This is a genomic window from Pseudovibrio sp. Ad13 (assembly GCF_001623225.1).
In the GTDB taxonomy this organism is placed as follows: domain Bacteria; phylum Pseudomonadota; class Alphaproteobacteria; order Rhizobiales; family Stappiaceae; genus Pseudovibrio.
The window spans coordinates 287258-344928 of sequence record NZ_LMCC01000018.1; the positions used below are offsets into that span (position 1 = coordinate 287258).

Consider the following 57671-nt stretch of genomic DNA (forward strand, 5'->3'; position numbering starts at 1 on the left):
AATGTCGATCTCGCCGGCCCGTTCCAGCGTAAGGTCAGGCCGCTCAATCGGCTTGAGAGCGGGCTTCTCCAACATCTCCAGATACGTCACCACAGTCGCGACTTTGCCTTCTGGCAAGTCTGTGTATCCATCAAGATCCAGTTGAATATGCGCCATCTCGCTCTCTCAAATTCGGAAGAAACAATTCACTCTGGGTAACTGGAAGCAAGAAAGGCCGCAAGTGTCCCAATCTCACGAAACACTTGAGATCCTATATGCTTGCCACTGTTTTCAGGCGTGCACGCGGGTGAACTTCGTTCTGGCTCATAACAAACGTATGCGCTCTAAACCGCTCAACAATAGACCGCACGAATGGACGTGATTGAGCTGAGCATAACAGCACAGGGACTTCCCCCTGATTGGCCGCCGCATCATAAGCATCACGAACCAAACCAACGAACTCCTGCAGCTTGGAAGGTGCCATAGCTAACTGCCGATCATCTCCATCCCCAATGATGCTTTCAAGGAATGCAGACTCCCATACAGGGCTCAGGCTGATCAAAGGCAGATAACCACCGGGCGCCTGATTGGCAGAGCAGATTTGGCGTGCCAGACGAGTACGAACATGCTCCGCAATGGCATTCGGGTTCCGCGTTGAACCAATCGCCTCCGCAATCCCTTCCAGAATTGTTCCCAGATCACGAATGGAAATGCGCTCTTCCAGCAGAGCCTGCAGCACACGCTGAATACCAGAGATGGAAATCTGGGTCGGAACGATATCTTCCACCAGCTTGGATTGCTCTTCATCCAGCTTTTTCAACAGAACCTGAACATCTGCGTAAGTGAGCAGCTCGGAGATATGAGACTTGATGGTCTCCGTCAGGTGCGTAGAAATAACCGTTGCAGGATCAACCACCGTATACCCAAGCAGATTGGCTTCTTCGCGATACTGCGCTTCCACCCAGGTCGCAGGCAAACCAAAGGTTGGCTCTGTGGTATGCGTCCCCGGCAGGCGAACCTGCCCACCAGCAGGGTCCATCACCATAAACTGGTTCGGGAACAGAGAGCCGCCGCCAGCATCCACTTCCTTCACCTTGATCATGTAATCATTCGCGCCAAGCTGAATGTTATCAAGGATACGCACTGACGGCATGATCACGCCCATATCAGAGGCAATCTGACGACGCAGCGCTTTGATCTGCTCGGTAACCTGATCTGTTTCCTGCTTATTACGCCCATTGATGATTGGCAGCAGCGCATAGCCAAGCTCAATCCGCAGCACATCCATTTTCAAGCTGTCGGAAATCGGCGCTTCCTGCGGCTCATCCGGCACTTCAGCTTCAACTTTTGCAGCCACTTCCACCGCTTTTTCGCGAGCATGCTTCTTACTTGCCTGCCGCGCCAGATAACCAGCAGCACCTGCCAATGCCAGGAACGGCAACATCGGCATACCCGGCAGGAACGACAGCACGACCATCACAAACGCAGACATGCCAAGCGCTTTTGGGTAACCAGTAAACTGCCGGACAAGAGCCTTATCGGCCGCACCCTCAACACCCGCTTTAGAAACAAGAATACCCGCAGCAGTGGAAACGATCAGCGCGGGGATCTGAGAAACCAGACCATCACCAATCGTCAGCAGCGTATAGTTTTCGGCAGCTTGAGCGAACGTCAGGTTCTGCTGCATCACACCAATAACGATACCACCAATCACGTTGATGAACGTGATCATCAGACCGGCAACCGCATCACCACGCACAAACTTGGAGGCACCATCCATGGAGCCGAAGAAGGTGGATTCAGATTCCAACTCTTTACGACGGGTCCGCGCAGTCTCCTCATCAATCAGGCCAGCACCCAGATCCGCATCAATCGCCATCTGCTTACCGGGCATTGCATCCAGCGTGAAGCGAGCAGAAACTTCTGCGATACGGCCAGAACCCTTTGTAATAACGATGAAGTTCACAATAACAAGGATTGCAAAGACGATAATCCCGATCACGAAATTACCGCCCATCACAAAGCTACCGAACGCTGCAATCACATTGCCGGCTGCGTCAGCTCCTTCATGCCCGTGCGCCAAAATCAGTCGCGTCGACGCCATATTCAACGACAGTCGCAACATGGTCGCAATCAACAACACAGTCGGAAATGCGGAAAATTCCAGCGGTTTCTGAATGAACAGCCCCACCATCAGGATCATCACGGAAAAGATGATCGAAATCGCGAGAAACATGTCCAGAAGCATCGCAGGCATCGGAACAATGAGCATCACGAGGATGACCATCACACCTGCAGCAAGCCCAAGGTCGCCTTGCTTTATGGCGCCCCAAAGGTCTTGGAAAAAGGCTGAACCACCAGCTGCACCTAGTCCGGGCACGCGAGCAGCAGAAGGAGCGTTGTCGCCTCCCCCTTGAGCTGCCTTTGTATTTGTCTCTTCAGACATCGCCGCGCCCTATCCGTTCTTATGCGTCTGCAGTGCCAGCACGTGCTTCGCCTGGCCCTGGAACCTCAACACCTTCTTTGGTGTAAAGGTTCAACTTGTTGCGAAGCGTGCGGATCGAAATGCCAAGGATCTTTGCAGCATGCGTACGGTTCCCCAGACAATGATCCAGCGTATCCAAAATGAGATCACGCTCCACATCAGCAACAGTACGCCCGACCATATCGCGCGAAACGGCTTCAGCTGCATGGGCCGCGCGCGAAGCCGTTTGCTGTCCAGCCCCCATGGCAATTGGAGATCCATCCGGCATGCGAATAGCGTCTGCATCAATCTCGCTACCAGAGGAAAGAAGAACAGCGCGGTGCATGGTGTTTTCCAGCTCGCGTACATTTCCTTTCCATTGGTTGGCCAACAGAAGCTGACGACCTTCCTGAGAAACCGGCAGTGCCTTAGTACCATTCGCCTTGGCATAAATTTCAATGAAGTGACTTGCCAGCTCCAGAATATCTGCTGGCCGCTCTCGCAGCGCCGGCAGTTTCAGGTTCACCACGTTCAGGCGGTACAGCAAATCCTCGCGGAAGCCACCATTGCGCACTTCCTCAGCCAAATCACGGTTGGACGTCGCGATGATGCGAATATCGACCGGTACCGGACGACTGCCTCCAACACGGTCAATCACCCGCTCCTGAATAGCCCGCAACAACTTGGCTTGCAGACGAACATCCATCTCGGAAATCTCGTCAAGCATCAAGGTGCCGCCATTGGCTTCTTCAAACTTACCAACACGGCGCGCAACAGCTCCGGTAAAAGCACCCTTCTCGTGGCCGAAAAGCTCGGATTCAAGAAGATGCTCAGGAATTGCAGCGCAGTTGATGGAAATAAACGCCTTATCAGCACGACTGGACTTGCTGTGCAGGAAGCGGGAAATCACTTCCTTACCGGATCCGGACTCACCCGTAATCAGAACCGATGCATCAGATGGAGCCACCTGCTCTGCCAGCTTGATCACACTCGCCATGGCCGCGTCGCGATAGATCAGGTCTTCGCGCTCTTCCGTAACAGCCGCCAGCACAGCAGCAATCAGCTCCGGATCAGGAGGCAACGGAATGTATTCCTTTGCTCCAGCCCGAATGGCAGACACAGCCGCGCGCGCATCCGTTCCCAACCCGCACGCAACGAGTGGCACATGGATACGCTCGCGTTCTGTCAGTTCCACCAGCTGACCAATATCTTCATTGACATCAACCATCAGGAGATCCGCACCCTGACCAGAACGCAAGACTTTCATGGCCTCAGGAACGCCAGGCGCATGGGTAACAGATGCTCCCCGCTCCATCGCGATCTTGGTTGCGGTCGTCAGCTGACCGCCAAGGGTCCCAACGATCAAGAGCCGCATGTCAGTTCCTTTCCAGTACGCCCCATGACAATCACTTATCCGCCTTGATGATTTCAGTCATGGTGACACCAAGCTTATCTTCCACGAGCACAACTTCTCCGCGCGCGATCAGCCTGTTATTCACGTAAACGTCGATTGCCTCGCCCACCTTCCGGTCGAGTTCCATAACGATCCCGGTATCCAAATGCAAAAGGTCGGAAACCTTCATCTTTGTATGCCCAAGCACAGCAGCCAGTTGGACCGGAACATCAAAAACAGCTTCCAAATCCTCAGCTGCTTTAATGCCGCCTGCACCTTCTTCATCCAGGCCACCAGCGCGCTGGGTACTCTGGTGTTGGTCCAGCACCATTCCCTGTTCATCACTGCTCATAATAAACCTTTCTGATCCCGCACCGGCCATAGCCAGCACGGTCATAGGCAAAAACTAAAATCACGCTGCTCGACTGGCCCGCTCGCGGGCGTCGAAATGAGATTTTATGACTTGTTCAATATGCTCAACCGTCTTCCGACGATCACGAATAATCCCGCCATCCGGCCATTCAATCCGGCAATCACCGCGCGACATGCTCTCTGACTTCACAACATGCACTTTGCCCTCAAAGCTGCTGTTCAAAACCAGACCGTCAACCATGTCTTCCAGCGCATGCGTATCTTCTGTCGGCACCTCAATCAAAATCTGAGGGATCTTGCGCAGAGGAGCCAAACATTCAGCAAGCAACGCCACAACTTCAGCAAGCGGCTCACGCGCAATAAGGTGACTACAAAGACGGCGCGCAATCAGAAAACACATAGAGACCAGGTTCTGCTCTTGAGCGCGGATCTGGCTTTCAAGATCACCCAGAGCAACTTCAAGTCGCTCCCGCAACACCACCAGTTCTTCCTGTGCACTCAGCTTCTGTTGCTCGGCAATGGCCTGCCGGGCCTGCATCTCACCACGAACAAACGCAGCCTCTTCAGCTGCTTTTAAAAGCTGCTTGTGCTCAGCAACTGTAATAGTAGGCTCCAGCGGAAGGACGTCTTCGACTGTTGCTGCGGTCTCAGCCTCATCGATCGATTTAGTATCAAACAAAAAGCGTCGCCGCACAGCACCTTGAGGCATCACAGTAACCATCAGCGAGCCTCCGGAGATCGCGAAGAAAAGGAACGATTAGTAAACAAACTCTTCCTCTCCTTTCTTCTTGTTAATGCTGATTTCACCAGTGGCTGCCAAATCTTTCGCCTTCAGTACAAGTGAGCTTTGCGCCTCATCTACATCGTGTAATCGAACTGGTCCCATACCTTCCATGTCCTCCTGAAGCATTTTTGCTGCACGCGATGACATGTTGGCCGTAAAGAACACAACAGCAGTTTCAGAAGCTCCTTTGAGAGCCATGGCCAGCTGATCCTTCTCAACATTGCGAAGCAAGGTCTGACAGGCAGCGGAATCTAGTTTCAACAGGTCCTCGAAGGTGAACATCAAATTGCGGATACGCTCTGCAGACTCACGGCTATCTTCTTCCAGCGCGGCCAGAAAGCGGCCTTCGGTCTGCCTGTCGAAATTATTGAAGATGTCGGCCATCATCTCGTGGCTATCACGACGGCTGGTCTGAGACAGGTTCGACATGAACTCGACCCGCAATGTCTGCTCAACCTTCTCCAGAATATCCTTCTGAATAGACTCCATGCGCAACATGCGGTTCACCACATCCAGCGCCAGCTCTTCATTCAGCAGCGCAAGAACGCGAGCCGCATGGTCACTTTGGATTTTGGAAAGAACCACTGCAATGGTCTGCGGATACTCATTCTTCAGATAGTTTGCCAGAACGTTTTCAGGAACGTTGGAAAGCTTCTCCCACATGTTCCGACCTGCAGGACCTCGAATTTCCTCCATAATGATCGCAACACGATCAGTTGGCAGGAAAGAGTTCAGCAGGCGCTCTGTAACGTCTACGTTGCCGTTCAACGCGCCACGAGTGGAAAGCCGCTTTAGGAAGTCTACAAACAACTCTTCCAGCATGGTCGGTGTAACAGGACCCAAGCTCGCCATTGCGCTGGAAACCTGACGCACTTCAATTTCATCCAACCCAGCCCAAATGGCCTTCCCATACTCCTGCCCAAGCGCCAAGAGCAGAACGGCTGCGCGCTCTGCTCCTCCAAGCTCTCGTTCAGCTATTCCGGATGAGACTGATAAGGCTTGTGCTGTCGATTCCTGCTGCTGTATCTCCTCACTCATCCTACGCTGCCTCGTTCAACCAACCGCGAACGATATTGACCGCTTCGCTCGGAGAATCTTCAATCAACTCACTTATTTGCTGAATTGAGCTTTGATGGAGAGCTGCCTGCATTTTGGCATCTTCAATCCATTCTGCTGTTGGCATTTCAGAAGGAACCTCCTCCATTTCACCAACAACACCTCCAATTTGCGCAGGGCCCTCAGCGACCAATGTGCCATCTGGCAGCATCTGAACACCGCCTTCTGCCGCCGCCGCTCTCTCTTCTTCTTTAGCAAGAATACGCTTCATCAGCGGAGAGACTGCGAAGATCAACAGCAAGATGGTGATCACAAACAGAACACCCAACTCAGCAAATTTCATGATGTCAGCACGTGTAAAGTCGAACAGCCCACCTTCGCTATCACCAAAGTCCTGAAGAGGAGCTTCGACAAAGCGCATGTTGACCACTTCAACATTATCACCGCGATGTTTGTTAAAGCCAACAGCAGTTCGAACCAGAGTAGCAATTTGCTCCAGCTCATCTTTACTGCGCGGTTGATAGGTCTGCGTGCCATCCTCGCTGGTTGTGTAGGTACCATCAACCAGAACCGCTACAGACAGCCGTTCCAGACCACCTGCTTCATAGATCTCCGTCACTGTACTCTTGGAAATCTCGTAGTTCAGGATTTCCTCAGAAACATTCGAGGCATCCTTGGACCCGGTTGCACTGCCAGCTGCGTCTGTATTCGGCAGCTGGTTGCCAACAGAAACCGTCTCCTCACCATTGGTGGAAGATGCATTCTCTTCTTTACTCTGAGAAGAACGCAACACCTGCCCATCAGGATCATACAGCTCCTGTGTCTCAGTTTTGCGGTTATAGTTGATTTCTGCAGCAACCCGAACACGAGCGCGACCGGTTCCAACGACGTTATTGAGGATCTCTTCAACCTGTTGCCGCAGGCGAGCCTCCATTGTCGAACGTCGTTCATCCAGCGAAGAGCCACCAGCAAGCCCTTCTTTATCGCCGGTTCCGCTGGCAAGCAAAGTGCCGCGCTCATCAACGATAGAGACGTAGGAAGGTTCCAGTCCTTCAACTGCCGTCGCAACAAGATGCTGAATGGCACGGATCTGCCCACCAGACAAAGAACCCTGCACCTTAATTGCAATCGAAGCTGTTGGCGGTTCCCGATCACGCTGGAACAACTGCTTTTCAGGGATCACCAGATGAACACGCGCAGAAGAAATCCGGCCAATGCTGCGAATGGTTCTGGAAAGTTCCCCTTCAAGAGCTCTGAGGCGGTTCAGGTTCTGCACAAAACTGGTTGCACCGAGCGTATCTGTCTTGTCGAAGATTTCATAACCAACACCACCGCCAGATGGCAGGCCAGCTTCCGCCATTGTCATGCGCAGACGATGAACGTTCTCCTGAGGGACAAGAACACTACGTCCGTTGACACCCAACTCATATGAAACACCTTGAGATTCAACCTGGCTAACAATCGCTGCAGCATCTTCAAGAGTAAGGTCCGTGAAGAGCGGCACCATCTGCGGTGCTGTCGCACGAACAATGATGAAACCGAACAGGCCGATCAACGTAACAGCCATCGCCCCCATCGCTGCCAGTCGCGCGGGCCCAAGTCCTTTCAAGAAGTCAAGGATTCCACTCACAGTTGCCGCCCCGTACGTTCAAATCGCTCATTCAAAATGTACCAGCAATACTCTCAACACCTTGGAAATCGGCGTGAATTGCCCCTGATTTGCTGGTAGGTAAAAATTGCCCGCCTTAGAGTTAACAAAAGGTTAATAAAACCCTAATAATCGGTAAACGGGAAATCTACCCACAAAGAAGCATTGTGGAATATCGCAGGAAAGGCCTTTGACTAGGCTTTTGAAGAGTCGAATGAATCTTGAGCGGCCTGTTCGGCAGATTTTGCCGAAGCAGTTAAGACATCATGGTTAATCTGTAAAATTGTACAAAATGTGGCTTCCACATACAAAAAGGCCGGCTGAGACAGCCGGCCTTTTCAGAACCTCAAACCTGTTTGGGTATTACACCCTTTTTGCCTGAAGCTTACTAGTTGCTGCGATAGTCCTGAACGCGTGTAGCGCGCAAGCCGGCTAAACCGTGTCGGTCAATCGAGTTCTGCCAAGACAGAAACTCTTCAACCGTCAAAGTATACCGGTTACATGCTTCATCCAGAGACAACAAGCCTCCACGCACAGCCGCAACCACTTCAGCTTTTCTCCTGATAACCCACCGCTTAGTAGAGGTAGGAGGAAGATCCGCTATCGTCAGAGGGCTCCCATCGGGGCCGATGACGTATTTTACTCGTGAACGTATATGTTCGGTCATTCTACTCTCACACAAACCATGACCAAGCTGAGGATGAGAATAGAACAAGGCGCTTAAAATTTGGCTAAGCCCCCATCAATGTTTTGGTAAGATTCATAACCGGGGATCTTAGTGGATATTAACTACTACAGAATTCCATTGACTCCAGTGACCTCACCCACGGGAATTTTAAGATCCCCCATGTGCAGAATAATGTCGCCAGTGCTGAAGTCCACGGCGTCCACTTTCCCTTTCACTTCGGTCTGAACAGCGAAAGGCTCGCCATTGGCATCCTGGGTAATAATATCAATGGAATAGGCGCCATCACCAGCTTTTGTGCCGTTTGTCGCTACGCCATCCCATTCAAAGGTATTGTCACCTTCCTTCAGATCAATCTCTTCCTGATAGACCTCAGCACCCTCACTATTTTTAACAGTAATGGTTGCCTTGCCTGCGGAAACGGCATCAAGATTCCACGAGGCTTTGTCATCTTTGAGCTGCGCAGTTGCGCTCTGAGCTGTCACTTCCTTACCGATATAGTTTACAAACTGACTCGCACTTTGCGTTTTGAGCTGAGTCAGCTGCTCCTCTAATTTCTCAGTAGTTGCAACCTGTTGCTCAACCATCGTGTATTGAACCAGCTGATTCGTATATTCAGCCGAATCGAGAGGCTCTAACGGATCCTGGTTTTGCACCTGCGTGGTCAGCAATGAAATAAACAGATCAAAGTTTGCATTTATGCTGTTCTGGGTGCTTGCGCCAGAGGAGTTTGCATTCGGTGTCAGTGCATTAATTGTAGTCATTGTCTATTTCCTCATACGCGGCATCAAACCGAGATATCCAGTCCACCAGCGCGGGCAGCACTATTTAAGTTGTTATGTGCGAGATAGTTTTCGTCTGGCAACTCAGTGCCTTCTGACGCTCGATCCAGCTGCCCGACATTGACCTGTCGGTTCTCTTGCTGATCTGAAGTCTGCGAGCCACGCCCTCCAAGTGAGAACTGAAGAGAGCTTTTATCGCTTTCGATCCCAGCTTCCTGAAGAGCCTTTTCCAACCCACGTTGATCTCGCTGCAAAAGTTCGAGAGTTTCAGGTCTCTCAACAATCAAATGCGCCCGTACGCGGCCATCCTTACTAAATTCAAGAGAAACATCGACTCCACCCAATTCTTTTGGATCAAGCCGGATTTCAAAACGATCAACGCCGCCACTTGCCTGTCGGGCAATCTCAGGCCACACAGCATTCGCAACATTCCTCAGCGTAGAGGTTGGCAGAGAGCCCATTGAACGGAATGCAGTGTCAGAACGTGCAGCAGTACTGGAGATTGCTTCAGAACTTTCCCAATCAAGCTCAGCTTCAGATCCATCCAACGGACCGGCAGCAAGCCCCCAACCGATTGCCGTTGTTGAAGCAACCTGCTCATTTTCCTGTGGCACCTTCACCTGAATACTGACAGAGGGCGTAGTACTTTTCTTGTCAGCGGATACTGCCTGCTCTGTAGGCTTGTTCAGTGCATTGGTAAGCTCATCAGCCTCCGGAGCATCACTAACCTCCGTGACGGATTCAAAACTCGATGTCGCTTGCACAGCTCCACCAGCAGTTTTGTCTTTCACAACCAACGGGGTCGCAACACTCGTCACAGCAGCAGTCCGGCTCACCTGTTCCGCAGAACGGACACTCGCTTCACTTTCTTGAACAGAGGATACATCAACAGCCTTTTGTACCTGCGAAGCTTGGCCAATCTTTTCTGAAGGCACATCAGGCTTGGAAGTCACATTCGGGAAAATGATGTCACTATCAACTTCAACAGACGCGGTCTGCACCGCACGCTGTTGATTGCCGACAAAGCTTGAACCAGCCCGATCAGTCTGCCGGACAAGCACAGGCTTTTCTAAGGAAGCCTCTGCATCACCTTCAATGGCATCAACAAGAACATCCCCGCGAGAAGACTGAACAGCTCCCTTAACCTCTACAGATTGCGGCTGAACAGGTTCGGATTGAACTTTGACACTCTTCACGTCTTGCGCTGTTGCTAGCTCACTGACCTGACGACCAACAACAGGTTGCGATGACCGAACATCCGCTTCACCTGCAGCACGATCCGGTGCAGCGGTCTTTTCGGCAGGGGCGCTGACTGAATTAGCAACAGTGCCAACATTACCGCTATCTGAGGTCGTGACAGCACCATTACCAACGGCATTGGCGACTTGCTCTACCTTAGCCCCATTGCTCGCTGGTTGAACTTGCGGTGAAGCAGCAGAACTCTGGGACTTCTCAGATACGCCTGAAGAACGTGCAATCAGCTCAGGAGAAACCTTAGCCACTTGATCTGAATTCGGGAGCTCCAGCGCATTTAACTGAGGCTCAGTTGAACCACCTTGCTTAACAACAGCACCCTGCTGCTCGGACGTCACGCGCTGCCGCGTATCTGAAGCATTGCGAGCGTTGCCTTTAGATTCCTGTACAGTTCCGGCGACGTCTGTCTCTTGAGCAACAGCTCCAACCTGAGCCGTTACCTGTCCATCATCCGCCTGCGGCAAGATCTGCCCACCACGCTCGGCCTGCTGTAAAGCACCAAGATTTACAACAGCACTCTCTACTGTCTTGGAAGAGATGGCCTCGCCCTCACCCACAATAGGAGAAGCGTTTTGAACATTAGCGACCGGCTGAGTAACTTTCGCTTCGCCTGCTTTCTCCGCTAAGGCTGGCTGACTGCCTGCCTCCTGGACATTTTGTGGCAAGGCAACAAAAGGCGCTTTCGCTTTCCCTTCGCCGCCATTGAGAAGAAGCGCTTCATCATTAGTTGTCGCAACTGCCCCCAATCCCGGAACCACACCAGGCACTGGCAACTGAGAAACAGTGGAAAGCGGCAGTTCACCAGCCAAACCAACAATCGCACTCTCCCCATTTTCATCCTTGATGAGATTTGGGCTCAAAACCGAGAGATCACCGCCAGTCGTTAAAGCTCCAGAAAAGAGATCCACCGCAGTTGCCGCTGCACCATCTCTCTCAGAAGCTTTGGCGAGAAGACCGGAGAAAGTATCGGCATTTTGGCCGAGCACACTCTCACCAAGCAGCGCATTACCACCTTGCCCCACAACGGGGCCTAAAGGCGTTTGCGGCTGAACAGGACCGGCTAAACTCAGCAAAGCAGATTGCGACATATATTCCTCAAACTACGCAGCACACACCATCAGCAACGATGGTCAAGACATCTTGCGCGCAGATATGCAATTAGCGGGCCAGCCACAAAATCAAAAATATATAAGCATTTTCAAATAGATAAACTCAACTCAACATTTCAAAGAACAGGCCACAAGATCACTTATTGCCCCCGCCTCGGCAACAAATGCCCAGCAAGTAAAAACATCAATCAAAAAGATTGGCCTTCCGTCGAGTTTTAGGTATATTCCCGCCAACTAGCACGCTCGAAGCGTACGCATGCGAAGCGTTTAAAAGAGAGCCCGCGTTTAGCCATCGCCAGAGCGCAGCAAGCACTAAGCAAGCAAAAGAAACTAATCTGCGCTTCAGACTTCAATGTCTCCCAGGATTGAAATCTGCTCGTGATGTTATAGATACGGCTCTCACTTAAACGCGCCTACAGGATGAGGTAATTGGAATGCTAAACAGTCTTGGCCTGCCCGGCCGCCCAGAAGACACACGGGTGGTTGTTGCCATGTCAGGCGGCGTTGATTCATCGGTTGTTGCCGGAATGATGAAACGCGAAGGCTATGATGTGGTCGGCGTCACTCTACAGCTCTACGATCATGGCGAAGCAATCCAACGCAAGGGCGCTTGCTGTGCAGGGCAAGACATCCACGATGCCCGCCGTGTCGCAGAAAAACTCGACATTCCGCATTACGTTTTGGATTATGAATCCCGCTTTAAAGAGCAGGTCATCGAACGCTTCGCGGACAGCTATATCAATGGCGAAACACCGATTCCATGCGTAACATGTAACCAGACCGTCAAGTTCAAAGACCTTCTGGAAACGGCAAAGGACTTGGGCGCTGATGTTCTGGTCACAGGTCACTATGTCCGTACAGGCGTGGAAGGCAATCAGCTTGCCATGTTCCGTCCTGTCGATCTGGACCGTGACCAAAGCTACTTCCTATTCGCAACAACGCAGGAACAGCTAGATTTCCTACGCTTCCCATTAGGTGGCATGACCAAACCAGAAGTCCGCGAACTTGCACATGAGTTTGGACTGGCAATTGCTGACAAGCATGACAGTCAGGACATCTGCTTTGTGCCAGAAGGCCGCTACACAGACGTTATTGCCAAGCTTCGCCCGCACGCGGCAGAACCAGGTGATATCGTCCATGTAGATGGCCGCGTTCTTGGCCGACACAACGGCATCATCCATTACACCATCGGTCAGCGCCGCGGTATCGGAGTTGCAACTGGTGACCCTCTCTATGTTGTTCATCTGGATGCAGATGGGCGACGTGTGATTGTCGGTCCGCAAGAAGCGTTAGCAACCCACAACCTGCTGCTGCGCGAAGTAAACTGGATTGGCCCAGGTACGCTGGACGATCTGCCGGAAGACGGCATCACTGTTTATGCAAAGGTGCGCTCTACCCGCCCACCAACAGAAGCAATTCTGCGCAAGAGCGGCGAAAACATTTTTGTCGAGCTGGTAGCAGGCGAATTCGGCGTAGCTCCAGGACAGGCTTGCGTCTTCTTCGACAAAGACGGTCAGGAAGCGCGTGTTCTCGGCGGCGGTTGGATTCAGCGTGCTGAAAAGCAGGAAGGCGCAGAAGCTGCCCTCAAAGCACTACTCGGAAAAGGCTGGGAAGCAGCAGGCTTTCCTGTAGGCTAACGCATTGCCAAACTGACAGAATTATTCAAAACGCCCCGCCTGACCTGATCGTCACCGGGGCGTTTTTTTGATCTCTCAAGCCTGTACCTTGCACAGCTTCAATACAACACCGCTCCACAAATCCCAGAAAAGCCACTCCGGAATTTCCAACTTGGTAAAAAATGAGATTTTCTTGTTCCTGACAACTGCAACTGGCAGTTATTGCTCAACGAAATTGGCATTAACCCTAGGTTTTCATGGAGTTTTTCACAAGAGATCATATTTCCACAAAACTTACTCAAGAACGCTTGACGCCACTCCTCTTGGGCCTTATACACCCCTTCACAGCGCGGCGGTCACCACCGCAACATAGCGCACCGGATGGCGGGGTAGCTCAGTTGGTTAGAGCAGCGGAATCATAATCCGCGTGTCGGGGGTTCAAGTCCCTCCCTCGCTACCATCTCTCTTCAAAAGAAGATCGAGACGACAAGGCACCGCAAGGTGCCTTTTTTATTGAAAAATTGATCTTCTCAATTTTATCATCACTGACTATCTCAAATCGTCAATTGTGTCCCATACGCATACTATTACATCCTAATAAATGGCTGCAGAAGTTTGGGAAAGAAGCCTTTGAAGTCCAGCGGTGCGTCGGTCACTGCAAGGCAGATGCAGTCTTCTTCTGTATCTGCAATGGGCTGGTGATGCACATGTTCGTCTGCTTCCTGAACATCGCCAATCTTATAGCGTCCGGTCTCATCACTGAACGACCCTTGCAGCACCAGTGTCATTTCTGATCCGTGGTGCGAATGCTCAGGTGTGACAAACCCCGGAGACAGTTTCAACAAACGTGCGCTTTCACCTTCGCTCGATTTAATCGGCAAAATGAACTGCCGGATCCCCGGACCAACCATCTTCCATTTGATACCACTATATCCATGCCCCAGCACATCCCACAGCGCCGATGGCACGCCTTTCTCAGGCTTGGGTTCAGCCAGATAGGCACCCGCCGAAAGCGTTGGCTCGTTCTCAACCCGAGCCATCAGTAGATCGAACATGTCGTCAGAAGGCTTTTGCTGCTCGGTGGTTTGAAGCATCGCGCCTGCAAGGGCTTCCGCTTCAGCTAAGCGAGCCTTACATCCTTGGCAAAGCTCCAGATGACAGGACACGAGCAAGGCATGTCCTGCAGGCAAAGACCCGGTTGCATAGGCCCATACAATTTCATCGCTGAGGTGATGGTTGATCATAGGTCCACCCCTTCCAAAAGTTTCCGTAAACGCCCAAGTGCCAATCTCATCCGGGATTTAACGGTCCCAAGCGGCAGTTCCAGGTACTGGGCGATTTTTGAATGACTGGCATCTTCATAAAACGCCAGTTTGATGATGGTCGATTGCTCTGCTGGCAACAGGGGAAGAACCTTCTTCACCCGTTCGCTGAGTTGTGATTGGTGATGGTCATCAAACTGCGTCTCTTCTCCAACCAGCGCATTGGCAAAAAACTGGTCATCTTTGTAAAGATAGCGCCGCTCTTTACGAAAACGATCAATCCGGAGGTTACGAGCAATCGTGTAAATCCAGGTCGAAGCTGAAGCCTTACGACTATCAAACATCTCAGCCTTTCGCCACACGATCACAAAGGTTTCCTGAACGAGTTCCTCTGACAGCTCAGAGGTGGCTCCTCCTTTGAGAAAGTAGGTCTTGAGCCGAGGTGCGAAGAACTCGAAGAGCTGACGAAATGTCTGACGAGACCGCTCTTGACCCAGAGACTGGAGCAAAGCGCTCAAATCTGCGGAGGTCAGGCTGTTCTCGCTCTCGCCATCATTATTTTGAAGCTGCATCGTAACCATCGCTCTGCAAACCGCCGGGTTGTGTCACATAGTCTTTTTACCAAACAGTTTGTCAATTGGATCACTTTTTCCTGCCTAAGGTGATCCATTTCCAATCAACGCTCCTAAAAAGAGAAACTTTGGATTGGATGTGAGCTATGAAAATTGCAGTTATTGGGAGTGGAATTTCCGGTCTTTCCGCAGCCTGGCTTCTCTCTAAAAGTCATGATGTAGATGTCTACGAGAAAGATGATCGTCTCGGCGGCCACGCCAACACGCAGCACGTAAAAGTCGCTGATAAAGGCGTCGCTGTAGATACCGGTTTCATCGTCTATAACGAAAGAACCTATCCCAACCTGACTGCACTCTTCAATCATCTGGATATTCAAACAGACCCAACCGAAATGTCCTTCGCAGTTTCGCTCGAACAAGGCGCCCGCGAATATTCTGGCTCAGGTTTAAAAGGCCTGTTCGCCCAAAAATCCAACCTCTTCCGCCCCAGCTTCCTGCGCATGGTATCGGAAACGCTCCGCTTTTATAAGGATGCACCTCAGGACGCCGAAGATCCAAAACTCCAGTCAGCAACACTGGGCAGTTATCTCACTCAAAACAACTATTCAGCCAACTTCATCAATGAGCATCTGCTTCCCATGGGCGCTGCCATTTGGTCTATGCCTCCACAACAATTGCTGCAGTTTCCATTCCGCACGTTCATCGGCTTTTGCAACAATCATGGCCTTTTGCAAGTACGCGACAGACCACAATGGCGCACCGTTTCAGGTGGGTCATGCAACTATGTTCAAAAACTCGCCTCAGAGATTTCCGGCAAAGTCATTTTGAATGCCGGCATTTCAGACATCCAACGCAAACCCGGATCGATCACGGTTTACTCAAGAAACGGTCACGCATCCTCCTACGATCATGTCGTGTTTGCGTGTCACTCAGATCAAGCACTTGCCCTGCTCAATGCGGAAGGCAATGCCTCTCGGGCAGAACGCCAGATCCTCGGATCAATCCGGTATCAGCGAAACATCGCCATTCTGCATCGCGACATTTCCCTTATGCCGAAGCGCAAAGCGACCTGGTCCGCATGGAACTTTATTGGCAATAAAATGGGAAACAACGCTCTGTGCGTGACGTATTGGATGAATGCCCTTCAAAGACTGAACATCTCTGAGGATGTATTTGTCACCCTCAACCCGAGCCATCAGCCAGCTGAAGGCTCCGTACTGCGCACCTTCCAATACTCCCACCCGGTATTCGATCAAACTGCACTGTCCGCTCAAAGGCAACTTTGGCAAATTCAGGGGGAACGGCGCACTTGGTTCTGCGGCGCTTACCTGGGCTATGGCTTCCACGAGGATGGGTTGCAGTCTGGCTTGGCCGTGGCTGAGGCGCTCGGTAACGTCCAACGCCCATGGACATGCGATAATCCCAACGGACGCATTGGCCTGCCTGAAGACTGGCCCTACGGAAGTTATCAGGAGGCTGCGGAATGATCCTGACAGGACGACAGCAGGAAACTACAAATGCACCGCTCAGGATCTATCTGGGCGATGTAGTGCACTGCCGTCATGATCAGATCAAACACAAGCTCAGCTATAAAGCCGTTTCCTTTTCAATCGACATTGACCGATTGCAGGACGTGAACCAGATATCGCGCTTGCTGTCCGTCGACCGATTCAACCTATTCAGCTTCCATCCATCAGACCACATGGAAGAAGGTCATTCATCCCTGCGCGGTTATGTAGAGGATGTGTTGAGACAAGCGCACATAACCGCCATTCCCGAACAGATACGGCTCCTCGCCTACCCTAGATTTTTAGGAAGAGCCTTCAATCCAATCAGTATGTTCTACTGCTATTCGAAAAACAGATTGGAAGCCATTCTTTATCAGGTTCGAAACACCTTTGGCGACATGCACCACTACGCCGTTGAAATAACGCCATCTGAACATCAAGGCATTCAACAGGCCTACCGACACTCCTGCCCAAAGAACTTCCATGTTTCACCGTTTCTGGAAGTCTCCGGCCATTATCATTTTGTTGCACGTCCACCAACAGACCATGTTTCACTCATCATTCGGCTGACACAGGGCAGCGCACCTGTATTGACCGCCAGTTTTCAGGGAAAACAAAAAGCAGCGACAACAACACGCCTCCTCGAGATCGGTCTTCGGTACTTCCAGAATTCGGCAAAAATCCTGGGGCTCATTCATTTCGAAGCCCTCAAGCTCTGGATCAAAGGCGCTCGCTTTCACAAGCGACCATCACCGCCAGCATCCATCGTAACGAGTATGCACAAGCAAACTCCAGCACTCAAAAAGACCAAAATAAATTCAGGGAGACACCCATGACACTTAGAGATCACTCCTCCCTCAGTCCGTTGACCGGCACAAAAATGACAGAGCTTAACCTCTCCTCAAAACTCTGGAAGACATTGCTGGACCGTATGCTCCGCCGTCTCTCCGAAGGTCATTTGTGGGTCATTCTTCCCAATGATCAAATGCTTTCTTATGGCAACCCCTCTGGGAAAGGCCCCGTCGTAACCGTCAAGATTTTAAGCACTCGCCTTTTATGGCGTCTCCTTTCCGGTAACTCTCTCGCATTGGCCGAAGGGTATCTGGAAGAAGACTGGCAATGTAGCGACCTCAGATCCCTGTTCGATTTGCTGGTGGCCAACAAACACATCATGCAGTCCGTCACAAAACGCGGCATCCTCTCACGCGCTTTCGCCCGCCTGCGCCATTTGGCAAATGCAAACACATTGAACGGTAGCAAGCGCAACATCGCATTCCACTACGATCTTGGAAATGACTTTTACAGCCACTGGCTCGATGAGACGATGACCTACTCATCTGCCTACAAGCTAAAACAGCACGAAACACTCGAAGACGCCCAGCGTAGAAAGTACGATCGTGTCTTGCAGATGACCGATACACAACCAGACCAACAGATCTTGGAAATTGGCTGCGGTTGGGGCGGTTTTGCTGAACATGCCTGCACTGCCGGACGTGATGTGCACGGCATCACACTCTCACAGGAGCAGCTCAGATTTGCCCAATCCCGCCTTCAATCCCAAGAAACTGACGGAAGTGCATCCTTCGAACTGCGCGACTATCGCGAAACGCAAGGCCAGTACGACGCCATTGTCTCCATCGAGATGATCGAAGCGGTAGGTGAAGAGAACTGGGCCGGTTATTTTGAAAAGCTCAAGTCTCGCCTGAAACCGGGGGGCACTGCTGTCATTCAGGCAATTCTCATCTCTGACGAAAAGTTCCATAGTTACCGCAAGAACGTTGATTTCATTCAGCGCTACATCTTCCCGGGAGGTTTGCTCCCCTCAGCTAAGGAACTTGCAAGGCAGATTGAGCAACAAAAACTGCAACTCGTGACACGTGAGTTCTTCGGTGCAGACTACGAACAGACACTCATACGTTGGAGAAAGTCGTTCTTCCAGAGCTGGCCAGAAATCGCCAAGCTGGGCTACGACAACCGCTTCAAGCGAATGTGGCATTACTATCTGGCATATTGTGAGGCTGGCTTTGCTGAGGGAACCATCAATGTTGGCCTGTTTCAGATCAGAAAACCAATTTGACGAAGTTAAAGTTGGGCCAGACAGGCCCAACCAATCCTTTAGATCGCAGCACGCGAAGCAATCCATCTGATCATCGCACCAACAACCGGCAGCTTGCGATAGAAATGGCGGGAAGCATCCCAATAATCATAGTGCGCACAAACTTTGGCATCCTTGTCAAAGTGCACCTCTGTCACCCCCCGCACGCCCCAGTTGCCAAGCAGTTTTTGCTTGCAGGTAAAATCCCAACGCATGAAACACAGGTCACCAGACCACGCCAAATCGAGTATCTTGAACCGTGGCTCCTGAACATCCTCATGCATCTTGTGAAAGACCTTTTCGAAGTTGGCACGCCCTTTCACATCATTAAACGGATCAATGAAGTGCACATCATCACTGATGAGTTCATGAACGTCTTCGATACGGTCCGACGTAACTTCTTCAAAGAAAAGCGCATACCGCCTTGCAGCAGCCTCCAGATCAGCTCTCTCAGTCATCGTTTACTCATCCTTCTCGTAACCGGAAAGTAGAGAGCGTATGGCAACAAGCGCAGGATCTTCATGATAGCGGCAAGGCGGAATGGAAAGTAAATCTCAAACTTGCGCGTCTCAAGTCCCCTATAGATATCATTGGCAGCCTGCTCTGGTTCCAAAAGAAACGGCATCTCAAAGGTGTTCTTGTCAGTCATAGGGGTCTTTACGAAGCCCGGGTTCACAAGCGACAGGTCAATCCCAGCCTTGTCAAAGTCAGGTTTCAGACTCTCACAAAGGTTGATCAGCGCCGCTTTGGTTGGCCCATAACAGGCAGCGTTGGGAAGACCGCAATACCCGCTTAATGAACTGACGATCGCGATATGCCCTGCACCTTGCTGTTTCAGCAACGGAAAGAGCCCCGCAATCACACGTACAGCACCAAAGTAATTTGTATCCATGGAAGCCACAGAATGCTCTTCACTCAGCACATCTATGCCACCCGGAAAGTACACGCCTGAGCAATACACCGTAAGGTCAGGCAGTTTGCTGGTCTGCTCAAAACGCTCCAAGGCCTCAGAGACTTGCACTGCATCGGTCACATCAAGCGGCATCACGTCAACATTGCTGGCATCCTGAGCAACAGCTTGAAGCTTCTGCTCATTTCGCGCACTGACAACAACCTGCCATCCAGAACGCGCATACAACTGGGCAAGGCTTGCTCCGATGCCGGAACTCGCTCCAATAATCCAAACAAGCTTCTCATGTTCTGCCATAACGCCCTCTCTGTTTGCTCTTACGCAGCGAGGTAACTTTCAGATCACGCTTGCGTCCCATCCAACAGCGCAAGAAAACGGCGGCTATCACTTCTGATCTCGTTCTTCTTGCTGTCACTCATCTTGTCCCAGCTGCAGTAGATCATCGAGACTCTGGGATTGCCTCGGAGCTTCTCTTCATTCTGATCCAGAAAATTCCAATAAAGGTAGTTGAAGGGACAGGCTTTCTCACCCGTCTTCGTTGCGTGAGAATAAGTGCAATGCTCGCAGTAGTTCGACATTCTGTTGATGTAAGCACCACTGGCTGCATATGGCTTTGAAGCGAACAACCCACCATCCGCAAACAGGATCATTCCATTCACATTGGGCAACTCCACCCACTCATAAGCATCTGCATAAACTGCGAGATACCACTCACTCACTTGTTTGGGAGCAAGCCCGGCAAGCAACGAGAAATTCCCGATCACCATCAGCCGCTGAATGTGATGCGCGTAGGCATTCGTTTTTGTCTCAACAATACACTGGTGCAGACAATTCATCTGCGTCTCACCGGTCCAGTAAAACTCAGGTAGATCGCGAGAGGCCTCAAAATAATTTAATCCTGCGTAGTCAGGCATGGAAAGCCAATAGATCCCACGAATGAACTCTCGCCACCCCACAATCTGGCGGATGAAACCCTCAACAGAGTTCAACGGTGCAGTCCCGTCAAAATACGCTCGCTCCGCCGCACGAACACATTCGAGAGGAAGCAATAATCCGCAATTGAGGTAGAAGCTGATGTGACTATGAAACATCCAGGGTTCGCCCTGAACCATTGCATCCTGATAATCACCAAACCTGCCGAGACGCTCAGCAACAAACTGATCCAGAGCCTTAAGCGCATCCTCACGGGTCACAGCAAGAGAAAACGGCTGCAAGTCACCAAAGTGCTCAGGAAACTGCTCCGCAACAAGCGCCAGAACTTCCTGTGTGATTTCGTCTGGCTCTACAGAAAAAGGAGCTGGAACATCCAACTCCTTTGGTGCGCTCTTGCGGTTGTCATGATCATAATTCCACTGTCCGCCCAGAGGTTTGTCACCCTCCATCAAGATGGCATGATCACGTCGCATCTCTCGATAAAAGTACTCCAGCCGTAAGCTCTTGCGCCCGGACGCCCACTTTTGAAAACCTTCAGCAGAGCAGAGAAAGCGGTCATCGTCACGCAGCTCTACCGGCACACCCAACCGCTCCTGCCAGCTCTCCATCTCATCCAGCAGGCGATATTCACCGGGCTTTGTCACAAGGAGTTCAGAAACAGTCTCGTTCTTAATTAATCGAAGGACTTCCCCAAACAAACGACCAGTATTTTCAGCGCAATCGTAATTTACATAAACAACCCGATGCCCCCGAGACCTCAACTCCTCCGCAAAGTGACGCATTGCCGAAAACAGAAACGCAATCTTCTTCTTGTGATGACGAACATAAGTCGCTTCCTCGCGCACCTCGGCCATCACAATGACATCTTCGTCCGGCTTGGCATCGCGCAGGCTGGAAAGAGACAAACTCAACTGATCCCCAAGCACAAGGCGCAAACGCATCTGCAGTTCTCTCCTCAAAGCAGCCCATCAAACTCCCCAAAAGGTAGAGCGCAAGCAACAACGAAGCCATACCCAACAATTAGGCCAAACTTCCACCCGAGGCACTTCGTCTTACGACGTCCTATAGAGTTATCCTGCCTGCTTGCATAAGCATTCAAGATTGAGATCAAAACAACAAATGATCAAATCGCGATTGACGCTCTCAATCTAATCTCTCAAGCAACCTCAGTTCCCCACCTTCGCCAACACGTCCGCTTTCAGGAATCGCTCAATAAACAGCATGAAGCCGACGGATGGCACCAGCAGGATCAGGGAGGAGATGGACGCGATTTGGTAGTTGCCTTCCATGCTGGAGGTAAACAGCAACATCGGCAGCGTCACAACATCCGGCGCACCAACAAAGTAGGTTCCGGTGAACTCGTCCATGGAGATAAGGAACACAAAGATCGCGCTTGCCATGACGCCCGGCAAAGCCAGAGGCAATGTCACATCAATAAACGTGCGCCAGCGCCCTGCCCCCATGTTACGCGCAGCAGCTTCCAGTTCCGCATCCACTGCGGCAAAGGCAGCAGTTGCAATCCATACGGCAAACACGAGCCCTTGACTGGCGTGAACCAGCACAACACCTGCAATGGAACCAGTCAGATCCAACCCATAGAAAATGCGCGCAACATTCATATGCACAGCGACCGCCGGAAAGGCCTGCGGCAGGAGAAACAGCAGCATGATGAGATATCGGAAAGGCATTTTCCCACGCGCCAGCGCATATCCAGCTGGAATGGCAATTGCCAGACTGACCACCACAGTCAGCAGCGCAATCCAGATGCTGGAGAACAGGGCCTCAGTAGCATTACCCTCAGGGCGGAAAACCCGTTCCCAGAACGAAAAGCCGTACTCCAAAGGTAGCTTGTAAGGAAAGTACCAAACTTCCGCGACAGCCCACAAAAGCATATTGGTGATTGGGCCAAAGATCGCAAAAGCCAGCAGGCTCATGGTGAGAACGCGGGTAACTGTACGCACCCAAGTGGAAGAAAGAGCAGCTTGCACCATCTTATGCTCCCTTATCTTTCAGGCTCTGACGCAGATAGAACCACGCAACCACCCCGGTAAACAGATAGGACATGATGCCCAGCGCATTAGCGACGCCATAGTCGCCGTAGGAGTTGATCCGCCACGCCATATCAACAGTCAGCATGGTCGGTGACTGCGCGTTGATCATAAGCGGCACAGAAAGAACAGAGAGCATCACCACATAAGACAGGATCAACCCAACCATCAGGGTCGTCGCAATCTGCGGCACCACAAGCTCAATCAGAATACGCAGGCGGGAAGCCCCAAAAATCCGGCCAGCGTCAATCGTAGTGCGGTCAATGGAAGCCATAGCACCCGCAACAAGCAGAGCCACAAACGGTGTCTGCTTCCAGACAAAGGTGATCACAATCCCACGCCAGTCCAGATAACTCTGCGCCGCCAGTGGCTCGATAATGCCGGAGCTGGTGAGGATGTTGTTCATCATCCCGTTCTTTGCCAAAAACGTCCGCATCAACTGCGCACTCACAATAAACGGAATGAACAACGGCCACCGATAAAGCCACTTGAGAACTGCGACAGCCGTCGGGTTTTCGCCAAGCGTCAGATAGCCCGCAATAGCAACAGCCAGCACGCCGATAACCACCGTAGACAGGCTGACAATCACAATCGTGAACAGAATATCTTTGGAATAGAACTCAATAGCCTTGGTAAAATTGGCGATATGCCAGCTGCCTTCGCCATTGTCTGTGAAGGCTGAAACCACAGAATAGCCAAAGGGATAAACAAACAAAAAGCCGATCATCAACAGTGCAGGCGCAACAAGCAATATTGCCCCCATCCGACCCGGCCCAACTGACATACTTTGTCCACTCATGGACACCACCTCTCACCAAAACCAAACTTGCCGGGAGAGACGCACGCCCCTCCCGGTTTCTTTCAGATATGCTTAGTTAGAAACCTGCCGCTCGTAGCCTTCTTTGATGTCGTCAAAGTAAGGACCAATCGGGAACGGTTTACCCTTCTGAGCCAGTTCAAGAGGTGTGACGTCAGTGAACAACTTGGACCAGACTTCCTCATCCAAAGCTGCTTTCACGTGGTCTGCATCGATGCCTGGATACCAGTTGAAGCGGTTCACAATGCCTTCTGCCTGAACAGCAGGGCTGGTTGCCAGCTCGATGAACTTTTCAGCCAGATCTTTGTTCGCAGCCTTCGCTGGAGTTGCGTAGTAGTAAGGCTGACCAGGCATACCCGGTGCAATCAGTTTCAGCTTCAGGTTTGGTGGAATACGGCCATCGCCCTGCCAGGAATAGAACATGTCGACCCAAACCGGACCCATCACGATCTCACCACGGTTCAGCATGTCCAGAGTACCAGCATTACCCGGAGTGAAAGTCACGTTCTCGTTGAACGCTTTCAGATCAGCATAAGCCTGCGCCCAGGTATCTTTCTTCGCCGGATCATATGGACCGCTCTGCAGGGTCTTTGTGTCACCTGCGTAGGTGTACATCCAGCCAGTCACAAACGCGACGCCGGACATACCGTTTTTGATGCCGTTATAGCCGAACTGTTTTGGGTACTTCTCTACCCATGCACGCAGCTCGTCATAAGACTCGGGTGGGTTTGGCACCAAAGCAGGGTTGTAAGCAATCGCCGTCTGGCTATGGAACATTGGCATCACATAGCCGCCAACATAAACGCCAAGCGCATTTTCAGCCGTCGCGCGCGTCACCATTTTGCCGGTTTCGATGTTGTCGCGGAAATCAGCCAAAAGGCCTTTTTCTTTCATCTCGCCGGTTTTCTTCTGCGCAGCAACAATAACGTCTATGTCCCACTGCTCTTTACCCGCAGCAGACTGTGCTTCCAGCTTTTCAAGAATTTTCTGAGAACCAGCATCTCCCGGGCCGGTCCCAGTGACGCGAACTTTCACGCCTGGGTATTTTTCTTCAAAAAGCGGGCCCAGATAATCGGTCACATATTCAACCATGTTCTGGGAGCCGCCGGTAATCACGTTCAGCTGGGTTTCAGCCGACGCAGGCAGAGCAACAGCAATCACAGCACCTGAGATTGCACCTGTAAGAACTGACTTAAGTGTCATCACTCAAAATTCCTGGGTTAAGATCGTTGAGAAAAAAGTTCTATTCACGTTTAAAAAGGTGTCAGGCCGCCTCGGAATAAAGGTGAAGCCCACCAGCTGGCACGCAGATCGTCACCACATCGCCAACCGCATATCGACAAGGATCGTCGATCATGTAGAGCTGCCCGGCGCTTTCTATTTCGTAGCGAAATACCCCCCCCGGATAGCTGAGTTGTGTCACCCTACCCGCCAGAGCCAAATGCCCTTCAGGTACGGCTTCATCGGCACGCAAATGTGCTGCACTGGAGCGGAAACGCCCCCGTACAGATCCGGCAGCTGATGCCTGCCAGTTCACACCTCCATCACCAATCTCGTTTGAAACACTTAAGCTGGCAGCCTTGACGGCCTCCTGCCTTGCAATGCTCAAAATTCCATTTGCACGCTCAACATTGAGGGCAATTTCGTTCTCAGCGCCCATAAAGGTCGCAACAAAATTGGACTTTGGCTGCTCATAAACTTCCAGCGGTGTGCCCACCTGCGCAACGTGCCCTCCATTGAGAATAACAATGCGATCGGCCATCACCATCGCTTCTTCCCTGTCGTGGGTCACATGCACTGCCGTCAAACCCATACGCTGCTGCAAAGAACGGATCTCATGCCGCATGGACAAGCGAATGCGTGCATCAAGATTGGAAAGCGGCTCATCCAGCAACAGGATCGGGGAATCGACAGCCAGTGCCCGGCCAAGCGCCACACGTTGACGCTGGCCTCCAGAAAGGTTGGGCACCTTGCGGTCCCCAAAGTCAGCAAGTCCCAGCAGCGTCAACAGCTCATCAACCTTCCGGTTGATTTGCTCCTTGGACATCCCACGCAGCTTCAGGCCATACCCCATGTTCTGACGAACCGTCATATGAGGCCAGAGCGCATAACTTTGAAACACCATCGCCATGTTGCGTTGCTCAGGCGGTAACTGTGCAACATCATTCCCGTTAACGCGGATCTGCCCCGACATGGGTTTGATGAAACCGGAGAGACTTTTCAGAAGAGTTGTCTTTCCGCAGCCAGATGAACCCAGCAGCGCAACAAACTCAGAAGAGTTGATTTCAAGATCAATGTCATGAAGAACACGGGTCTTGTCGTAACCAACACAAAGCTTTTCGATTTCGATTCCTACGCCAACCATTCCGGAAACTTGCCCCCCTTTAAGCAACCAAAGCATTATGCTATGAGTTTTGGCAATCGATTGCAATAGAGGTCTTCTAAGCGACTTCTTTGAAGTTAAAATGACAATCATCCAAGATAGTAAGAAGCGATGAAAAGACTGACAGGTAAAGATGTTGCACGTGCCGCAGGCGTTTCTGTCTCTGCTGTTTCCCGTGCGTTCACGGCGGAGAATCGCCTCAACAAAGCGACTCGCGATCACATTTTAAAAGTCGCTTCTGAGATGGGGTACCGCCCCAACGCACTTGCACGCTCCCTCATCAAACAAGAATCAGATCTGGTCGCTGTCGTCTTCGGAAACACCGATGGCATGTACGACAAAGATTTCTTCAATCGCCTGTCGACCGCCCTACAAAAACGCGGAAAATGGGCCCTGCAAATACGCTCTGAGGAAGAAGAAAATATCGCCGAGACACTGGGCAAAGCACTGATGTATCCGGTTTCAGCTGCCATCGTGCGTGCAGGCACAGTTGATCTGCAAGTGATCGAAAACAGCAAGAAAATGCACGTGCCACTGATCTACACAGGGCTGGGACCAACAGTAAAAGGTGCAGACTGTGTGTGGTTAAACTACAAGAGCGGCGGTCTGCTTGGCACGCGGCACCTAATCAAACGCGGATGTAAAAAGATCGCTTACATCGGCGGTATTGAAGGCATCACAGCAGACACAGGTCGACGCGAAGGATATCTGGAAGCACTGGGCGAAGCTGGCCTTCAACCCCACGGAGTGTCACAAACCCGGTTCGATTTCGAAAGCGGCCTGCAGGCCGCATTGAGCCTCCTGCAAAGCGATAATCCGCCCGACGCCTTTTACTGTGTCTCGGATGCTGCTGCTCTTGGGGTTTTGAATGCAGCAAAGTCCATATTGAACCTGCGTGTTCCGGAAGATGTTGCCGTCGTAGGATCAGACAACATGCCAATGGCTGCCTGGCCTTGCTTTGATCTGACTGCAGCAACCAATCCAATCGACGAGATTGTCCAAAACCTCATGAACACGCTGGAAGCCCGCCTTGCAGACCCGGATCAGCAGGAAATGTCCGTCGTGGTAGAACCCGAACTGGTCATCCGCGGCAGTGCGTAGCTGAGAGCAGTCAAGACGCCAACAACTGAGGCTGGTGCATCTTCAAAAGCATCAGCCAGAGCCTATGAAGTCACAATGTCATGGACAGTCTTGATCGCCCTCCTTGGGCCTGATGACACAAGATAAAATCGCAGCTAGCCCCTCAGGCACCTCAACCTCCCGCATGTACTCATCACGGCCATATCGCAAAAACTCGCTCCGGAAATCAAAGTCAGCCCAAGGCTCGTTCGTCTCTCGCAAACTGAGAGCAACATTTTCGGCCTTCAGAAAGTCACCGATTTCAAGCAGGCTATGAAAATAAGCCAGACGTGCAGGCCAGTGCTTTGGTGTCAAAGGAGCACTTTCGTGATGCTTGGCAAGAGCCGCCGCAGCCGCTTCCATCCTCTCCCCCTGAAAGTGCAACATGCCCAACCGGCCAAGTTGTTGAGGTGTCAACACTCCATTACCGTCAAAGAAGGAAAGCTCTGAGAGCTCTTCCTCATAAAGCCCCTCAAACTGCAACGTGGAGAGCAGCTTGTCACGGTCCTCAGGCTCAGCGCTCAACCGTGCGACCGCCTTTAAGGTTTCCACATATCCTCGAAAGTCACCTGCCAATCGGTGGTAGAGCTCAATCTTGCGCAACACCCAAAGGTCATCGGGAGAGCGTTCAATATACGCCTCGTGCATGCGGTGCATTTCCTCAACAAACCCCAATTGCTCTGCAATCTCAGCCAGCTGAAGATACTCCTCCGGACTACTGTCGTCCTCCTCAAACGAGGCCAGTAAATGCTCCCGAGCCTCATGATACTTTTGCTCTTTGATCTGAACAGCAATCTTCTCTGTTTGCCCCGGAACAAGCGCATAACCGATCCCCAGAAACAGCAGATAAAGCGACAAATACTTGAGGAAGCGGATCATGGCCGCCTCCCCGTCGTCGCTATGCGTGCTGTCGAAGCCCAGTTTTTACATGTCAATGAAATGTCCAATGGCTCCATCCCGGATACAGCCAGATCCAAACGCAAAGATCCATCCGGTAATGGCTGAACGTCATCACTCAAGACAAGCTCATCCTCTCTCCTCACCTTCACCCGATGAAGGCTTGAAGACAGTCCACGAAACTGAAACTCCCCAGCTCCAAACCCAAAAGCACGAAAACCAATGCGGCAAGGCTTATGCACCCAGTCGTAAACCTGCCATCGGGCATCCGTGATGCTGGCAACAGGCTCATCGCCTGTGCTGTGCGATGACTTCAACACAATCTCCGGAACACGAACTGCCGGATCCAGCGAAACATACAGCGAGTTCTGGTGGTGCTTTGAACCAATAACGCCTTTGCTCTTCGCCAAATCAATCTGCCACTGCTCTGCATCATCAAACCGAAACGACTGAAGGCGCCCTCGATTCAAAACAAGCCAGCTGTGATCACTCGTCTGGTAAAGCTTCACCCCAAAAAAGCTATTTGCAATAGCAGCATACTGCGAGGCAAAGATCGGCAAATAAGCCCCTTCACGCGCCCGATCCAAATGCTTTCGAACCGCTCTCAGCGATGCATCATGTTCCGCAGAATAGGTGTGGTAATACACATTGTAGGGCCTCAGTCGGATCGGGCTCTCAGTATTATCAACGGTCTGATGTAACTGCGAAAATCCGTAGAATGGCCCCGTCCAGTCATTCGTATATGTGTTCTCGTTGCTGGAGACAGCATAGATCTGCCGCTCTGCGCCAACCTGGCGGGATAAGGGGGCCACATAACTCAAAGAAGGCCAGTCACGGTCAAACCGCGTATCGCCGCCATTCATGTTGTAAACACCAAGCTTACGAGTATGCGCAAGCGCTTCCTCAAACGGCTGCGTGTCACCAGACCACAAGAACAACTTCGCTTTTTTACCACTCGGCGCAAAGCTTTCGGCCTGAGAAAGAGAACCTCCGATCTCTCCCACAAGCGAAAACGGTTTGCGCATGTAATAACGCGGCATAGACACATTCTGCGCCAGATAAGTCTTGAAAAAAGCCTTGCCACTTTCACCAAAGAAACGCTTGGAGAGCCAGCTCACAGGTCCCTCAGCTGTAGGCTCTTTTGCAACATTCTTCTCACGAATAAGCGCAAGCTCTTTTGCACGGTCATAATCTCGATAGAAAGCCCAGTGAAACGGATGGGAATGGGTATGGCTGGCCACTTCCACCTGCGGGAGAGCAAACAACTCTTTGACCAGCCCAACGCTGCGATCATCCCCTCCCTCACTCCGATCAACATCCGCTGTCACCAGACCATAAGTGACAGGTAAATCAGGGTACGGCCCAATCAGCTCTCGCAGCATCACTTCGCCGGATAATGCCTTTTGTCCCCGATACTTGGAAGAATAAGAGACGTTGTTCCAACCATCCCCATCAATGTGCGAGAAATAAATTCGCCGCCCCATCAACGTCGACGTATCCGGAATGGGAAAGCGCTCCTGCTTAAGCGCCCACTGAAGAAATCCAATTGGATCAATCAACCACTTCTGGCGGTTGAGCACATCGTCAGTCGCAATGGCAAAGCCGGGTTGAACATAGGATCCTCCAGCCCCGATAAAGGCCAACTGCGTTCGTTCCGTCGCAACACGCACAGGCGGCTGAACAGAGGCAATCGACTGCCCCTCTGGGGATATGCGCGTAACCAGTGAGTACCCCGGCAATACTTTGTAAAAGGGTCGTTCAAAGGCAGTTAGCTCTGAATCCAGACGAAGATCTGACGAGGCGCTTGTGAGCATCACGAACCCAGCCTCAAACCGAAGCCCCAGATGCCGCAGGAACTGATTCAAGACCACCCCATCATCTTCCAGATTGCGAATTCCGGTCTCACCAAACACAAGAAACTGCAATCCCGAATTCGCCTGCTTATCGGCCCATGCAAAGTATTGATGTGGATCAGCCAATGCCCCTTGGAACCAGCTCACAACAGCAGCTGTATTTTCCGTAGGTTTCATCGCAGACAAACCCGCATTCACGTCAACATACCGGATCGAATAACCAAGGTGGTTCAACGGCATCTCAAGAAGGTTATGTATTGCCGTTGCAGATGGCTCAGCCTCACGAAGGCTATCGTACAAACCGATAATCTCTCGCTTCACCAAGGCGGCCTGCGAATTATTGATGAAACATACAAAGCAAAACAGCGCTAAACCATAGAAAATAAGGGCGCGAACCTGCCTAGTAATTCCAGCTAAAAACAATTGCCACTCACCTTCAATACAGAAGGAGTACAAAGAACAATCGTTACGCACTTCACGCATCCTGAAGTCACCAATAAGTAATTTAAGACTGTATACTTATTGCAAACAAATCATTTTATATCCAACCCCGAACTTAATACCCTAACTTTCCATAGAGTTGAATATAAATAAAACAGCAAGTAAATATTCCCGGCCACGAATGAAGATTTAAAACACAATCTATACTGATGATTTTGACAATAGGACTATTTATTCGCGATGTATTCGGATCAGTATTTTTCAAGTAACACTGAAAATCATAAAAAGAAGAAAGCGAAACGCACACCGGAAAAGCGCTACCACGCTTTGGAGGTCGTCCTGCTGTTCCTCCCCTTCCCCGCAGTGTCCACGATGTATCCTGAAATCCCACTCTGGAGCATTTCGCCAAGCCCGTTGTGGATCCCGATCATTATTGCCAGCTCTATCCTCGGAACCCGTTCCGGAATCCTCGCCGTTCTGGCAGCGCTGGCGATCACTCTTTGGCACATCCCGCCACAAACCATGGGCGGACAGGGTTTCTTTGAGTACTTCACAAACACAGGCTTGCAACCAACACTCTGGCTCCTGACAGCGATTGTACTCGGAGAATTCAGGACATCACTGCTGCGCAAAAACCAAAAACTCCAAAGCCAGTTGGCCCATGCCTTAGGACAACGAGACACAATCTCTGATTACTGCACCACACTCACGCTTGAAGCCGAGAACCTGCAAAGCCGTATAGCTTCGATGGAAACCACAAGCCCGGTCAGTGTGTGCAAGGCAATCGACAAGCTGAGTACGCTGGATCTTCAAAACAACAGCAATCAGCTGGAAACCCTTTTTGCCAACCTGATCGGCACGACCAGATATAGCCTCTTCAAGTGCTCAAATAAGCGCCTTGGTCTCCTCCATTCCAACACCACGGCATCATCTGAGCTGAAACCTTCGCGTGAGCAGCAAGAACAAGCATGGCTGATCAACCATCTGGATACGACCGAGCTAACCTCTCTGGCTGGTGATAAAAGAGTATTCAGGTCTCGCACGCCCAGAGGGAGTCTGGTGTTTCTATTTGGAACTCCAGATTCAAACAGCCTGCGAACGGACGGTGAAGCACTGCAAGGAGCAATCATTTTCCATCAGTTGGAAGCGCACCTGCTCGAAGAAGACTCCACTGTGCTGTTAGAAGCCATCAGCAGTGCGCTCTCAAACAACCTCCTTAGCCACAACGCAGCCCCAATGCCAGATAACCTCGTCGCCTTCTATTCGGTCAACGCTCCCCAAACGAGCAACAGGTTCGACAACTCGGTGATCTAGAATGGTTCAGGATACGTTGCCCGATGCGCCAACCACCAAGCAGCCTTTCAGCCTCTCAATAATCTTACTGCCGGTTATCATCGTAACCGCAACACTTATCGAAGCTTGGTTCTTCTCGCAGATCATCCAAAACTCTGAGGTAATTGGGCTTGCTGCTGCGTTTCATTGTCTGGCAGTCGTGCTCTGCCTTTTGATTATGAGAAACATCCACAGCACTGGCTTTGCGCTTTTTGATTATGGCATCTTGCTCTTCGCACTGTTTGGCCCATTGGGAGGATTGCTAGCTTCTGTCCTGATGCAATTGGATGGCAGAAGACAATCGGCCCGGCTTGCCAAATGGCATGTAACACTTGCTCTTGAAGATACGCCAACCAGACAAGCCGATGTTTTCAGCAAGATCATAAGCAACCGGTCATTGGACATGACAAATGGTTCGCCAAAGCCATTCCAGAAAATCTTTGCCTCAGGAAACACTCAGGACATCAAAAGAGCTCTGTCCATAATAACCCTTAAATACAAACCCGAGTTGCTGGAGTTCCTTCAGGCCGCACTCAAAAACGACAAGCCTGAGATCCGCGTTCAGGCAGCCGCTGTTTACACCAAACTCAAGCAACGCTTTCAAAACGATATCTCGGAGATGATCACTCTCCCCTCAGAAGCGTCAATACAGCAACGACGCGAGGCAATCACACGATTACAGGCCGCAGCTCTCTCTCAACTCATCGACACATCCCAGCGAGAGCAAGTGACATCCACACTGCGCAAGTTCCTGAAAACAGATGCACGCCCCGAAGCCGAAAAAGCCCTGACCCTCTTGCGGGCAGACCGCCTCATTCAAAAAGAAGCTCTCAAAGAGGCGCAGCTTTGCCTGAAGCAGTTAACCCGCCTCAAAGATCTGGAAGCCTGCGCGATGAACCAGCGCATAAAGAACAGGCTTGAACGAAGAACGGTTCAGCCTGCGCACGAACAGGCCTTGGTCAACTGAGAGGGTGAGTGGTATGCGTTCTTCGTCAACAACAGACGTCTGCATAATCGTTGAGGGCTGCTACCCTTATGTTGCCGGAGGCGTATCCTCTTGGATCAATTGGCTTATCTCAGGCCTACCAGACCTCACCTTCTCTGTCGTCGCAGTTCTCGCCAGCTCACAAAATGGAATACCCAAATACAAGTTGCCACCAAATGTGAAGCACTATCAGGAGCTTGCTCTTTTCGATATCCATGATCCCGAGCCCGTACCAGACTACGGCACCTCCAGCACACAAGGCATCTCAAGAGAGCTCCGCGCCTTCCTGAAAAACAGCAGCAAAGCGCGCTTGTACGATCTTGATCGTCTCGTGAACTCCACCACCCGTCCCTGGTCCATAAACCAGCTGACACACTCTGATCTCACATGGAACGTCATCTGCCAGATGTACGAGGAGATTCTGCCGGAAACCTCATTCCATCACTTCTTCTGGGCTTGGTACACATTGTTCGGCGGCCTGTTCGCAGTCCTTAAAGCTCCCATCCCGCAAGCCAGAGCCTACCACACCATTTCAACGGGATACGCAGGCCTGTTCGCAGCAAGAGCAGCCCTGAGCACACAAGCACCGGCAATCATCACCGAGCACGGCATCTACACCAATGAACGCCGCATAGAGATCCTGCTCGCAGACTGGATTGAAGACAGCATCAATAAAGGTTTCTCGCTGGATGATCCCCGTCTTGACCTGCGCGATCTCTGGATCTCGACCTTCGAAGCATTTGCCAGATGCTGCTACAACAGCTGTTCGGACATCACCACGCTTTACAAAGACAACCAGTTGATGCAGCTGTCTCAGGGAGCCTGCCAAAGCAAAATGCAAGTCATTCCCAACGGCATCAACCTCGACAAATTCAAGTCTGCACAAGCCCAGCACGACAACCACAAGCCAACAGTGGCGCTCATTGGGCGCGTGGTCGCAATCAAGGACGTCAAAAGCTTCATTCACGCCGTTGGCTTGCTGAAAAATGAGCTCCCTGATGTGAATGCATTCATCCTGGGGCCAACGGACGAAGAACCCACCTACTTCGAGGAATGTCATAAGCTCACAGTGCAGCTGGGTCTGGAAGAGACAATCACATTCACAGGTCCGGTCAACATCGCTGAGTACCTGCCCTCCATTGACCTCGTCGCACTCACCAGTTTGAGCGAAGCCCAACCCCTCGTTCTTCTCGAAGCTGGAGCCGCCGGAATTCCCTGTGTCGCAACTGATGTTGGCTCATGCAGAGAGGTTTTGGAAGGACGTGCAGATGATCCCCATCCACTCGGGTCTGGCGGCATCATCACAGAGCTTGTGTCCCCATCCGCAACAGCACAAGCCATGGCCAGACTGCTTAGGAACGATGAGCTTCGCCAGCAATACGGAGCGCAGCTACGACAACGCATAGAACGTGACTACAACGAGCAGCAAGCACTCAAATCCTACAAGGATTTGTATGAGCGGAACTTCGAGAGACAGCGCCCAAAAGCAAAACACTACTTTGCATAAAACAAAAGATAACATCATGGTATCGGAGACTTTGAATGGCAGGCATCGGCTTTGAGCTGCAACGTCTAACTCACAAAGGTGATTTGTCGTCTCATGTACGGGCTGTCTTCCATGCAAGCATGGTCATCGCAGGCCCTTGGCTCATGTTCATTCTGTGTGTCCTGTTCATCTCACTTCTCACAGAACAGAAACTGGGCTTACCGCTACTCACCGGCTTCAGAACAAAACTGATTTACATCCTCGGCCTTTCGCTTCTCACAAGCGCCCCCATCTTGATCATCGCCATAAGGATGGCATCAGACGCCATTTATTTCAGAAAATTCCATCTCATTCCGCAAATCTATTTAGGCGCGCTCTATGCCTGCGCATTGGTGACTGCAATTGTCAGTGCTCCAATCCTGATAATGCTGCTGAATGTTCCGCTTCATGATGTGATAAGCATCATCGTTTCCTGCGTGATCGCCAGCTTGCTCTGGATTGCCCTCGGCTTCAGCTCAAGCCTGCAAAATTACAGAAGCGTCAGCCTATCCTTTGCAACAGGCTTACTTCTCACAGTTGCACTCATCATCTACAGCACAGCACATAGTCCCAGCGAGTTTCATTTGCTCGGCGCCTTCAGCCTGGGTTTCCTGTTGTGCTTTATCTGGCTTTCAACAGAAGTCCTCTTCACATTCCCCGCGTCGCACTACGCTTTCACAACAACGCTGACATATGTTGCAGGCGCCATGAAGCGCTATTGGCCCCTCGCATTGGCCGCAATATTCAACATCAGCGCATTATGGGTCGACAAAGTCATCATCTGGCAAAGTACAGAGGGCCAACTTCTGCCCAGCGGCCTGCGGCATGCGCCCGCCTATGACAGCTCAATATTCATAGCCCAGCTACTGCTTATCCCACCTTTGGCGCTGTTTTTGATTGAGGCTGAAACCAACTTTTTTCGAAACTTCAGATCCTACATCCAAACGATCACGGGACATGGCACCCTTGTTGAGATACGCGAGAAATCAGAAAACCTGAAGACAGAAGCGATCTATACATTGGGGCGCATCACACTGATCCAGCTAGCGCTCTGCGCACTGCTTGTGTTGTTCTCTCCAATGGTGGTCGAATCTCTGAATTTTGAATACCGACAAGCTGCGATAATCCGAATTGCGGCAATCAGTGTACTCTTTCAATTCTTGTTTTTCGCAGCCTCTACAACACTCATTTTCATCAATAAAAACATGGAAAACATGCTGTTGCAGCTCGCATTTTTATTGCTCAACGCCAGTTGTACCTACGCAACCTTGTATCTTCCTCGGGAATATCTTGGCTTCGGCTACTTCGTCGCCTGCCTGACAGCAAGTTTCCTCGCGGTGGCAACATTGCAAAATGCCTTCAGAAAGCTGGACCAGCACATCTTCTTTCAGGCGCGTCTCTCCCTGAGACCCAACACCTGGTATGAGGCTCTTCGTTAGAAGGCGACCAGCGTATCCAACGGCCTACGGGTAAAGAGAGAAATCACGCCCAACTCATCCAGTTCCTTGCGCGCGCGCCTGCGCTTGTCTCCATCCTCCAGGTACTCGATTACGAAGACTGACAGACCATCCCTTTGTGCTTCAGCCAGAAAGCCCCAACTCCAGTCAATCAGCTGCGGGCTATTACGGGCTCCATCTTGATAGGCACCAAAAAGCAGATCTTCCTTGCTGATCCCGTCAATCTCATCGCGGTATTCGGGAAACCGAAGCAACTCTTCCCCGTTCTGGGCGACGATAATGAAGCCGGGCTCCTGCGCTTTCGCCAGTCTGGAGATTTTCCCGACAAACGTCACCATTCTGGCCTGCGCTTGATCACGCTCATCATACCGCTGGAAAACATCAACACCATCCAGATACACACCATCAAAACCGGCAGAAATGATGTGCTTGAGATAGGCCATGATGAGGCCTTGCCATTCTGGCTGCCAAAATTTGACGGTGTAATTACCGGGCCAATTGGGATTTTCATCACCCAGCCATTTAGGAGGGGTCTCCTGCCAGGTATCTTTCCAGTAATCCCGATAATCCTCTGCTTCACCTATGCTGAGATAAGCAAGCACACGACGTCTAGAACCATCTGTTTTTTCCTTGGCCTTGGCAATTTCATAACTGGAAAACCGACCCCGCGCAGTGCCGTCTTTAGAGTAATCAATCACCACAAGATCGAGATCTGACTGATGGATTTTCTTGATCTCGATATCCTGCAGCTGAACGCCCCACCGCGACACATCATTCAACAGCGCTTGCATCTCTTCCACCTTGTCACTGGAGCAACTCAAAAGGAACAAAGCAGGAGAAAAAGCAACAACAGCGAGGACAAACCTGAGGTAAAACATCGGCGCTCCATGCAACAGGCCCCACACCATATGCCCAGACAAAACACAACGCTATGCCTATTCTTTCTTATGAAAATTTCTCAGGTCAGTGCATTAGTGTTGAACTCTCAAAACCTCATCTTCTTACTGGAGACATATTGCATTGCGACACTCTACAAAGTTACCCTACTTTCCCCTCACCAGATTATCAGAAGTTGAGATAAGTCGGTGAGTGACACGATGACCGCAATAGAAACAAAGGACGGCTGTTACTGGCATTTGGTGCTATCATTGGATGCATACTGTTTTCCCCAAGCACCGGCAGACTCAGGAGATTAACGCAACCAGCAAGGCCCTTGCTACTTCACTATCCTACATCAAAATCCATGAGGAGCTCAGCCAGCCCCCTCGTCTCCTCTCACAAGCTCAGTCAAGCATTCAGGATAAGATCACTCATTTCACTCAGCACGAAGCATTGGTGCCGCAGCTCGACCATGTTCATGCTGCAGCAAATAGGTCGCTCCATGTGACAATGCAGCAAGACGCGCGAGTCGATGAAAGAGAGCGTGTTTTTCACATTTCAACGCAGCTTTTACAAAAGCGCTCAGTGTTTCTGACCGATGAACGCAAACGGTCTCAAACACAAATCTCATCGACATCGCAAAGTTGGGAGGAGAAGCTCAAACCATCACAGAAATGACGCTCAAGTCCGCTCTTTGTTGCTCTCAAAACGACCATTTTTTACGTTAATCCAGACAAGTGATTTGCTGTCTAACACCTCAAAATCAGCGCAATTCAGCAGTTTTCCACGTTTTGTACAAAAAAATCGACGCTTATGATGGTAAAAGTTCATCAGGCGTATAAGTGCCAATTTTTTAGGCAAAACACCTTAGGAAGACGAGTTAAACTCGAAAATTGCAACTGCAAAGCGCGATAGCAATACTCAACGAGAGCATTCCTGAAGATTGCCCAAAAATAACTCATAAACCTTTGTATTTATTGGTTTTTATATGATCCTAGAGTTTCTTATAAAGTCCATATAACGATCTTATAGGTTAAGGTTACGTGATAAAATACGCTCTCTCAATCAGATGAAATTGCCGGACCAACTCGCTAATCAAGCAACAAACGAATTTTGGTTAGTTTTCGCAATGTATGAATTACTAATATTTTAAATATTATACTTTGATTTAAGTAACAATTTGAGAGATCCAAAACTGATGATTATTTTTGCTTGTATAGGCGCGATCCATTTCCACTTATAACTGAATTGTTTACTACAAGCCTCAGCTTAGTTTCATATTACCTATTGGGAACCCCCACTCCAACTCTTAAGTAATCATATCTATAAGCTTTAAGAGTCCAACAGTTAATATTCATGGTTAACAATAAAGCTAAAATTTTAGTCACAATGACGCTGGGTAACTACTTCACTCATGCAGTGCAATAACTTTTTTGCTCGACATACATATTGGTATTAATATATTATTTACCATGTTTGATTGCACATAATACAGTCGAAAGCAAAAAATAGACTGATCTGGGGTGTGCCAAAACCACTGTAACGCATAGGCAAATTTTGTAGGGGCTGAGATGTCTGATCTAACGGGGCATAGATCCAACTTTCCTTCCTTAATTGGAACAACAAAGCCATCCTTAAAGTCTGGCACGCATCCAGTTGTGGATGTCGCCGCTGTTTCAATTGCACAGCAATTTGCGTCTGTTCAGTTGAATTGGGTTGATCTAGAATTCGACGAAACAACAAAAGCTCTCTGGCTTTATATGAAAAGCGAAGGACGTCCTTGCTTTACACCTGAGTTGCTGAGCGAACTCGCACAGTCACAGGCCGTGATGAAGCGTCTTTTTGAGACTTATCAACCAGCAGATCCGTGCCCGATCAACTTCAAGGTCGTCGCCTCTCGTATTCCAGGCGTTTACAATCTCGGTGGTGATCTTAACCTGTTCATCCAGCTTATCCGCGAAAAGAACCGTGAGAAGCTTCACAAGTATGCCGTTGATTGCATTGACGTTGTTTACCGCAACGCAATCTCTTCAAACCTGCCAATCGTCACGATCGGCATGATTCAGGGAGATGCATTAGGTGGTGGATTTGAAACCGCACTCTCTTGCGATGTGATCATCGCAGAACGTCAAGCCAAATTCGGCCTGCCGGAGGTTCTGTTCAATCTGTTCCCAGGCATGGGTGCTTACAGCTTCCTGTCACGCATGGTCGATGGTCGTGTTGCAGAAAAAATGCTTATGAGTGGACGCCTCTACTCAGCTGAAGAACTTCATGAAATGGGAATTGTTCATGAAGTTGTTGAAGAAGGTCAAGCACCGTTTGCGGTTCAGCAGTACATCACCAAGAACGCACGCAAGCACACCGCTCACTCTGCTATTTACCGCGCAGGCCGTACCGTTCAGCCCGTTGCTTATGAAGAACTGATTGACGTCGTCGAGATTTGGGTCGACGCCGCTCTGTCTTTGTCCGACCAGGACTTGAAAAAGATGGAGCGCCTGACAAAAGCTCAGGATCGTCTCGGTGCTCCATCTGTACGTAAGCAAGCTTTCTAAAGTTGTACTGGCTCTAAGAAAAATCCAGTGTGCTCAAGCGGTTGATAGGATTACTTCCTTCCTGCTTGAGCTGCTGTAGATACCTGGTCAGGTTTTCATGATCACGCTTTATCTTGCCTGACAGCTTACGCAGCATGTCTTCACCCAGGATCGGCATTTGCGGCGCAGGCAAGTTCTCCATGTCATCACTCAGTTTCGCAACTTCCGTCGCCCCAAGGTTGACTGAAGCAGAACGAAGCGCATGTGCACTTGTCCGAAATAGCTCTGCATCCCGAGCATCAAATGCAGCTTTAATATCGCGATGCAGCTGTGTGGTGTCTTTCAGATAATCTTCAATCACAGCAATAACGAATTCCAGACCGCCAAGTGTTCTCAGTTGTGACAGGCTTGCATAGTCGATCCCAGAAGAAACTTCAGAGGAAAACCGAGGATGCTCGGAAATTGACGTTACCTGACTATTAGCAATCTTCTTGCGGGTGATGTTTTCGTAAACGCCACTTTCTGCGATCACATCATCAACCAATGTCAGAAGCTTTTGCGGCTCGATCGGTTTGGTCGCACATGCATCAGCCCCAGCTTCCTGCGCATTTCGCGCAGCCGCGCGACTTGCATCTGCTGTGAGCGCTATGATCGGAAGGCGATCCTGTCCAAGTTCTGTAATACGATGCAACTTGATGGTTTCAATACCGTTCAGCACAGGCATATTGATATCCATGATCGCCAGATCGTAAGAGTTATCTTCCAACTCATCCAAGGCCAGTTCGCCGTTGCTGACAAGTTTGCAGGTATGGCCACCCTTTTGCAGAATTTTTTCAATCACACGCTGATTGGTCTTGTTGTCTTCAGCAACAAGAATGTTCAGCCCAATATAGCGACTGAAGTAAGCTTGCAGTTCTTCCTTAAGCTCCATGCCAGATTTCGCATCTTCCGCACCTGCGGCCCTCAGAGCCCAGGCAACCGCTTGCGTGGAAACCGGAACTTTGATCGAAGAAACAATACTTGGCTGGAAAACGTCCTCGCACTCTTTTTCCGATGCAGCTGAGTAAACTGGAATCAGATTGACGTTGTGATGGTGACCAGTCGATTTCAGCGCATAGTGCAGGCTATCCGACGTCGCTGCCAGAACATCTTCCCCAACGAAGAGAACAATCTTGCCGCCATCACTGGACGTTTGTTGGCGCAAAGCACTGAAGGCACTGCCAACTGTCTCAAAACACTCATGCTCAATGCCACAATCCTGCAAAGAAGCAGCGCAAACATCCCGCAGATCCTTGCGTTTGGAGACAATAGCAACAGCCCCATCTTCCACTTCAAGCCGAATTGTCTCATCACTGACAGCACGGCCTACTTTCAGCTCAATGACAAAGGTGCTGCCCTGCCCCGGCTGGCTGGTGACAAACACCTCACCGCCCATCGCACGGACAACTTCGCGCACAATGGAAAGGCCAAGACCTGTCCCGCCAAACCGATCCACAATGCTGTCATCAGCCTGCGTAAAACGGTCAAAAATGCGCGACTGAGCATCTTCAGAAATGCCAATACCGGTATCTTTAACTTCCAACTGCAGTCGAATTTCGCCACCATCTGCTTCCTTGCAAACTGCGCGAATGGAAACAGAACCTTCTTCAGTAAACTTGACAGCATTGCCGGCAATATTCAGCAAAACTTCGCGGATATGACGTGCATCGCCCACGAGGAGCGGAGGTAAGTTGCTGTCCACGTAGCGCGAAATGATCAAGCCTTTACCACGCGCTTGCCCCTGAACAATCTGTGTCACCTCACGCAGGATCGAGTTCATGTCAAAGACCGTCCGACTGACGATCATTCGACCACTTTCAATCCGGCTAAAGTCAAGAATGCCGTTGATCATGGAAAGGAGCGAGCTTCCGGAATACTTGATGGTCTTCGCCATATCCCGCTGCTCAGCGTCCAACTGCGTATCCTGGATCAGATCACCCATGCCAATGATCGCATTCAGCGGTGTCCGCAACTCATGACTGACGGCGGTAAGGAACTGTGTCTTCGCTCTATTAGCGGTTTCAGCAGCATGCTGTGCTGCGGTCATCGATCTGATGAGCTTGCTTGCATAGAGCGGTACGACAACGAGACACCCAAGCAAACCCAGGCCAAGAATGAACTCACCTTGCCAGTATGGGGTCGTCAGCACCACAGCGAACCCACTCACAGAGGCAATTGTCGCTAATGCCAGATAATCCAGCCCAAATCGGAATCCGTTACCGAAGATCACCCACAGATAGATAGGAAACAGGATTGAAAGGTATTCCCCTCCCACATACAGCCCGGCAGAGACTGCCCCGACATCTAGAAAAATCGCGAGAACGCGCCGAAGCGAACTGATGTTCTGCGAGTAGAGCAGATGAGCGAGCAGTGCCAGGGACCCAACACCAAACGTGGTCATGATGACATTGGTCTGGAAGTTTTCATGAGATCCAAAAGTGATGTTCGAAGCAAGATAAGGCGTGATCAGCAAGGTAAACATAAAACGGTTCAGAGACATCTCGCCTTCACCGCCGCCCAACTGAATAATACGCTTATAAAGATCCTTTAATCCGCTCAACGGGAGCAACTGCAGCTTCGTTTTTCTGTTGTCGTTCATAGTTCAAACTCCGCCCCAGCCAACGCTCGTTGCTGCCCGTTCCCTTGCAAATTCGCCGCTTGCTCTTCAAGGAGACGTAAAAAGTCCTCAGCAGGTACAGGCTTGCCAAACAAGTAACCCTGCGCCATTTCACAGCCGGCATCTGTGAGATATTCAGCCTGTTCCCGGGTCTCGACACCTTCTGCAATGATGGAGAGATCAAGGCTCTTACCCAACCCAACAATAGCCTTGATGATGACCGTGTTGTTCGGGTCCGTCATCATATCGCGCGTAAAGCACCGATCAATTTTCAGGCAATCAACGGAGTATCTGCTCAGATATGCGAGGGAGGAATAACCCGTCCCAAAATCATCAATCGAAATCGCAATTCCCATCTCGCGGATCTCGCGCAAGTCGCGGACAGTTGCTTCTGAGCCGTGCAGAACGATGTTCTCTGTAATCTCAATCTCAAGCTTATCCGGCGGCAAACTGCAGGAAACCAAAGCATCTTTCAAAAGCTGTGGCACGTTCTGCTTACGGAATTGTGTTGGCGAAATGTTCACGGCAATCCGAGGCGTCGCCACCCCTAAATCGAGCCACTTTTTTGCCTGCTGGCAAGCCGCAAAGATCACCCATTCGCCAATTGGCAGAATAAGCCCAACCTCTTCAGCTGTTCCCAAAAAGACGTTGGGAGCAACCACACCATAGTCTGGTCGGTTCCATCTCAGCAGAGCTTCAGCACCAACAATCTCCTGGGTCCGCAAATCAATCTGAGGCTGATAAAACAGTTCCAGCTGATCATGTTCAATAGCGTTCCGCAGCTCAGCTTCCAACGCGACGGTTTCTTTGACGTGGTGATCCATCTTCGTCGAAAACAGATGGAAGGTGTTTCCACCATCTGCCTTGGATTGGTACATGGCCATATCTGCGCAACGCAGCAACTCTTCGCTGTTAAGGCCATCCTCCGGGTATTTGGTAATCCCAACGCTGGCACTCGTCTGAAGTTCCCGCCCACTGATATGGAACGGTTCTTCAACCACACTCACCAAATGTTGAGCGAAGCGCAGAGCCTCCTCTGAACTCTTCAAATCAGTCTGGAGAATAGCAAACTCGTCACCACCCAATCGCGCAACGAGGTCCGAACCATCTACACAGCGCAATAAACGCTCTGCGAGCACCTCTAGAAGGCGATCACCGGTACGATGACCCAAAGCATCATTGATTGATTTAAAGCGATCCAGGTCGATAAAATGCAGCGCAAAGCTACGACCGCTGTTTCGGCACTGGAAAATCTCTTCATCAATGCGCTCACCAAGCATCGTTCTGTTTGGCAAACCCGTCAACGCATCATGGTGCGCAATATGAAGCAAATGCGCTTCTGCACGTTTGCGATCAGAGATATTGGTCGCGGTCGTCACAACGTGTGTTGTGTTCCCATCAACGTCCAGCAGAGGGCTTTTTGTAACGATGAAATGGAAGATATCACCAGCATGGTTTCGCTGTTCAATTTCATAGGGCGGCAAGGCTCTGCCCGTAATGAAAACCTTGCGGTCCAAACGACGGTTTCTCTCACGCGTAAACTTATCAAACTTGCCGTAAGTATCTTCACCAACAAGATCTGCCGTGGTCGAGTCCAGAAAGCGCGCCCAAGCCGCATTCGAGAACGCGCATAGCCCATCTCGTGTGCTGGTCGTGATCATAGCTGGAACACTGTCGATCACTTGCGCCAGCTGCTCACGGGAGTCTCGGAGCGCTTCTTTGCTCTGTTGCTCCACGTTGACCAGTTCCTGTTCAAGAAAGCGAGCATGACGTTTAACCGCATTTTGCTCTTCTCTCAGAGCAAGCAGATTTCTGGCCCGACTGACAAACTCATTGTGGTCAACCGGACTTTGCAGAAAATCAGTTGCGCCCGCCTCCAGCGCACGAATTCTAAACGAGCGATCCGTAAACACGGTGATGACGACAATCGGCACATCGCTGCAATGCTCAAGCGCGCGCACCTTTTGCGTTAGATCAGCACCGTCCATTTCCGGCATACTGTAGTCGGTAATAATCAAGTCGGGGACGCTGCTCTCCATATATTCGAGAGCATCAACCGGCGAAGCAAAACAGTGCACTTTGACAGATGCATCTACAGCGAGAGCAAGCTTTTCAAAAATACTTCTATTAATTGCCCTGTCATCGACAATAACGATTGTTGTCATGCAGCTACCACCACGAGCCTAACTGCCGAAGGCAACAAACACCCGCAGCAGTTGAACAAATTCACCCCATGGTTATCTTCGCTTAAGGAGACAGTGTTAAGAAATGCCAAATAGTTATCATTAAATGCCTAGTATCAAACTTGTGGTTCTATTTACCTACCGGCATACATCAGTCGTCCACTGCCAGTGCACAGACGCTTTAGTTTCCTTCATCAACAAAATAAAGCTAACGTAAGCGGCAGTTTGCAGGGATTTCTACGGTAAATCAAAGGACTGCCCAATTAGTTACTGAAACATTGAGAACACAATAAAAAATTTTCTTCAAATTGCACTAAACAGTTGTGAATATAGATCGACATACACTCACTTAAAGCTAGTGCGCCTGCACAATTAAACAAATAAGAGTGCAGTAACAAAAGTGAGTCTCATGAAAAATGAAGGTATAGCCCGCCATTCTCCTTTGAATCATTCTTAGTAGAGGTTGCTGAGCATTGGACCTGATAGCAAGAAACATCGCACTACAGAAAGCTCATATGGTTGAATCAGCTTAACGCAACAAGCTATTAAGCTCGACTAATATCAAGGCTCTCTGAAAGCTCTCGACATGCTGTCACGAACAGGTTCCATAAGGTAATCGAAGAAGGTGCGATCTCTCGTTGTGATGTACACCTCCGCCGGCATGCCCGGCGTTGCTTTGAAGTTGAGGTATGTCGGAATTTTCTCACGATCCAGCTTCACACGCGCCTTATAAACGTCAGCAGATACGCTCATCGGATCCTCACTTCGCAATGCATCAGCTGATACGTATACGACCCTTGCGTCCAACATCGGTGTAATCCGCTGATTCAAAGCCGTCAGGCGAACCATTGCCTTCTGCCCTTCTTTCACGTTGTCAATCTCGGTGGTTTGGATCGACGCTTCAATAATGAGCTCATCCTGCAGAGGTAGGATTTCCATTAGATCCTTACCACTCTCAACCACACCACCTGCAGTGTGATAACGCATCCGAACAACAATCCCGCGAACTGGCGCTACGATCTCAACACGCTGCAGAACATCTTGCGCTGCACGTATTTGCTCGCTCACATCATCCAAATCAGCATTAACGACCTGAAGCTCCCCAACGGCGGTTTGCGAGGCTTCATTCTCCGCCCTTACAATTTGTGCCTTTGCTCTGGCAATACGCTCAGTCGCATCTCCAATCTCAGCAAGGATACGACCTTCCTCACCTTTGAGATTGGCCAGTGAGCGTTGAATGCGAAGTACGTCAGATTTCCGAATGAGGCCTTTTCCGAGGATCTTCTGTTTGGAAGCCAACTCTTCCTGAAAGAGATCCATCTGCTCCTTCACAGCAACAAGCTGCGATTGGCCACCCTGGATTCTCTCCTTTAGTGCGTTGATACCTTGAGCAAAAATATCAATTTCGCTCTGAAGTTTTCGGGTTCGAGCTTTGAAGGTCAGCAACTGGTTCAAAATGATACTCTTGATCTTAGCATCCTGCGCGGTGCTTAAGAGTTCCTTCGGCAGCACCAATGACTTCTGGCCTTTGGCCTCTTGCGTCAAACGCGCCTGAATAGCTTGAAGACGCGCTTGACGGATCAACAAGCGCTCAAGGTTAGCTTTAGCTGCTGTCTCATCAAGTTTCACCAGCACTGCACCAGCAGCCACCACATCCCCCTCTTTCACAAGGATTTCCTTGATGATCCCACCTTCAAAGTGCTGAACAATCTTGTTTTGCCCAGTGGCAACAAAGGATCCTGAGGCGACGACAGCCCCTGCCATTGGAGCACTGGAAGCCCAGTACCCAAAACCGGCAAATGTGAAAGCAATAATGATAAAACTAGCCAGTATGGGCGCGCGAGTTGTGCGAGGCACATCCTCATACCAGCTTCCATCAAGTATAAGAGCTCTAGTAGACATAAAAATCACCAAATAAGAAAAGCTTAAACTATTCAGCTGGTTGTGCTGCTGGCAGATTATGCCCCGGCGCATTTTGATGTTGTGGAATGCCGGGTCGCTTGCCAGTTATCAATGGCATCACTTCATCACGACTGCCAAAGGCAGCAACCGTCCCATCCTTGAGCATCATGATTTTATCGACACAACGCAGCAAAGCAGGCCGTTGCGTGATAGCAATAACAGTCATGCCATCTTGCTTTGCACGTTCAAGAGCCTGAGCAAGCGCCTGCTCCCCGATTGTATCTAAATTAGAATTGGGCTCATCAAGCACCAACAAACGCGGATTATTATAAAACGCCCGTGCCAACCCGATACGTTGACGTTGCCCGCCAGAAAGCGGAGCACCATCCATAGCAACCTGCGTCTCATAGCCCTGAGAAAACTGAGAAACCATCTCATGGATGTCCGACATTTGCGCCGCTTTGAAGACATCTTCATCTTTGGCTTCGCGGTTCATGCGAGCGATGTTCTCTTTAATTGTGCCCGGGAAAAGCTGTACATCCTGAGGCAGATACCCAATATTTTCACCCAGCTGCCGGCTATCCCAGTTCCGCAGATCCATCATATCAAGACGCACATTGCCCGCCGTTGGAATAAGGGAACTAACCAACATCTTCCCAAGCGTGCTCTTGCCTGATCCCGAAGCACCAACCACCGCCAACGATTCACCGGGAGAAAGCTGGAACGAAATACCGTTTAGGATCACGCGTTTGTTGGGTGGTGGAACAAACAACAAACGCTCAACACTCAACCGCCCTGCAGGATTCGGCAGGCGCAACCGATGTACATTCAGGGGCGAAGTATGGAGCAATTTCTGAATACGGCCATACGCACTCTTCGCTCCTACATAGCTCTTCCAACCATCAATAATGCCTTCAACCGGAGCCAACGCACGACCACCAATAATAGAGGCTGCAATAATCATCCCCCCGGTTATTTCATTGGAAAGCGCAAGCCACGCCCCCCATCCCAGCATCGTGATCTGTGTCGACAGGCGGATGAATTTTGAGATCGCAGAAATCAGGACGTTTCTGTCTTGTCCCATTATTTGCGCTTTCAAAGACTCTGCAGTCTCTTTACCCCAAATAATCACCCCTTCCGGGATCATCCCCATCGCATTCATAACCTGCGCATTCCGCGCCATTGCTTCAGCTTGCAGATTGGCACGCGAGGAAAACGCATTAGCCTTTCCAAACGGTACGGCTGTCAGCTTCTGGTTGATCCGCGCAAGCACAAGAAGCAACAGAATGGTCGTTGTCACAATCATCCCCAAATGAGGATGAACCAGATAAACGACGAGCAGGTATATAGGAGCAACCGGTGCATCCATGATGGTTAAAAGAACTGAACCAGTGAGGAAGCTTCTCAATTGCTGAAGGTCGGAAAGAGCCTGAAATTCCTGACTACTGCCGTTGTGAGACGCTCGCGCCGCGGCACTCAAAACAGGCCCACCAAGGCGTGTTTCAACATCCACAGCAACCCGCATGAGCATGAAGCGCCGGAACATATCCAACAGCACATGTGCAAGCACAAGCCCGATAACAATGGCTGTCAGCATCACCAAAGTATCAACACTCCGGCTCGTCAGAACACGGTCAGAAATCTGAAATAAGTAAATTGGAACAGACAGGATCAGAAGACTGGCGCAAAACGAAAAGAAACCAACATAAAGCAGGTTTACCTTGGCACGTGCCAATCCATTCTGCATCAACTTGCGAAAATCAATATCTTCATAGGGTCCTCCATTCTTCCTGGAGGCGAAATTACCCTTTTGGCTGGCAAGCTTTTCTCCATGTGCAGGCTCTTGTTGAACACCATCCACCTGCAATGTTTTGCTCGCTTGCCTCCCACGTTGCCGGCTATTGTTCTTTGTCGCTCGAGCTTTAAACATATATTCTCTCTATAAAAACCTATTAAAATCAAACGAGTATATCGGAGACCATGTCACTCTCACCCGCATAAGGAACAAACGCGGGCGACGTTCCGGTTTCGCTACCACCGTCATTGCCAGTAAATGCAACAACTTCCGAAACCAGATCTGTATTTCCATTCAATGCTGTTTCGAGATCATCTTCTTCAGAGACAACGATATTGACTTTTATAACAATGTCTTCCTCTGAGTATTCGCCATCCAAATATTGAAAACCCGACTGACTATCATAATCAATGATGGTTGCTTTGTTACTCGTCTTGTTACTTGAAGTGTCCAGATAACCCTCTTGGTCACCTTCAACGACCTCACCATTAATAACCTGCGTGAGAACACCATCATCCTCTTGTTCTTTATGGATCTTCACATAGTCCGCATCCGAGAGAACATTGATCTGCTCAATCGCATTGATTTGGTAATAATCACCAGTGATGTAGAGGACTTTCAGGTCAGTGCTCGGCAGGATCGGCAAACCACCTGTGGCAGAAGAGGCGGTATACTCGTAGTCCCCTGCTCGACCATCAATAGCGTCCACCAAACCGTTCACCTCAGAGGTCATCGGCTTCATCAGCGATCCGCCACCAATATTCTTAATCGTACCTTCATTGGTCAGCACATTGTGCCGTCCGGTCCCACTGATAGCTGCACCAGTCGCATAAATATAATCGGCATCCAGGAGGATATTTTTCTGACTGATGTAGTTGACGTCATAGTAGTTTCCAAGCACAACAATCACATCGTAATTCTGAATATTATCAATCAACTGCGCCGCGTTGACCTGGGTGTTATCACCGGTCTGAACATAATAACCACTGTTGTTCAACTGGTATGAAACGCAGTCGTCGTCGGAAAGAAAGTTCTTCTGATTGACAATATTCAGGTCATAAAAATTACCGCTAACAACATCAACACTCATGGAGTAATCGGGGTTGTTGTAGGTAACTGCGGAGGAAATAATGTACTCGCCTTCGGAAGTCACATTGGCATCATTGAAGACAATCGTTTCATCAAGTCCCTGACCGACGACAGTGTCCGCTGGCTGATCTGTAGGACCATAATATAAGTTGCTTTGAATGATCGAGTTTGTGGCGTAGTAGTCCCCCATCACGACAGTCGAACATTGCAACTCACTCAGGTCTACAATCGAGGCAACATTGACCGCTTCATTGTCACTGGTCGTTACATAGCTGCTATCGCTCTGTTCATCTTCAGAGGTGTCGTCTTCTGCCTGCTCGTCCTCAGGCAGTTCACCAATATTCTCGCCACTTGTAAAAGAAGGGTTTGGTGCCTCATTTTCCACTCTTTGAACCAGCATCTCGCCAATGGCATCAGCCGCACTTTGCGCATCACCATCATCAAAAATCTGGTCAAGCATATCCAGCTCAATGTCACTCGCAACATCAAGCAGTTGATCCAGCACTTCATCTGAGTTCCACTCAGGAATATCATCCCCAAACTCACTCTTGGACAAAAGCAAATCATCATCCGTCAGGGCGTTTTCCTGAGTGAGGTTTATTTCAATGTCCGGCGCATAAATATCGCGATAAGTGAAGGTGATAGTATACGTGTAGTCCAGTGATTGACCGCTATCTCCACCTTGCGGCAGCTCTGGGCCCGTACCGTCTTCAAACAGTACAACTTCAGAAGGTGGAACAAACTCAGAAGCATTTACGAGCGTCTCAACCGAATATGGGAGACGGGCTTGTGACAGCGCGCTAATTTCTGGCAAAAGTGACGGAAGACTGTAGAACTTTTCATAGGGAAGGTCTGTGATACCTCCGCGAGAATAAACCACTTCCACCGGAGTAATCACAATAGTGTCTTGGGCAAACCGTGCTTCGTCAAAGCTCTGTTCAGCTGTAGCGATACTATCAAAAATCTTCATGTAGCCGATAAAGTGCCAGCTCAATTCATTTATAGCCTGCGACAGCATAAAATATCCTAACAATTTCATATGGATATATAAAACAACCTGCGCGGAGTGATCCGCGCAGGTCTTGTTTAGTTTGGATTATGCAAGGTCGTCTTCGCCAACCACGTTCACGGTTGAGGAACCGCCCACGACGTTGACATCAACAGCATTGGCTTGAACATTCGCACCCATGACAATTGTCTGGTTAAAGGCATTAGCCACGCCCAGAGCATCAGCAGTCGCAGCCGTAGAAGCCGTCACGCTGTAATCGTCACCAGTACCGAAGTCGAAGAGACTTTCAGCATCGTGGATGCCATCCGCAGACATCGCCTGACCACCATCAGCAACGATACTCTGATCAAGCGTTCCATGGTTATGGACTTCAACATTGGTGATCGTATCTTGATCATACAATGCATTTGCCTGCTCAGCACCGAAGATGGTGTCAGTGCCATTCGCATCCAGATTACCAAAGAAGCCACCACCAACATCTGGGCTACCAGAAGGTGTGATGTCCAATGAACCCAGACCATCATCTTCTCCTGTGAAGAGAAGCGTATCGTTCTGACCTGTAACATCCAGCTCAGTCGAGTTGACCTGCTTGTTACCACCTGAGTACAGGCTCTGGTTGAAGGCAGATGTCTTCGCCGTAGCATCCGCAGAAGCAACAGCTTCCGCAGTTACAGTGTAGTCATCACCAACAGAACCATTAGCAACGAACGAACTCACTGGATCTGTAATACCATCACCAGAGTCAGCATCACCACCAGTTGCCGTAACAGTCTGAGTTAGCTCATCGAAGTTTTCGACATCGGCTTCATCAATCTGGTCGTTGTCACCAGCAGTGTTGTTTTGTGAGAACAAGGCAAGGCTGTCAGCATTGCCAGCAACGGTACCGGATCGAATTGAGTTCGAAGCCCCACCCTCACTGTCATCACCAACGGAGATGACATTCTTGTTGTCTCCAACAATCTCGACATCTGCTGAGTTTACCTGCGCATTACCACCGGTAGATATTACCTGGTTGAATGCAGAGGCTTCCGCGACAGCATCAGCAGACGACAAGGCTTTACCTGTGAGAGATGCATTGTCGCCAACGTTCAACGCACCCTTCACATCTGTGCCATCAATGCCACCGGAACCAACACCAGCACTCGCAGTACCACCTGTTGCGGTAACATCCTGCTCAACATTAGAGTAGTTAACAACATCCGCATCAGAAATACTGTCACCATCATAAATGGTATTGCTCTGATACCCGCCGAGGAGGGAGTCGGTTGAATCTACACCGCCGTTGTTAGCTGGACCAGTACCAGTTACAGATGCAAATGCTACGTTGGAGTCTTCGCCGGCAGACTGAACATTACTGCTTCCACCAGTTACGCTCAGATCAAGATCATTACTCTGAGCATTACCACCAGAAAACAGCTTCTGGTTCATGGAAGACGCAGAAGCAGACGCATCCGCAGTTGCTTGCGTAACACCAGTGATGGAAGAGTCATCTCCAACACTCGCAGCTCCAACATCTCCATCCCAGTCGGCAACACTGATGCCAGCACCACTTGTGGCTGTTCCGCCTGAAGCAGAGACATCCTGATCAACCATGTCGCGATTTACGACATCAGCATCAGAAATGGTATCCTTGTCACCAAGCGTGTTTTCCTGCCACGCACCAGCTGCTGTGTCGGTATCAGACTGACCGGCAGCTGCTGCCTGACCAAACTGGCCAAGTGTTGCATTGTCTTCGCCAGATGCAGCAACGCCAGAGTTCGCACCTACAATGCTTGCATCGTAAGAATTGCTCTGTCCATTGCTACCTGAACTAAGAACCTGCTCAAACGATGCTGCAGAAGCCGTAGCATCAGCACCAGCGTTGGAAAGGCCACTTATGCTGCTGTCTTCCGCAACACCAGGAGCACCTTGAGCACCAATTTGACCATCCCCACTGGATGCAATGCCATCACCAGCAGTTGCAGTTCCACCAGTAGCAGTCACATCTTGAGTGGAATCATGGAAGTTACGAACATCGCTATCCCAGATGGTATCGCCATCGTAAGCGGTGTTACCTTGTAGGCCACCTGAAAAACTATCGGTGTTCGTAGTTCCAACCCAAGTACCGTTTACTTCCGCGTCGTCCTGACCAGCAGAAGCAACATTCACATCAGCACCAGTAACAGAAACGGATGCAGAGTTGCTTTGAGCATTACCACCTGTCAACTGCGTCTGAGTGAAGGACTGAGCAACACCTGTCGCGTCAGCAGATGCTGAACTGGAGCCTGAGATGCTCTCATTTCCATCAATGTTGGTTGAGCTGCTACCAGTCTGAACAATACCAGCTCCAGAGGAAGCAGTTCCACCGTCTACATCAACACTCTGAGTGCTATGGCCCCAGTTAGTGACGTCCGCATGCTCGATTTCATCAACATCACCAAGCTGATTGCTCTGATCACTCCACGAGGTTGTTGTGGTGTCATGATCGACAGGTGCAATCGGCTCAGACCCAGCAGTAGCTCCGCTCTCACCAGCTGCTGCAACAGCTTTGTTACCACCAGTAATATCGACATCGACAGAGTTTGATTGAGCATTGCCACCAGTTTTGAGTGTTTGCCCAAAGTTGATCGCAGCGCCTACACCATTCGCACTTGCAGAAGCACTGCCGGAGATGGAGCTATCATCACCAACGGTATCAGGACCTAGATTACCACCAAGAGCTTCAATACCGTTACCTGCGGTCGCACTGCCAGCATCAACTGTGACGGTTTGCACCGCATCTGCTCCACCAGTGTTGATGACATCAGGGCTGAACAAAGTGTCGCCTTCGTACATCTCATTTTCTTGAGACTGAAAGGATCGGGTATTTGTGTTGGTGTCACCTCTGCCAGCCAAAAGCGAAACAGGGCCTGCAGCAGCACCAGCATTGTCTTCACCAGCAATCGAGGCCGTCATTTCTGCGCCAGTCACAGAGACTTCAGCAGAGTTACCTTGGGCGTTTCCGCCTGTGGTCAATGATTGCGTAAAGGACTGTGCGACACCTTGAGCATTTGCAGAAGCCGCTGCTGATCCGCTCATGTCAAAGTTACTATGCACGGCTGCAGAAGTACCGGAGTTAAAAGAGACACCGTTACCAGCATTAGAGATGCCGCCAGTTACATCAACAGTTTGAGTACTGTCATGCTCATTCCACACATTCGCATCATCTATCTCATCTTTATCGCCAAGCGCGTTAGACTGATTACTTTCAGTGCGTGTCCCAGTTCTGTGATCGCCGTAAACTGATGGGTTGTCAGCATTTAGAGACGCAGTGGCACCGTCCTCACCAGCAGAAGCAGTAACCTGATTTGCTCCAGTTACACCTAACTCGGAGGCATTACTTTGTGAGTTACCACCAGTGCTGACTTTCTGTTCAAAGCTTGCAGCAACACCCAAAGCGTCAGACTTGGCAAGCGTCGAACCAGTGATGGAACCATCATCGACTACGTGTTCCGCACCTAGACGGCCACCGTTCATGTCAATACCGTCACCAGCGGTCGCATCGTCACCGTAGGCTTCAATCTTCTGAGTGGAATGCCCGTCATTATGAAGGCTTGGCTCTAGAACTGCATCGGCATCGTAAGCTTCGTTAGACTGGTTAAACCGAGCATTTGTGCCTGTTTCAGATTCATTAATAGATGAATTCCAATCGGCACTGACCTGAATACCAGCAGTCGCGTCATCTTCACCAGAGGTTGCCTGGCCAACACCAGTACCTGTAATGTCAAGACTTGCAGAGTTGCCCTGGGCATTGCTGCCTGCAGAAATGTCTTGTTGGAAACCAACGCCAACAGCACTTGCTGAAGCAGATGCGACAGCACTACCGCTTACGCTTCCGTCACCACCAACAGATGCAGAAGATCCGATATGGTCAATTGAATTGATGCCATCATCACTAGATGCATTACCTGCTTTGGCTTTAACAACCTGCAAAGAGTCATCAAGATTGGCAACTTCAGGATTTGCAATAGCACCGTCAATGTTGCCACCACCAAAACTACCACCAACGCCATCATTCAGTTCATTTGACTGATTGACACGCCCACGAGTGTTGGTATCTGAGTTACCAGAAGTGTAGTCAGTCCCACCGACAACAGCTTGAGCACCAGATCCACCAGCACCAGAAACATCTACATCTGAACCTGTGATCGATAGATCAACATTGTTGCCCTGCTCGTTGCTACCAGTTTGTAGTGTCTGGTTGAAGCCACGTGCAAGACCAGATGCATCTGCTTGTGCAGCAGTAGAACCAGTGATGCTTTCATCATCACCAACGCCAACATTTGAGCCAGCAATATCAGTTGGTCCAGCACCAATGATGCCATTACCAGAATCAGCATCACCACCTTTAACTTTTACACGTTGCTCAGCATCACCATCATTCGTGACGGTAACATTATTGAGTGTATCAAGGTCATTCGCGTAGTTGGATTGGTTTGCACGAACCAGTGTATCCGTGTCGTTATCTGCTGCTGCCGCCCCTGCTTGATGCGCATTGACACCAGAGCCGTCACCACCAACGGTCGACGCATCAAAGTTTCCACCAGTTACACTGCCGGAGACATCGTTGCTCTGCAGGTTCGCACCGGTCGCGATACCCTGATCAAAGGCAAGCGCAACACCCTGGCCATTCGCTGAAGCGGAAGAACTCGCATCAATGGTCAGGTCGTCGCCAATCTGTAGTGCAGCGTTAATATCCTGAATGCCATCGCCAGCCTGTGCGATTGTATCAATCAGATCATCACGGTTCACTAAGACCTCTTGGTCTAACGAACCGTCATTAAGCACTTCAGCGCTACTATCACCATTGTGCTCAACGACATCCTTATCACCGAGCGTGTTATCCTGCTCTGCGCGGATACGCGTATCAGTGCCATCAGTAAATGGATTGTAACCAGACATATCGTCTCCAAATATTCGGAGAACTGCCCTGCAAGAAGCCGATCATTTGCGTCAGCTGGTTGCCACAGGTTCTCCTGAGGATTGAAAAAGTGTTTCATTCCATGATTTGAAGGCTGTCATTTCGATTTAGCTTTTTTGACCAAAGGTCAGAACAAGCAAATGGCTTGTAAACTCGGATAACCCCGAATTTGGACGCAAGATTCCAGATCGCACAAATGTAAAATCTGTACGCTAAACAACACGTCGGCTTCAGAAAACGAAGTAACCGATAAAATATGCGCTGGTTCTGGAATTCTGGCTAAATTACTAACTAAATGCTCTTGCTAAAACGAATAGACTCCATTCCTCCAAACAAAACCTCCAGTAAAGAAGAAAGAATATTCCTCTTGGAAGCGGCGGAAGCTATACCACGGCCTAAAAAACAGACAAACCAAGAGTAATATCTGGTAGTAATCAACAATACATTCAATTGAACTAGACAATAATTACTATGACAATCTAGGATATTAATAGTGAGTTAACGTTAGTATTCGCAAATTAGTGTTTTAAATATTACTAAAAAATAACTAAGAACTTCTAACAGGGAAGTGTTTATTGGTCTCAATAATGACAGTGTCATCTAAATCACATAGCAACCTGATCAAGAAATAGGTTTTCGGTGACCTATGTAATATGCAGTGAATTCTCAAGGTAGCTAAAACACTGTTTGAGTGTAAAAGTTATAGGTTTATAACCAAACTTTGCCGACTAATAAAAGAACGCCATACTCTAATTTAAAGGCACAATCCGCCCAGTAACCCACATTCCTGATCGCATAAATTTCTTCACAGGTAATTCAGGAATATCTTCAGTCACTGTGGCTTATGCTCCTTTAAATCTCAGGAATCATCGAAACTAAGCCTCATTTACTTCACCAACACTCCCCAGACATTCAATCAAAGAGTCGCCAAGCAAAACCTGTCCGTCACGCTCTATAAATAACGCCTTAGCTTTGCTACCCTTGCGTTAGAAACGTAATTATAGGCTGCAAAACGAGTATTCTCAGACAGGCGCGCTTTATGCACGATCAAACCTCTCATTCACCTGACTTTGACGAACTAGACAGAATTGCCCCCAACAAGGCTGGGCGGCGAAACCTCCTGTTCGCTTTGATTGGAAACATCAATTACAGCTGGTCCAACAATGAGAGCACGTTCATCTACATCCTGCAGCATCTCATGCAGACCGACGAACTCACCGCAACTCTTGTCTTCGGCACTCTCAACACAACGAGGGCAAGGCTGGAACTGATAGAACGCCTGGCAGACGCAAAGCTAAAAAATGTTGCTCTCAAAAAGAAGCTGCGCCGCATTCTTCGCATCTTCAACGAAAGTACCCGGCTAAGAAATGAATTTAGCCACGCAACTTTCAAACAGAACCAGCAAGGCGAAATCACCCACACCCATTCCATGCGCATTCAACGCAAGAATGGACAGATCCAGCTCGGGGAAATCAAGGCAGTCGACGACGCGCGCATCACTCAAATGGGAAATGCAATCGAGAAGCTTGTGAAACTCAACCGGGAGATCTGGGCATTTCTACCCGAGCTACAGCAAGCAATGACACATACAACAGAAACCGAAGAAGGTCAGAGATCACCCCATCTCCAACCTTCCTAATCTTATCTCTATGAAGAACTGTGCTTCCCGGCTGTAAGGCCAACCAGTCGGAAATATGCCCAATAAGGGACAAACCGTAGCAGTTTCAAAGCCGTAACGAGCGGGAAAGGAAACGCAATCTCAAAGCTCTTACGGTCAAGGCCTTTCTTGATCCGTTTGGCAGCCCCTTCTGCACTCACGATAAAGGGCATAGGCAACTTGCTACTTTCAGTCATCGCGGTCTTCACAAACCCGGGATTGATGACTGAAAGAGAGAGGTTCGCCCGATCAAAACTCGGTTTCAACGCCTCACAAAGATTGATGAGCGCAGCTTTTGTAGGGCCATAACTTGCAGCGTAAGGCAGCCCTCCATACCCACTAAGCGAGGAAATGATGGCAACGTGCCCGGAGCCGCGTTCTTTCAGCAGTGGGAACAAGTTATGTATGGTCCGCACAGCACCAAAATAGTTTGTATCCATCGCACTGACGCAGACTTCCTCGGTCAATGTCGAAAGTCCACCAATGTGAAAAACACCTGCGCAATAAAGCGTCAAATCGGGCAGGCTGGCATTTTCATCAAAATCGTGGGCGGCTTGAGCTATCTGCTCATTATCCGTTACATCAAGCGGTAAACTCGTCACTGATGTGTATGTTTCTTTCAGTGCTTCAAGTCGATCAACCCGGCGGCCACTCGCAACAACCTGCCAGCCATCATCTGCATAAAGCTTGCAGAGCTCCTCACCAATCCCTGAAGTTGCCCCAATAATCCAGACAGTCTTTTTTCGAGATGTCATTCGCACTCCCCCCAAAGCAACATTAGAATTCCCGTGGGAGGAGCAAAGCATAGGAATGGCTATTGCCGCAACAACTTCTGCATGCTCAAAGCACACCAGCTCTCGCTTTTGTTTATACTCGCCTCACAACTGGCAAGGCTATCAGCCTTAGAAACAAGCAACTGACCTTTCTCAATCCTGTTGAGATAAACGAAAAGCTCCGGCTTATCGCCTTCATCATCAGCACCCGGATGTTCAAACTCAGAGATCGGAGCCGAGCTTTGATGGCAACCAGCATAATGGATCTTAAAGCGCGGCTCCGCCAAAATTTCCTTCAACGCAACAATGCCTTGCTGACATTCCTCAACACTATCTTTTTCAACGTAGGAAGCACCCACCTCACCATTCGGCCCCGCTGAACTCAGCAAAAACATGAGAAGCACGGTTTTCATGTGATGATACCCTTTTAAATACAGTCCCACCGCTATTACGGTAGGGCTTTAAAAACTAGAAGATGACACTCGCAGATAGTTTAAACGCCCGGCCCGGTGCAGTGAGTTCTTCGACTGACGGTTTATAGTCTTGGTCAAAGATGTTCTCGACAGCTGCATGCACTTTTAACCTGCGCTTTTCATCGAAATCGTAGGAAAAGCCACCTGCCAAGTTAAGCGTGGCAAAACCGTCCGCTTCATCGATACCACTGCCATCCTTCTGCCGATGCTCGCTGGAGAAGCGACTGTAAAGATCCGCATAGGCTTCAACTCCGTTATCAAAGGCCCAGGACTTCATCACGCCTAGACGGCCAGATACCAACGGCGTGTCGGTATCAAAGGTGTTGGTTGCTCCGGAACTAAATTGGCGCCGCATCAAAGTGATATTGGCATATGGTGTGACCGCCAACTCAGCAAACTGATAGGAAGCAGCAAGTTCGAGCCCCCAAGTCTTGGCCGCATCAATATTCACGTAAATATCTGAGTTTGCAGTGCACTTTGAACCATGAACTGCTGCATCACAATCA

At 50.1% G+C, this 57671-nt stretch carries 43 protein-coding genes and 1 tRNA gene (2 of these 44 running past the window's edge); 13 read left to right on the plus strand and 31 right to left on the minus strand.

Annotation, left to right across the window (positions count from 1 at the left end; genetic code table 11):
* From PsAD13_RS22890 to PsAD13_RS22935, 10 genes are all read right to left on the minus strand, one after another.
* Positions 1-156 carry the 5' portion of a GNAT family N-acetyltransferase gene (locus PsAD13_RS22890; protein WP_063319558.1) on the minus strand. It extends 453 nt beyond the left edge of the window, so only the first 156 of its 609 coding nucleotides appear in the window; the start codon lies at positions 154-156; the stop codon falls past the left edge of the window.
* Between the two features lie 94 nt (positions 157-250).
* A complete protein-coding gene (gene flhA / locus PsAD13_RS22895) occupies positions 251-2425 on the minus strand; it encodes a flagellar biosynthesis protein FlhA (RefSeq protein WP_063319559.1) in 2175 nt (724 codons plus the stop codon).
* Between the two features lie 19 nt (positions 2426-2444).
* Complete coding sequence (locus PsAD13_RS22900) at positions 2445-3818, minus strand: sigma-54 dependent transcriptional regulator (RefSeq protein ID WP_057463629.1); 1374 nt, start codon at positions 3816-3818, stop codon at positions 2445-2447.
* Between the two features lie 31 nt (positions 3819-3849).
* Entirely contained in the window at positions 3850-4167 is a 318-nt protein-coding gene (gene fliN / locus PsAD13_RS22905; RefSeq protein ID WP_057463671.1) for a flagellar motor switch protein FliN, read from the minus strand.
* Between the two features lie 81 nt (positions 4168-4248).
* Complete coding sequence (locus tag PsAD13_RS22910; protein WP_063303191.1) at positions 4249-4929, minus strand: FliH/SctL family protein; 681 nt, start codon at positions 4927-4929, stop codon at positions 4249-4251.
* A 36-nt stretch (positions 4930-4965) separates the two neighbouring features.
* A complete protein-coding gene (locus PsAD13_RS22915; protein WP_063303190.1) occupies positions 4966-6030 on the minus strand; it encodes a flagellar motor switch protein FliG in 1065 nt (354 codons plus the stop codon).
* Between the two features lies 1 nt (position 6031).
* Positions 6032-7678 carry a flagellar basal-body MS-ring/collar protein FliF gene (fliF, locus tag PsAD13_RS22920; RefSeq protein ID WP_082831042.1) on the minus strand — a complete coding sequence of 549 codons (1647 nt, stop codon included), beginning with the start codon at positions 7676-7678 and terminating at the stop codon, positions 6032-6034.
* A 406-nt stretch (positions 7679-8084) separates the two neighbouring features.
* Positions 8085-8363, minus strand: coding sequence for a DUF1153 domain-containing protein (locus PsAD13_RS22925; RefSeq protein WP_054784903.1), 279 nt, complete (start codon positions 8361-8363; stop codon positions 8085-8087).
* A gap of 125 nt (positions 8364-8488) precedes the next feature.
* Entirely contained in the window at positions 8489-9145 is a 657-nt protein-coding gene (locus PsAD13_RS22930) for a flagellar hook capping FlgD N-terminal domain-containing protein (RefSeq protein ID WP_063294009.1), read from the minus strand.
* Between the two features lie 23 nt (positions 9146-9168).
* Positions 9169-11505, minus strand: a complete 2337-nt coding sequence (locus tag PsAD13_RS22935; protein WP_063294010.1) for a flagellar hook-length control protein FliK — start codon at positions 11503-11505, stop codon at positions 9169-9171.
* Between the two features lie 455 nt (positions 11506-11960).
* On the opposite strand from PsAD13_RS22935, the gene mnmA reads away from it, so the two are divergent.
* Both mnmA and PsAD13_RS22945 read left to right on the plus strand, forming a co-directional pair.
* Positions 11961-13163, plus strand: a complete 1203-nt coding sequence (gene mnmA / locus PsAD13_RS22940) for a tRNA 2-thiouridine(34) synthase MnmA (RefSeq protein WP_063294011.1) — start codon at positions 11961-11963, stop codon at positions 13161-13163.
* 362 nt (positions 13164-13525) lie between these two features.
* A tRNA-Met gene (locus tag PsAD13_RS22945) sits at positions 13526-13602 on the plus strand.
* A 127-nt stretch (positions 13603-13729) separates the two neighbouring features.
* Here the strand turns inward: PsAD13_RS22945 and PsAD13_RS22950 are convergent.
* Together PsAD13_RS22950 and PsAD13_RS22955 are read right to left on the minus strand one after the other, a co-directional pair.
* The gene (locus PsAD13_RS22950) at positions 13730-14386 is read right to left on the minus strand and encodes a ChrR family anti-sigma-E factor (protein WP_063319560.1); all 657 of its coding nucleotides are present in this window, start codon (positions 14384-14386) and stop codon (positions 13730-13732) included.
* Positions 14383-14976 (minus strand): sigma-70 family RNA polymerase sigma factor, encoded by a 594-nt coding sequence (locus PsAD13_RS22955; RefSeq protein WP_063294032.1) that lies wholly within the window; start codon positions 14974-14976, stop codon positions 14383-14385. The genes PsAD13_RS22950 and PsAD13_RS22955 overlap by 4 nt, the downstream gene beginning before the upstream one ends.
* Positions 14977-15122: 146 nt before the next feature.
* Here PsAD13_RS22955 and PsAD13_RS22960 point away from each other — a divergent pair, with 146 nt between their 5' ends.
* The 3 genes from PsAD13_RS22960 to PsAD13_RS22970 are packed head-to-tail and all read left to right on the plus strand — an operon-like array spanning position 15123 to position 18561.
* Entirely contained in the window at positions 15123-16463 is a 1341-nt protein-coding gene (locus PsAD13_RS22960) for an FAD-dependent oxidoreductase (RefSeq protein WP_063319561.1), read from the plus strand.
* Entirely contained in the window at positions 16460-17320 is an 861-nt protein-coding gene (locus PsAD13_RS22965) for a DUF1365 domain-containing protein (protein ID WP_063319562.1), read from the plus strand. The genes PsAD13_RS22960 and PsAD13_RS22965 overlap by 4 nt, the downstream gene beginning before the upstream one ends.
* Positions 17317-18561: a cyclopropane-fatty-acyl-phospholipid synthase family protein gene (locus tag PsAD13_RS22970; protein ID WP_063319563.1), complete on the plus strand. Its 1245-nt coding sequence runs from the start codon at positions 17317-17319 to the stop codon at positions 18559-18561. Before PsAD13_RS22965 ends, PsAD13_RS22970 begins: the two co-directional genes overlap by 4 nt.
* A gap of 38 nt (positions 18562-18599) precedes the next feature.
* On the opposite strand, the gene PsAD13_RS22975 is transcribed toward PsAD13_RS22970, so the two are convergent.
* The 7 genes from PsAD13_RS22975 to PsAD13_RS23005 all read right to left on the minus strand — a co-directional run bounded on the left by PsAD13_RS22975 (position 18600) and on the right by PsAD13_RS23005 (position 25652).
* Positions 18600-19037 (minus strand): nuclear transport factor 2 family protein, encoded by a 438-nt coding sequence (locus PsAD13_RS22975; RefSeq protein ID WP_063319564.1) that lies wholly within the window; start codon positions 19035-19037, stop codon positions 18600-18602.
* Entirely contained in the window at positions 19034-19786 is a 753-nt protein-coding gene (locus PsAD13_RS22980; protein ID WP_063319565.1) for an SDR family NAD(P)-dependent oxidoreductase, read from the minus strand. The genes PsAD13_RS22975 and PsAD13_RS22980 overlap by 4 nt, the downstream gene beginning before the upstream one ends.
* A 44-nt stretch (positions 19787-19830) precedes the next feature.
* Entirely contained in the window at positions 19831-21363 is a 1533-nt protein-coding gene (locus PsAD13_RS22985; RefSeq protein WP_063319566.1) for a cryptochrome/photolyase family protein, read from the minus strand.
* A gap of 225 nt (positions 21364-21588) precedes the next feature.
* The gene (locus PsAD13_RS22990; protein WP_063319567.1) at positions 21589-22413 is read right to left on the minus strand and encodes an ABC transporter permease subunit; all 825 of its coding nucleotides are present in this window, start codon (positions 22411-22413) and stop codon (positions 21589-21591) included.
* Position 22414: 1 nt separating this feature from the next.
* Positions 22415-23233, minus strand: coding sequence for a sugar ABC transporter permease (locus tag PsAD13_RS22995; protein WP_063290166.1), 819 nt, complete (start codon positions 23231-23233; stop codon positions 22415-22417).
* A 108-nt stretch (positions 23234-23341) separates the two neighbouring features.
* Entirely contained in the window at positions 23342-24490 is a 1149-nt protein-coding gene (locus tag PsAD13_RS23000; RefSeq protein ID WP_063290076.1) for an extracellular solute-binding protein, read from the minus strand.
* A 61-nt stretch (positions 24491-24551) separates the two neighbouring features.
* Positions 24552-25652: an ABC transporter ATP-binding protein gene (locus tag PsAD13_RS23005; RefSeq protein WP_063303179.1), complete on the minus strand. Its 1101-nt coding sequence runs from the start codon at positions 25650-25652 to the stop codon at positions 24552-24554.
* A 129-nt stretch (positions 25653-25781) separates the two neighbouring features.
* On the opposite strand from PsAD13_RS23005, the gene PsAD13_RS23010 reads away from it, so the two are divergent.
* Positions 25782-26771 carry a LacI family DNA-binding transcriptional regulator gene (locus PsAD13_RS23010; protein WP_063319568.1) on the plus strand — a complete coding sequence of 330 codons (990 nt, stop codon included), beginning with the start codon at positions 25782-25784 and terminating at the stop codon, positions 26769-26771.
* A gap of 78 nt (positions 26772-26849) precedes the next feature.
* Here PsAD13_RS23010 and PsAD13_RS23015 read toward each other — a convergent pair whose 3' ends face one another.
* Both PsAD13_RS23015 and PsAD13_RS23020 read right to left on the minus strand, forming a co-directional pair.
* Positions 26850-27668 (minus strand): hypothetical protein, encoded by an 819-nt coding sequence (locus PsAD13_RS23015; RefSeq protein ID WP_063303178.1) that lies wholly within the window; start codon positions 27666-27668, stop codon positions 26850-26852.
* Complete coding sequence (locus tag PsAD13_RS23020) at positions 27665-29860, minus strand: hypothetical protein (protein ID WP_208986885.1); 2196 nt, start codon at positions 29858-29860, stop codon at positions 27665-27667. The genes PsAD13_RS23015 and PsAD13_RS23020 overlap by 4 nt, the downstream gene beginning before the upstream one ends.
* Positions 29861-30220: 360 nt before the next feature.
* Between PsAD13_RS23020 and PsAD13_RS23025 the strand changes: the two genes are divergently transcribed.
* Genes PsAD13_RS23025 through pelG form a run of 4 tightly spaced genes read left to right on the plus strand, consistent with a single transcriptional unit; the run spans position 30221 to position 35261 of the window.
* Entirely contained in the window at positions 30221-31294 is a 1074-nt protein-coding gene (locus PsAD13_RS23025; RefSeq protein WP_063319570.1) for a hypothetical protein, read from the plus strand.
* 1 nt (position 31295) lies between these two features.
* Positions 31296-32279 (plus strand): hypothetical protein, encoded by a 984-nt coding sequence (locus PsAD13_RS23030; protein WP_063319571.1) that lies wholly within the window; start codon positions 31296-31298, stop codon positions 32277-32279.
* Positions 32280-32292: 13 nt separating this feature from the next.
* On the plus strand, positions 32293-33804 hold the full coding sequence (pelF, locus tag PsAD13_RS23035) for a GT4 family glycosyltransferase PelF (protein ID WP_063319572.1): 1512 nt from the start codon (positions 32293-32295) through the stop codon (positions 33802-33804).
* Positions 33805-33839: 35 nt separating this feature from the next.
* On the plus strand, positions 33840-35261 hold the full coding sequence (gene pelG, locus PsAD13_RS23040; protein ID WP_063319573.1) for an exopolysaccharide Pel transporter PelG: 1422 nt from the start codon (positions 33840-33842) through the stop codon (positions 35259-35261).
* Here the strand turns inward: pelG and PsAD13_RS23045 are convergent.
* The gene (locus PsAD13_RS23045; RefSeq protein WP_208986886.1) at positions 35258-36157 is read right to left on the minus strand and encodes an MJ1477/TM1410 family putative glycoside hydrolase; all 900 of its coding nucleotides are present in this window, start codon (positions 36155-36157) and stop codon (positions 35258-35260) included. The two genes, pelG and PsAD13_RS23045, sit on opposite strands and share 4 nt — an antisense overlap.
* 274 nt (positions 36158-36431) lie before the next feature.
* Here PsAD13_RS23045 and PsAD13_RS23050 point away from each other — a divergent pair, with 274 nt between their 5' ends.
* Together PsAD13_RS23050 and PsAD13_RS23055 are read left to right on the plus strand one after the other, a co-directional pair.
* The gene (locus PsAD13_RS23050) at positions 36432-36836 is read left to right on the plus strand and encodes a hypothetical protein (RefSeq protein WP_063319575.1); all 405 of its coding nucleotides are present in this window, start codon (positions 36432-36434) and stop codon (positions 36834-36836) included.
* An 893-nt stretch (positions 36837-37729) separates the two neighbouring features.
* Positions 37730-38710, plus strand: a complete 981-nt coding sequence (locus PsAD13_RS23055; RefSeq protein WP_063303172.1) for a crotonase/enoyl-CoA hydratase family protein — start codon at positions 37730-37732, stop codon at positions 38708-38710.
* Positions 38711-38723: 13 nt separating this feature from the next.
* Here the strand turns inward: PsAD13_RS23055 and PsAD13_RS23060 are convergent, their stop codons facing one another.
* The 6 genes from PsAD13_RS23060 to PsAD13_RS23085 all read right to left on the minus strand — a co-directional run bounded on the left by PsAD13_RS23060 (position 38724) and on the right by PsAD13_RS23085 (position 54243).
* Positions 38724-41327, minus strand: coding sequence for an ATP-binding protein (locus tag PsAD13_RS23060; protein ID WP_063319576.1), 2604 nt, complete (start codon positions 41325-41327; stop codon positions 38724-38726).
* Positions 41324-43510 (minus strand): EAL domain-containing protein, encoded by a 2187-nt coding sequence (locus PsAD13_RS23065; RefSeq protein ID WP_063294041.1) that lies wholly within the window; start codon positions 43508-43510, stop codon positions 41324-41326. Before PsAD13_RS23065 ends, PsAD13_RS23060 begins: the two co-directional genes overlap by 4 nt.
* A 579-nt stretch (positions 43511-44089) precedes the next feature.
* Positions 44090-45430: an HlyD family type I secretion periplasmic adaptor subunit gene (locus PsAD13_RS23070; RefSeq protein ID WP_208986887.1), complete on the minus strand. Its 1341-nt coding sequence runs from the start codon at positions 45428-45430 to the stop codon at positions 44090-44092.
* A gap of 28 nt (positions 45431-45458) precedes the next feature.
* Complete coding sequence (locus PsAD13_RS23075; protein WP_063319630.1) at positions 45459-47297, minus strand: type I secretion system permease/ATPase; 1839 nt, start codon at positions 47295-47297, stop codon at positions 45459-45461.
* A 91-nt stretch (positions 47298-47388) separates the two neighbouring features.
* Positions 47389-49332: a hypothetical protein gene (locus PsAD13_RS23080; RefSeq protein WP_063319577.1), complete on the minus strand. Its 1944-nt coding sequence runs from the start codon at positions 49330-49332 to the stop codon at positions 47389-47391.
* 78 nt (positions 49333-49410) lie between these two features.
* Positions 49411-54243 (minus strand): hypothetical protein, encoded by a 4833-nt coding sequence (locus tag PsAD13_RS23085; protein WP_063319578.1) that lies wholly within the window; start codon positions 54241-54243, stop codon positions 49411-49413.
* Positions 54244-55301: 1058 nt separating this feature from the next.
* Here PsAD13_RS23085 and PsAD13_RS23090 point away from each other — a divergent pair.
* Positions 55302-55901 carry a hypothetical protein gene (locus PsAD13_RS23090; RefSeq protein WP_063308100.1) on the plus strand — a complete coding sequence of 200 codons (600 nt, stop codon included), beginning with the start codon at positions 55302-55304 and terminating at the stop codon, positions 55899-55901.
* A gap of 8 nt (positions 55902-55909) precedes the next feature.
* On the opposite strand, the gene PsAD13_RS23095 is transcribed toward PsAD13_RS23090, so the two are convergent.
* The 3 genes in view from PsAD13_RS23095 to PsAD13_RS23105 are tightly spaced (at most 59 nt apart) and all read right to left on the minus strand, a layout consistent with a single transcriptional unit that may run on beyond the window.
* Entirely contained in the window at positions 55910-56674 is a 765-nt protein-coding gene (locus PsAD13_RS23095) for an SDR family NAD(P)-dependent oxidoreductase (RefSeq protein WP_063319579.1), read from the minus strand.
* A 59-nt stretch (positions 56675-56733) separates the two neighbouring features.
* A complete protein-coding gene (locus PsAD13_RS23100) occupies positions 56734-57105 on the minus strand; it encodes a hypothetical protein (protein ID WP_063319580.1) in 372 nt (123 codons plus the stop codon).
* 55 nt (positions 57106-57160) lie between these two features.
* Positions 57161-57671: the end of a TonB-dependent receptor gene (locus PsAD13_RS23105; protein WP_063319581.1), read on the minus strand. It continues 1565 nt past the right edge of the window; only the last 511 of its 2076 coding nucleotides appear in the window; its start codon lies off the right edge, out of view; it ends in the stop codon at positions 57161-57163.

What these genes read in the sequence shown, in the direction of transcription:
- PsAD13_RS22910 (WP_063303191.1), bottom strand. Translation starts at nt 4,929, where the DNA reads ATGGTTACTGTGATGCCTCAAGGTGCTGTGCGGCGACGCTTTTTGTTT.
- pelF (WP_063319572.1), top strand. Translation starts at nt 32,293, where the DNA reads ATGCGTTCTTCGTCAACAACAGACGTCTGCATAATCGTTGAGGGCTGC.
- PsAD13_RS22985 (WP_063319566.1), bottom strand. Translation starts at nt 21,363, where the DNA reads ATGCGTTTGCGCCTTGTGCTTGGGGATCAGTTGAGTTTGTCTCTTTCC.
- PsAD13_RS23100 (WP_063319580.1), bottom strand. Translation starts at nt 57,105, where the DNA reads ATGAAAACCGTGCTTCTCATGTTTTTGCTGAGTTCAGCGGGGCCGAAT.
- PsAD13_RS22955 (WP_063294032.1), bottom strand. Translation starts at nt 14,976, where the DNA reads ATGCAGCTTCAAAATAATGATGGCGAGAGCGAGAACAGCCTGACCTCC.
- PsAD13_RS22975 (WP_063319564.1), bottom strand. Translation starts at nt 19,037, where the DNA reads ATGACTGAGAGAGCTGATCTGGAGGCTGCTGCAAGGCGGTATGCGCTT.
- PsAD13_RS23010 (WP_063319568.1), top strand. Translation starts at nt 25,782, where the DNA reads ATGAAAAGACTGACAGGTAAAGATGTTGCACGTGCCGCAGGCGTTTCT.
- PsAD13_RS22935 (WP_063294010.1), bottom strand. Translation starts at nt 11,505, where the DNA reads ATGTCGCAATCTGCTTTGCTGAGTTTAGCCGGTCCTGTTCAGCCGCAA.
- PsAD13_RS22925 (WP_054784903.1), bottom strand. Translation starts at nt 8,363, where the DNA reads ATGACCGAACATATACGTTCACGAGTAAAATACGTCATCGGCCCCGAT.
- PsAD13_RS23060 (WP_063319576.1), bottom strand. Translation starts at nt 41,327, where the DNA reads ATGAACGACAACAGAAAAACGAAGCTGCAGTTGCTCCCGTTGAGCGGA.
- PsAD13_RS23065 (WP_063294041.1), bottom strand. Translation starts at nt 43,510, where the DNA reads ATGACAACAATCGTTATTGTCGATGACAGGGCAATTAATAGAAGTATT.
- PsAD13_RS23030 (WP_063319571.1), top strand. Translation starts at nt 31,296, where the DNA reads ATGGTTCAGGATACGTTGCCCGATGCGCCAACCACCAAGCAGCCTTTC.
- pelG (WP_063319573.1), top strand. Translation starts at nt 33,840, where the DNA reads ATGGCAGGCATCGGCTTTGAGCTGCAACGTCTAACTCACAAAGGTGAT.
- PsAD13_RS23000 (WP_063290076.1), bottom strand. Translation starts at nt 24,490, where the DNA reads ATGACACTTAAGTCAGTTCTTACAGGTGCAATCTCAGGTGCTGTGATT.
- PsAD13_RS22930 (WP_063294009.1), bottom strand. Translation starts at nt 9,145, where the DNA reads ATGACTACAATTAATGCACTGACACCGAATGCAAACTCCTCTGGCGCA.
- PsAD13_RS22960 (WP_063319561.1), top strand. Translation starts at nt 15,123, where the DNA reads ATGAAAATTGCAGTTATTGGGAGTGGAATTTCCGGTCTTTCCGCAGCC.
- PsAD13_RS23050 (WP_063319575.1), top strand. Translation starts at nt 36,432, where the DNA reads ATGCATACTGTTTTCCCCAAGCACCGGCAGACTCAGGAGATTAACGCA.
- mnmA (WP_063294011.1), top strand. Translation starts at nt 11,961, where the DNA reads ATGCTAAACAGTCTTGGCCTGCCCGGCCGCCCAGAAGACACACGGGTG.
- PsAD13_RS22915 (WP_063303190.1), bottom strand. Translation starts at nt 6,030, where the DNA reads ATGAGTGAGGAGATACAGCAGCAGGAATCGACAGCACAAGCCTTATCA.
- PsAD13_RS22900 (WP_057463629.1), bottom strand. Translation starts at nt 3,818, where the DNA reads ATGCGGCTCTTGATCGTTGGGACCCTTGGCGGTCAGCTGACGACCGCA.
- fliN (WP_057463671.1), bottom strand. Translation starts at nt 4,167, where the DNA reads ATGGTGCTGGACCAACACCAGAGTACCCAGCGCGCTGGTGGCCTGGAT.
- PsAD13_RS23085 (WP_063319578.1), bottom strand. Translation starts at nt 54,243, where the DNA reads ATGTCTGGTTACAATCCATTTACTGATGGCACTGATACGCGTATCCGC.
- PsAD13_RS22970 (WP_063319563.1), top strand. Translation starts at nt 17,317, where the DNA reads ATGACACTTAGAGATCACTCCTCCCTCAGTCCGTTGACCGGCACAAAA.
- PsAD13_RS22995 (WP_063290166.1), bottom strand. Translation starts at nt 23,233, where the DNA reads ATGGGGGCAATATTGCTTGTTGCGCCTGCACTGTTGATGATCGGCTTT.
- PsAD13_RS23005 (WP_063303179.1), bottom strand. Translation starts at nt 25,652, where the DNA reads ATGGTTGGCGTAGGAATCGAAATCGAAAAGCTTTGTGTTGGTTACGAC.
- PsAD13_RS23080 (WP_063319577.1), bottom strand. Translation starts at nt 49,332, where the DNA reads ATGCTGTCGCAGGCTATAAATGAATTGAGCTGGCACTTTATCGGCTAC.
- PsAD13_RS23095 (WP_063319579.1), bottom strand. Translation starts at nt 56,674, where the DNA reads ATGACATCTCGAAAAAAGACTGTCTGGATTATTGGGGCAACTTCAGGG.
- PsAD13_RS22980 (WP_063319565.1), bottom strand. Translation starts at nt 19,786, where the DNA reads ATGGCAGAACATGAGAAGCTTGTTTGGATTATTGGAGCGAGTTCCGGC.
- PsAD13_RS23090 (WP_063308100.1), top strand. Translation starts at nt 55,302, where the DNA reads ATGCACGATCAAACCTCTCATTCACCTGACTTTGACGAACTAGACAGA.
- flhA (WP_063319559.1), bottom strand. Translation starts at nt 2,425, where the DNA reads ATGTCTGAAGAGACAAATACAAAGGCAGCTCAAGGGGGAGGCGACAAC.
- PsAD13_RS23025 (WP_063319570.1), top strand. Translation starts at nt 30,221, where the DNA reads ATGTATTCGGATCAGTATTTTTCAAGTAACACTGAAAATCATAAAAAG.
- PsAD13_RS22965 (WP_063319562.1), top strand. Translation starts at nt 16,460, where the DNA reads ATGATCCTGACAGGACGACAGCAGGAAACTACAAATGCACCGCTCAGG.
- PsAD13_RS23070 (WP_208986887.1), bottom strand. Translation starts at nt 45,430, where the DNA reads ATGTCTACTAGAGCTCTTATACTTGATGGAAGCTGGTATGAGGATGTG.
- PsAD13_RS23015 (WP_063303178.1), bottom strand. Translation starts at nt 27,668, where the DNA reads ATGATCCGCTTCCTCAAGTATTTGTCGCTTTATCTGCTGTTTCTGGGG.
- PsAD13_RS23045 (WP_208986886.1), bottom strand. Translation starts at nt 36,157, where the DNA reads ATGTTTTACCTCAGGTTTGTCCTCGCTGTTGTTGCTTTTTCTCCTGCT.
- PsAD13_RS22990 (WP_063319567.1), bottom strand. Translation starts at nt 22,413, where the DNA reads ATGGTGCAAGCTGCTCTTTCTTCCACTTGGGTGCGTACAGTTACCCGC.
- PsAD13_RS23055 (WP_063303172.1), top strand. Translation starts at nt 37,730, where the DNA reads ATGTCTGATCTAACGGGGCATAGATCCAACTTTCCTTCCTTAATTGGA.
- PsAD13_RS22950 (WP_063319560.1), bottom strand. Translation starts at nt 14,386, where the DNA reads ATGATCAACCATCACCTCAGCGATGAAATTGTATGGGCCTATGCAACC.